Here is a 56,136-nt window from a genome sequence, read left to right on the forward strand (position 1 = left end):
GTGGCGCCGCCGCCGACGTCCAGGAAGTTGGCCGGCTCGCCGCCGAACAGCTTGATGGTGTCCATCGTCGCCATCGCCAGACCGGCGCCGTTGACCAGGCAGCCGATGTTGCCGTCCAGGCTGATGTAGGCCAGATCGAACTTCGACGCCTCGACCTCGGCCGGATCCTCTTCGTCCAGATCGCGGTAGGCCACGATCTCCGGGTGACGGAACAGCGCGTTGGAGTCGAAGTTGAACTTCGCGTCCAGCGCCATCAGGTTGCCCTTGCTGTCACGGTTGAGCGGGTTGATCTCGACCAGCGAGGCATCCGTCTCCATGTAGCAGCGGTACAGGTTCTTGAACAGCGACACGGCCTGGTCCACGGTGTGGCCTTCCATGCCGATGGCACGCGCGATCTTGGCCGCCTGCTCGTCGGTCAGACCGGCCAGCGGGTCGATCATCTCGGTGATGATCTTCTCGGGCGTCGAGTGCGCGACCTCCTCGATGTCCATGCCGCCTTCCGACGAGGCGATGAAGGCCACGCTCTGCGTGCCGCGGTCGGTGACCAGCGAGACGTAGAACTCCTTGCCGATGTCGGCGCCGTCCTCGATGTACAGGCGGCGGACCTTCTGGCCTTCCGCGCCGGTCTGGTGCGTGACCAGCTGCATGCCCAGGATGTCGGTGGCGCGGGCGCGCACGTCGTCGAGCGACTTCGCGACCTTCACGCCGCCGCCCTTGCCGCGGCCGCCTGCATGGATCTGCGCCTTCACGACCCAGACCGGGCCGCCCAGCTTCTCGGCGGCTTCCACCGCCTCCTGAACCGTGAACGCCGGGTAGCCGCGCGGCACCGGAACGTCGAACTGGCGCAGGATTTCCTTGCCTTGGTATTCGTGGATCTTCATCGCTTGAGCTCTGTTCTGAAGGGATTCAGGAATGAATGCGTCCTGGCGCGCTGCGGCGGCGCCCTGGTCGGCGGCTTTGCCGAGGCGCGCGAACTGTAGCATGTTGCGCCGCATCAACAGGATGCGTGCTTCCCACAGTGTTTGGACGTCGTATGACCAGGGTCAGTCTGGCCGATCCTGCGCTTCAGTGTCGTCGATCTCGGCATGTGCCGCGGCCTGCAGCACCTGGCGGACGATGGTGGACGAGAAGCCGCGAGCGAGCAGAAAGCGCGTCTGGCGCGCACGCTCGTTCAGGTCGGACGGCGCGCTGGCGTAGCGGCGTGACCAGACCGCGCGCGCCCGGCTCAGCTCGCTGTCCTTCAGGGCGTCGAGCGCTTCCTGGTGATCGGCCGGATCGACGCCGCTGGCGTTCAGCTCCTGGCGGATGCGGCCGCTGCCGTGGCGGGCAGCGCGCCGGTGCAGCAGAGATTCGACGAAGCGCTGCTCGCTGAGAAAGCCCAGCGCGGTCAGCTCGTCCAGCAGCGCATCGACCTGCTCGGCGCTTTCGGCATGCGGTGCGAGCTTGCGCGCAAGTTCGCTGCGCGAATGCTCGCGCAGGCTCAGGAAGCGCAGCGCGCGTCCTTTCAGACTGAGGCTGGGCGCTGGCACGGGTGCCCGCGGGCTCAGGCGCCTTCGGTGCCGGCCAGCGGCGGCAGCAGGCTGATGCCGAGCGATTCGCGGATGCGGTTCTCGATCTCGTGGGCCAGATCCGGGTTCTCGCGCAGGAACTCGCGGCTGTTGTCCTTGCCCTGGCCGATCTTCTCGCCCTTGTAGGCGTACCAGGCACCGGACTTGTCGACCAGCTTGGCGTTGACGCCCAGATCGAGAATCTCGCCTTCGCGGCTGATGCCCTCGCCGTAGAGAATGTCGAAGTCGGCGGTCTTGAACGGCGGGCTGACCTTGTTCTTGACCACCTTGACCCGGGTCTCGTTGCCGATCACCTCGTCGCCCTTCTTGATGCTGCCCACGCGGCGGATGTCGAGGCGCACCGAGGCGTAGAACTTCAGCGCGTTGCCGCCGGTGGTGGTCTCCGGGCTGCCGAACATCACGCCGATCTTCATGCGGATCTGGTTGATGAAGATGACGGTGCAGTTGGTCTTCTTGATGGTGGCGGTGAGCTTGCGCAGCGCCTGGCTCATCAGACGGGCCTGCAGGCCGGGCAGGGCATCGCCCATCTCGCCCTCGAGCTCGGCCTTCGGGGTCAGCGCCGCGACCGAGTCGACGACGATCAGGTCGACCGCGCCGGAGCGCACCAGCGCATCGACGATCTCCAGCGCCTGCTCGCCGGTGTCGGGCTGGCTGATCAGCAGCTCCTGCAGGTTCACGCCGAGCTTCTGCGCGTACTGCGCATCGAGCGCATGCTCGGCGTCGATGAAGGCGCAGGTGCCGGCGAGCTTCTGCATCTCGGCGATGACCTGCAGCGTCAGCGTGGTCTTGCCCGAGGACTCGGGGCCGTAGATCTCGATGACCCGGCCGCGCGGCAGGCCGCCCACGCCCAGCGCGATGTCCAGGCCCAGCGAGCCGGTCGAGACGACCTGGATGTCCTCGATCACCTCGCCCTCGCCGAGGCGCATGATCGATCCCTTGCCGAACTGCTTGTCGATCTGCGCCAGCGCGGCCTGCAGGGCCTTGGCCTTCTCGGTGTTCAGCGAGGCGGGGGCGGACTTGGATGCATCCATCGGGGTTCTCCTGGGTGTGGCGGCCATTATCTCAGAGACTGTCTATTTGTACAGTGGTGATGTGATGGATCGGTCGGCGGATCCGCTGGCCTGTGGCCTGAGGTGCACAGGCGATCCGGACGGCAGGTCATCCGATGACTTCGCCCCGGCCATGCTGTCCGGCTGTTGCCTGACGAGACGCAAGGCGCGGGTGGCCATCATCGCATCTGTCCCGATGCGGTACGGTCCGGGGCTTTCTACAATCGGACCCAGAAGCAGGGATCCCTCAGGATCCGGCAGGATACAGAGGAGACTGACATGCGCATTCTGATCGCCGAAGATGACCAGGTCCTGGCCGACGGACTGCTGCGCAGCCTGCGCAGCGCTGGCTATGCCGTCGACCATGTGGCCAGCGGATCGGAAGCCGATGCCGCGCTGGCGGCCCACGAGTTCGATCTGCTGATTCTCGATCTGGGTCTGCCCAAGATGCATGGCCTGGAGGTGCTGAAGAAGCTGCGCGGGCGCGGCTCGGCGGTGCCGGTGCTGATCCTGACTGCGGCCGACTCGATCGAGCAGCGCGTCAAGGGCCTGGACCTGGGCGCCGACGACTACATGGCCAAGCCCTTCTCGCTGCAGGAGCTGGAGGCCCGGGTGCGCGCGCTCACCCGCCGCGGCCTGGGCTCGGCCAGCAGCCTGATCAAGCACGGGCCGCTGACCTTCGACGCCACCGGTCGCGTCGCCTACATCAACGAGCAGATGGTCGACCTGTCGGCGCGCGAGCTCAGCCTGCTGGAGGTGCTGCTGCAGCGCGCCGGCCGCCTGGTGAGCAAGGACCAGCTGGTCGAGCGGCTGTGCGAGTGGGGCGAGGAGGTCAGCAACAACGCCATCGAGGTCTACATCCACCGGCTGCGCAAGAAGATCGAGCAGGGCCCGATCCGCATCGCCACCGTGCGCGGTCTGGGCTACTGTCTTGAGAAGATCGCGGCCTGAGGCCCTGCCGGTTCCGGAACCGGCCTCGGCGCCGGCTGCGCCGGTCGGGCTGCTTGCGCGCCGGCGCGAGCAGCGCTCGCTGTTCGGCGAGATCCTCGACTGGATGCTCGCGCCGCTGCTGCTGCTGTGGCCGATGAGCCTGGCGCTGACCTGGCTGGCCGCGCAGGGCATCGCCAGCCTGCCGTATGACCGGGCGCTGATCGAGTCGGTGCGCTCGCTGGGCCAGCGCGTCGAGGTGCGCGGCGACGACATCCTGTTCGACCTGTCGCGCGAGACGGCGCGCATGCTGCGCGCCGACGAGGTCGACAATGTCTATTACCTGGTGCGCGGCGCGCGGGGCGAGATCGTCAGCGGCGACCGCGACCTGCCGCTGCCGCCCGCCGACGAGCCGCGCACGCCCGGCCAGGTCAAGGTGCGCGACGACGAGATCCACGGCGACAGCGTGCGTGTGGCCTACCAGTGGATCGTGCCGGGATCGGACGCGCGCGCGGTGCTGGTGCAGGTGGCCGAGACGCAGGCCAAGCGCTCGCGGCTGGCCACCGAGATCATCAAGGGCGTGATCCTGCCGCAGTTCGTCATCCTGCCGGTGGCGGTGCTGCTGGTGTGGATGGCGCTGGTGCGCGGTCTGGCGCCGCTGACCGCGCTGCAGCAGCGCATCCGCGAGCGCGCCAGCGACGATGTCTCGCCGATCGACGTGCATGAGGTGCCCGAGGAGGTCTCGCCGCTGGTGCAGGCGATCAACGACCTGCTCGAGCGCCAGCAGTCCTCGCTGGCGACGCAGAAGCGCTTCCTGGCGGATGCGGCGCACCAGCTCAAGACGCCGCTGGCGGGCCTGCGCATGCAGGCCGAGCTGGCTGCGCGCGAGATCGACGCCGGCCACGGCGATCCGCAGCTGCTGCGTGCCTCGCTGCAGCAGATGGCGCGGGCCTCGCAGCGCGCGGCGCACATGGTCAACCAGCTGCTGTCGATGGCGCGGGCCGATGCACGTGCCGGCATCGAGGCCCGTGACCGCATCGACCTGGAGGCCCTGGCCACCGATGTGGTGCGCGACTTCGTGCCGCGTTCGCTCGATGCCGGCATCGATCTGGGCTACGAGGGCGCCGACTCCCGACTGCCGGACGCCCTGCAGCGTCCCGGCCAGACCGATGTGCTCGGCCACGCCCTGCTGCTGCGCGAGCTGATCTCCAATCTGGTCGACAACGCGCTGCACTACACCCCGCGCGGCGGTGCCGTCACGGTGCGGGTGGTGCCCGATCCGTTTGCGCAGACGGTGGTGCTGCAGGTCGAGGACTCGGGGCCGGGCATTCCGGCGGCCGAGCGCGAGCTGGTCTTCCAGCCCTTCTACCGCGCGCTGGGCACCACGGTCGACGGCTCCGGCCTGGGGCTGGCGATCGTCGCGGAGATCGCCCACCAGCATGGCAGCACGGTGCAGCTCGACGATGCCCGCGAGCCGGGTCAGGTGCCGATCGGCGAGGGGCCGGGGGCGCGCTTCACCATCCGCCTGCGCCAGGCGCCGGTGCCGGAGGCGGTGTCGCCGGAGGGGCCGGCGGCCGAGCCGGCGCGCTCCGACGAGATTCCGGTCTGAGCCGCGCCGCCCGGCCGCCGCTCTGCATCAGCTCTGCCTCAGCTCTGCATCAGCCGGCGCGATCGGGCGATCGACATCAGGATGCCCAGCGACAGCCCGAGCGTGACCAGCGCGGTGCCGCCGTAGCTCATGAAGGGCAGCGGCACGCCCACCACCGGCAGGATGCCGCTGACCATGCCCATGTTGACGAAGGCATAGACGAAGAAGCTCATCGTGATCGAGCCGGCCAGCAGGCGCGAGAAGGTGGTCGGCGCCTCGTGCGCGATCACCAGGCCGCGGAAGATCAGGAAGGTGTAGGCCGCCAGCAGCGCGCAGCCGCCGGCAAAGCCGAATTCCTCGGAGAAGGCCGCGAAGATGAAGTCGGAGGTGCGCTCCGGGATGAACTCCAGATGGGTCTGGGTGCCCTGCATGAAGCCCTTGCCGGTCAGTCCGCCCGAGCCGATGGCGATCATGCCCTGGATGATGTGGAAGCCCTTGCCCAGCGGATCGCGGTTCGGGTCGAGCAGGGTGCAGACGCGGTTCTTCTGGTAGGTGTGCAGCACATGCCAGTCCACTCCGGGCTGGCAGATGGTCGGCTCGGCCAGGATCAGCGCGATGATGCCGATGCTGCCCAGCGCGATGGCCGGAAGGATCAGCTTCCACGACAGCCCGGCGAAGAAGATGACGAAGAAGCCGGCGAAGAAGATCAGCAGGCCGGTGCCCAGGTCGGGCTGCTTGGCCACCAGCAGGAAGGGCACCAGCACCAGCACGAAGGCCTTGGCGATGTCGCCGGTCTGGCCGCGGCCTTCGCGGCGCTGGAACCACCAGGCGGCCATCAGCGGCGTGGCGATCTTCAGGATCTCGCTGGGCTGGATGACGATGCCGACATTGAGCCAGCGCCGTGCGCCCTTGTTCGTCGGGTCGATGCCGAAGGCGGCGGTGAGCAGCAGCAGGATGACGCCCAGCGTGTACAGCGGCACCGCCAGCGACATCAGCCGCTGCTGCGGTGCCTGGGCCACCAGGAAGAAGACCACGCCGGCCAGCGCCATGTTGCGCACCTGCAGTCCGAAGCGCGCGCCGTTGTCGTAGCCGGCCGAGTACATCGCGGTCAGGCCGATGGTGGCGATGATCAGGATGGCCAGCAGCAGCGGCAGATCGAAGCCGCGGAACAGCGGCTGCACCCGCTGCCACAGGGTCGGGCGGTCGAACGGGGTGTTGATGATCATGGCGCGGAGTCCTTCGGTGAGGCGGCCGGTGTGCTCGGCGCCGGCGGCGCGGGCGATGCATCGCGTCGGGGCACCCACCAGCGCTGCAGCGCGCGGGCCTGGGGCGGTTCGCCCGGCGGGGTCGGGTCGATCTGGCGCGGCGTGCTGGCATTGGCGGTGGCTGCGGAGGAGGCCGCCGCCGCGGGCGGGTCGCTCTCCATGCCGCCGGTGCGCGCCGGCGGCAGCGGCACGTCGGCCACCGCGATGAAGGGGCCGATCGGCGCCGCCCCCTGGCCCTTCTGGACCAGCGCGATGTCCTCGGGCGAGGGATAGCGGCCGGCGATCACATAGTCGAGCACACGACGCACGATCGGCGCGGCGGCCTCGGCGCCGAAGCCGGCGTTCTCCACGACGATCGCCAGCGCGATGCGCGGCTCGTCCAGCGGCGCGAAGGCGGTGTAGAGCGAGTGGTCGCGCTTGTACTCGGCCAGCCGGGAGGCGTTGTACTTCTCGTTCTGGCGGATGGTGACCGCCTGCGCGGTGCCGGTCTTGCCGCCGCTGGCGTAGGCCGCGCCGGCAAAGACCCGGGTGGCGGTGCCGGACTGGGTCACGCCGAACATCGCGCGCTTGATGACATCGACATCGGGCTCGCGCAGCTTCATGTCGAGTACCAGCTGCGAGGACAGGATGCGTGTCTCGCGGCTGACCGCGTCCTCGATGCCGCGCACCACGCGCGGCGCGTAGCGCTTGCCGCCGGCCACCAGCGTGGCCTGCGCGCTGGCGAGCTGCAGCATGGTGAAGTTGTTGTAGCCCTGGCCGATGCCCAGCGAGATGGTCTCGCCGGCATACCAGCGCTTCTGCTCCGGGCGCTTGTACTTGGTGCGCTTCCACTCGGTCGAGGGCAGGTCGCCGGTGGCCTCGCCTTCCAGGTCGATGCCGGTCTTCTCGCCGAAGCCGTAGGGCGCCATCTGGTCATGGATCATGTCCACGCCCATCTCGCTGGCGAGCATGTAGTAGTAGACATTGCTCGACTGCACGATCGAGCGGGCCATGTCGACCGAGCCCAGGCCATGATCGCCGTGGCTGCGGAAGCGGTGGTTGCCGAACATGAACGAGCCGTTGTCGAAGATGGCCTGGCCGGCGGTGCGCTTGCCGGTGATCAGCGCGGCCATCGCCATGAAGGGCTTGTAGGTCGAGCCTGGCGGGTAGGTGCCGCGCAGCGCGCGGTTGAGCAGCGGCTTGTCGAGCGACTCGTTGAGTTCCTTCCAGGAGTCCTGGTCGATGCCGCCGACGAACAGATTGGGATCGAAGCCGGGCTGGCTGACGAAGGCCAGCACCTCGCCGTTGCGCGGGTCGATCGCCACCAGCGCGCCGCGGCGCCTGCCGAACAGCTCCTCGACCAGCGCCTGCAGCTTGATGTCGATCGACAGCCGCACGGTGTTGCCCGGCGTGGCCGGCTCGGAGCGCAGCAGCCGCACCGGATGCCCGCCGGCCGAGGTCTCGACCTCCTCGAAGCCGGTGATGCCGTGCAGCTCGCGCTCGTAGCTCTGCTCGATGCCGAGCTTGCCGATCACCTCGGTGCCGCGGTAGTTGGCCTGGTCCTCGTCGGACCACTCGGCCATCATGTCCTTCTCGCGCTGGTTGATGCGGCCGATGTAGCCGATCAGATGGCCCGCCGTCTCGCCGAAGGGATAGTTGCGGAACAGCCGCGCCTTGATCTCGACGCCGGGAAAGCGGTAGCGCTGCGCGGTGAAGCGCGCGACCTCCTCGTCGGTGAGCTTGGTGCGGATCGGCAGCGACTCGAAGCGCTTGGACTCGACCATCACCCGCTTGAAGCGGCGGCGGTCGCGCGGCGCGATCTCCACCACCTCCGAGAGCTGGTCGATCACGGTGTCCAGATCGTCGACCAGCTGCGAGCGGGTGATCTCCAGCGTGTAGGCCGAGTAGTTGTCGGCCAGCACCACGCCGTTGCGATCGACGATCAGGCCGCGGTTGGGCACGATCGGCACGATCGAGATGCGGTTCTTCTCGGCCCGGGTCGAGAGTTCCTCGTGCTTGACCACCTGCAGCACCAGCAGCCGCGCCACGATCAGGCCGAAGCAGATCAGCACCAGCAACGCAGCCGCCAGCAGGCGGGTGCGGAACCGGTCGAGCTCCTGTTCGACGTTGCGCAGTTCGGTCATCGTGACGGCGGGGCGGCGCGGCGGCGGATCACGGCCCGCCTCACAGCGGCCGGTTCTCGTCCGGGTCGGGGGCGCGGCGCTGCGGCACCAGCAGCAGCCAGCTCGCCAGCGGCCACAGCAGCGCCTCGAACAGCGGCGCCAGCAGCATCGGCCAGCCGGGGAACTCGGCGCCGGTGGCCAGGCGCAGCAGCAGCGAGGTCACATGGGCGGCGGTGAACAGCGGCAGCACATGCACCGCCTGCGCGCCCGGCGTGAACCACAGGATGCGGCGATGGATGGTGATCGCGAAATAGCTCAGCAGCGTGTAGGCGAGCGCATGCTGACCCAGCAGCGCGCTGTCGTGCACATCCATCAGCAGGCCGAACATGAAGGCCGCGCCGACACCGACGCGGCGCGGCTGGTGCACGTTCCAGAACACCAGCGCAAGCGCCATCAGGTCCGGCATCGCCGGCTGGCGGCCCAGCGGGATCAGGTTGAGCAGCAGCGCCGCGACCAGCGTGGTCCACATGAACCATGGGTTGACCGGCAGCAGCAGCTGGTCCGACGAGCGGGGCATCATCGGCGGATCTCCTCAGGGCGAGCGGCGCGGCGCAGGGGCAGAGGCGGCGGAAGCCGCGCTGGCCGCGGTGCTGGTCCGTTCGCGGGCTTCCTTGCCGTGGGCCGGCAGCGAAGGCTCGTCGGCGCTCGGACGGGCCGGCTGGTGCAGTCCGATCGGCTCGAGCACCAGCACATGGCGCACATGGTCGGGCGAGGCCATCGGCTGCAGCATGATCTTGGCGAAGTCGGACTGGGTGCGCCGGTCGAGCCGGCTGACCTTGGCCACCGCCAGTCCGGGCGGGTAGACACCGTCCAGGCCGGAGGTCTGCAGCAGGTCGCCGACCTGCACGTCGGCGTTGGCGGCGACGAAGCGCAGTTCCATGCTGTCGCTCGACGGCGAGCCGAAGACCACGCCGCGCTGGCCGGTGCGCAGGTTGTGCACCGGGATGGCCGCATCCTCGTCGATCGCCAGCGTGACCTCGGCGGTCATCGGATAGACCCGGGTGACCTGGCCGAGCACGCCGTCCTCGTTGACCACCGGCGAGCCCGGCAGGATGCCGTGGCTGCTGCCGCGATCGACGATGATCTTGCGGGTGTAGGGGTCGGGCGCGTCGTAGAGCACCTCGGCGGCGCGCGCGCGCAGCGACAGCCGCTCGCGCAGCTCCAGCAGGGCGCGCAGTCGGGCGTTCTCCTGCTGCAGCTGGCCGGCCTGCACGGAGCGCTCCGACTGGCGGGTCAGCTCGGCGCGGGCCTGATCGGCACGGGCCTGGGCCTGGGCGATGCCGTCCACATACAGGCCGGCCGACAGCGCGCCGCGCACCGGCGCGAGCAGCACCCGCTCGATCGGATGCAGGATGACGGCCGCAATCGCACGCAGCGGGCCGGTCAGGCCGAGCCGGGTGTCGGCCGCCATCAGGAACACCGACAGCGACGCGAACACGATCAGCCGCGTCAGGGCCGAGGGGCCCTGGCGGAAGAACGGTGGCGGCGTGCGGTCGAGGGTGCCCAGCGGCATGTCGGGAAACGGTCGGCGCGGCCGGCAGCGTCGGCGCGCGGCCGCTTATTCGGACGTGAAGATCGAGCCGAGGCGCTCCATGCGCTCCAGGGCCATGCCGCAGCCGCGCACCACGCACGACAGCGGATCCTCGGCGACGAGCACCGGCAGGCCGGTCTCCTCGGCCAGCAGACGGTCCAGGTCGCGCAGCAGCGCGCCGCCGCCAGTCAGCATCATGCCGCGCTCGGCGATGTCGGCGCCCAGCTCGGGCGGGGTCTGCTCCAGCGCCTTCTTGACGCTGGAGACGATCTGGTTGAGCGGGTCGGTCAGAGCTTCGAGGATCTCGTTGCTCGATACGGTGAAGCTGCGCGGCACGCCTTCCGAGAGGTTGCGACCCTTGACTTCCATCTCCTTGATCTCGGAGCCGGGGAAGGCCGAGCCGATCTCCTTCTTGATGGCCTCGGCGGTGGGCTCGCCGATCAGCATGCCGTAGTTGCGGCGGATGTAGTTGATGATGGCTTCGTCGAACTTGTCGCCGCCGACGCGCACCGAGCCCTTGTAGACCATGCCGCCCAGCGAGATCACGCCGACCTCGGTCGTGCCGCCGCCGATGTCGACGACCATCGAGCCGGAGGCTTCCGACACCGGCATGCCGGCGCCGATCGCCGCGGCCATCGGCTCCTCGATCAGGTAGACCTCGCTGGCGCCGGCGCCGAGGGCCGACTCGCGGATCGCGCGGCGTTCCACCTGGGTCGAGCCGCAGGGCACGCAGATGATGATGCGCGGGCTCGGTCGCAGGAGCGAGCGCGGATGCACCATCTTGATGAACTGCTTGAGCATCTGCTCGGTGACGGTGAAGTCGGCGATCACGCCGTCCTTCATCGGGCGGATGGCCTCGATGTTGCCCGGCACCTTGCCGAGCATGGCCTTGGCCTCGGCGCCGACCGCCTGAATGGTCTTCTTGCCGTGCGGGCCGCCTTCGTGGCGGATCGCCACCACCGACGGCTCGTTGAGCACGACGCCGGTGCCACGCACATAGATCAGGGTGTTGGCGGTCCCGAGGTCGATCGCGAGATCGGTGGAGAAATAGCGACGCAACGATCCGAACATGGTGAACTCGAAGGCGTTTCGGTGGCGTGACGACCAGCCACGAAACGCGGGTCTGAACTGGAAACCGTGAACCCTGCCTGTCCGGCGCCATCGGGCCGGGCCCGGCAGGGCGTGAAGCAAGGGCGGGTGATAATACCCCATGGCTTGTGGCACGCATCCGGCGTCCCGGCCAAGCCACTGCATGTCGGCGCTTGCTGTCCTTCTTTGGAGGGATGGGCTGGGCGCTCATATTGCTTAAACCACCAAATCCGTCACGAAAAATGGCACTCACGCCTCAGGATGTGAGCCGCATCGCAAATCTTGCGCGGCTTGAACTCAGCCCGGCCGAGCAGGCGAGCCTGCTGGGCGAGCTCAACGGCTTCTTCGCGATCGTCGAGCAGATGCGGGCGGTCGACACCACCGGCGTGGCGCCGCTGTACACGCCCCTGTCGGCCATCCAGGAGGTGGCGCTGCGCCTGCGCGAGGACGCGGTGACCGAGCCGGACAGCCGCGAGGCCAACCAGAAGAGCGCGCCGGCGGTCGAGGCCGGCCTGTTCCTGGTGCCGCGGGTGATCGAGTGAACGACAGGGGAAGGATCACGATGACCCAGCTGCATGAACTCGGCGTGGCCGAGCTGTCGCGCCTGCTCGACGAGAAGCAGGTCTCCAGCGTCGAGCTGACGAAGCACCTGCTGGCCCGCACGGCCGCGCACGCCTCGCTCGGCGCCTTCCTGGCGGTCGACGAGGAGGTGGCGCTGGCGCAGGCCGGTGCGGCCGACCTCTGGCGCGCCCGCGGCATCGACGGCCCGGCGCATCCGCTGCTGGGCGTGCCGATCGCGCACAAGGACATCTTCGTCACCCGCGACCTGCCCAGCACCGCCGGCTCGAAGATGCTCGCGGGCTACCGCAGCCCCTTCGACGCCACCGTGGTCAGCCGGCTGGCCGCGGCCGGCGCGGTGACGCTGGGCAAGCTCAACTGCGACGAGTTCGCGATGGGCGGCTCCAACGAGAACTCGGCCTGGTTTCCGGCCCGCAATCCGTGGGACACGGCGCGCATCGCCGGCGGCTCGTCGGGCGGCAGCGCGGTGGCGGTGGCCGCGCGCCTGGTGCCGGCCACGACCGGCACCGACACCGGCGGCTCGGTGCGCCAGCCCGCCAGCCTGACCGGCGTGACCGGCATCAAGCCGACCTACGGCCGCTGCTCGCGCTACGGCATGATCGCCTTCGCCTCCAGCCTGGACCAGGCCGGCCCGATGGCGCGCTCGGCGCTGGACTGCGCGCATCTGCTGCAGGCGATGAGCGGCTTCGACCCGCTGGATGCCACCAGCGCCGAGCAGCCGGTGCCCGACTTCGTCGCCGCCACGACCGCGCTGCGCGAGGGCGCCACGCCGGACCAGCCGCTCAAGGGCCTGCGCATCGGCCTGCCGAAGGAATTCTTCGGCGACGGCGTCTCGGCCGACGTGCGGGCGGCGGTGCGTGCCGCGCTGGCCGAGCTGGAGCGCCTGGGCGCCACGCTGGTCGAGGTCAGCCTGCCGCGCACCGAGCTGTCGATTCCGGTCTACTACATCATCGCCCCGGCCGAGGCCAGCTCGAACCTGAGCCGCTTCGACGGCGTGCGCTACGGCCACCGCGCGGCCGAGTACAAGGATCTGAACGACATGTACCGCAAGAGCCGCAGCGAAGGCTTCGGCCCCGAGGTCAAGCGCCGGATCATGATCGGCACCTATGTGCTCTCGCACGGCTACTACGACGCCTACTATCTGCAGGCGCAGAAGCTGCGCCGCATGATCGCCGACGACTTCCAGGCCGCGTTCAAGGACTGCGACCTGATCGCCGGCCCGGTGGCGCCGACGGTGGCGCGACCGATCGGCAGCCAGACCGACCCGGTGGCCGAATACCTGGCCGACATCTTCACGCTGCCGGCCTCGCTGGCAGGGCTGCCCGGCCTCAGCGTGCCGGCGGGCTTCGGCGCCGACGGCCTGCCGGTGGGCCTGCAGCTGATCGGCAACTACTGGCAGGAAGGCGCGCTGCTGCATGCCGGCCACGCGCTGCAGCAGGCCACCGACTGGCACCTGAAGGCGCCTGCCGGGCTGGCGTGACATCCGACCTGCGCGTGCCCGACCTGCTCGGGTTCGTGTGGGTTCGTGCGGGTTATTGCGGATCAAGTTTCCTGCAGATCTGGCGATGGCGTTTGATGGCCCCATTCCTCGGGGCGTCAATGCCGTCGAAAGGTCTCATGATGTTGCGCAGATCATTTCTCGGTGCCGTGGGCGCCCTGGGCACCTCGGTCGTCTCTGCACCGGCCTGGTCCCAGGCCTCCTCAGGGCCGGTCAGCGACCTGAAGCTGGTTTACGGCTTCACCACCGGGGGGACGGTCGAGGCGGTGCTGCAGCGCATCGCACCCGGCTTGCAGGGCACGTATGCCCAGACCATCAAGCTCGACAGCCGTCCGGGGGCAGCCGGTCTGACCGCGGCCCGGCAGGTGTCCTCCGCACCGGGCGACGGCTCGGTGCTGCTGACCACGCCGACCTCCTCGATCACCCTGGTGCCGCAGATCGCCCGAGGCGAGGCCTTGCGGCAGCAGGACTTCAAGCCGGTCATCACCATCGGCAGCGCGCCGATCTGCTTTGTCGTCGGTCCGGCGGTGCCGGCCGAGGTCCGCACGCTGCGCGACTACCTGCGCTGGGTCGAGCTCAATCCTGATCGCTCCGGCTTCGGTTCGCCGGGCGTGGGCACCGGCTCGCACCTGATCGGCGCGGCGCTGGGGCGGCTGGCGCAGGTCGACCTGCGCCATGTCGCCTATCGCGGCGCCGGCCCGGCGGCCGAGGACTTGATGTCGGGCCAGCTGCCGGCGATGTCGATGCTGCTCGGCAACTATCTGCCGCGGGCGGCCACCGGCAAGCTGCGCGTGCTCGCCATCACCGGCGCTACACGCTCGCGTTACGTGCCGGAGGTGCCGACCTATGCCGAGCTCGGTTTCGGTCTGCTGACCGAGCTCGAGAACTACGCGATGCTGATGCCCGCCAGCGCCAGCACGGCGCAGGCCGAGCAGCTGGCCGACCTGCTGCGCACGCATCTGGCACGGCCGGAGACGGTCAAGGCGCTGGCCGAGATCGGCGTCGATCCGGTACTGGATACGCCGGAAGGCCTGAGTGCCTCGCTGTCACGCGAGTTCGGCGTATGGCGCGAGGTGGTGGAGAAGGTGGGGCTGAAGCGGGCCTGAGCGTCTCCGGCGCAGGCGGAAACGTCGGCAGGTCGGCATCCGGTCGGTGGCCGGTATCATCGCGCCCCTTCCGCCCGTCCGCCTGCCGCCCATGACTGCCTCCCCGATTCCCGATTTCTGCGCCATCGATTTCGGCACCTCCAATTCCGCCATCGCGGTGCCTGACGCCCGCGGCGCGATGCGGCTGGTGCCGCTGGAGGACGGTGCGGTCACGATGCCGACCGCCACCTTCTACCTGGCCGAGGGCCCGGGCCTGCAGGATCTGCCGCGGCTGCATGGCCGCGCTGCGCTGGCGGCCTATGTCGAGGGCAGCGAGGGCCGGCTGATGCGCTCGATGAAGAGCGCGCTGGGCACCGGGCTGATGACGCAGCAGACCGACATCGGCGCCGGCCGCGCGATCGGCTTCGCCGAGGTGATCTCGGGCTATCTGCGCCACCTGCGCCGCGCCGCCGAGCTGCACACCGGCGTGGCGCCGCGCCGCGCGGTCATCGGCCGGCCGGTGCATTTCGTCGACGAGGACGCGCAGCGCGACGCGCAGGCCCAGGCTGCGCTCGAGCAGGCCGCGCGCGAGGCCGGCTTCGAGGAGGTCGCCTTCCAGTTCGAGCCGCTGGCGGCGGCCTTCGACCATGAATCGCGCATCGAGGTCGAGCAGCGCGTGCTGATCGCCGACATCGGCGGCGGCACCTCCGACTTCTCGATCGTGCGCGTCGGCCCGCAGCGGCGCGACCGCATCGACCGCGCCGACGATGTGCTGGCCCACCACGGCCTGCATGTGGCCGGCACCGACTTCGACCGCCGCGTCGAGCTGGCGGCGGTCATGCCGGCGCTGGGCTTCGGCGCGCTCGGGCCCTCGATCGGCGGCCAGCCGCCGCGCGAGGTGCCCAGCCGGGTCTATTTCGATCTGGCCACCTGGCATCTGATCAACACCGTCTACCGCCCGGCGCGCCTGCAGGAGCTGCGCATGATGCGCGGCGACTATGCCGATCCGGTCCAGCATGCCCGGCTGATGAAGGTGGTGGGCGACCAGCTCGGCCACGATCTGCTCGGCCGTGCCGAGCGCGCCAAGATCGACACCGCTGCCGGCGAGGCCGCGCGCATCGACCTGGCCTGGGTCGAGCGCGGCCTGGCGGTCGAGGTGACGGCGCAGCAGGCGCGCGAGGCACTCGAGGAGGACATCGGCCGCATCGTCGAGGCTGCCCGCGAGACGGTGCGGCGTGCCGGCCTCTCGGCCGATGGCATCGACGCGGTCTATTTCACCGGCGGCTCGACCGGGCTGAAGGCGCTGACCGAGCGTCTGGCCGCGGCTTTCCCTCAGGCGCAGGCGCTGCACGGCGACCGCCTGGCCAGCGTGGCCAGCGGCCTGGGCCTGGACGCCGGCCGGCGCTTCCGCCAGCCGGGCTGAGCCGGGCTGCGCTCAGCGCATGCTCATTGCTGGCGCTGGGCGCGGCGCAGTTCCTCGGCGGCCTCCCGGGCGGCGGGCGACATCATGTTCTCGTGAATGCGGCGGTCCGGGCGCGGTGCGGCCTCCCGGACCGGTGCGGGCGCCGGCGGCTGGATCGGCTGCGGCATCGGCTGCGGTGCCGGGCGAACGATGATCGGCGCCGGTGCCGGCATGACCGGGGCCACGGGCGCGGCCGGCACGATGCGCACGACCGGCGGGGCCGGGGCGGGCCGGACCGGGGTGTCGGGATAGGTAGGCCGAGCGGGCCGGGTCTCGATGATGACCGGAGCCGGCTGCACGATGACGCGCGGTGGCGGCGCCTCCCAGACGGGGGCGACCGGCTCGACATGGCGCAGCGCCGGCCCCGGCAGCCAGGCCCAGTGGCTGTCCCAGCGCACCCAGCGGCCGTGGCGGAAGGTCGCCACGCCCCAGGGCGCGCTGTCGATCCAGAGCCAGCCGTCGGCGCCGCGACGCCAGCGGCCCTGGCGGTAGGGCGCCCAGCCGAGACTCGCGCGTGGCACCCAGACCCAGCCCCAGTCCGAGGCATGCTCCCAGCGGCCATGGCGATCCAGGGTGTCGACGCCGTCGATGTCGTCCGGGAGTTCCACCGGGGCCCGGGGGCGCAGGCTGGTGCGTGGCGCGTCGTGGTCCGGGTCGTTCCAGCGCTCCCGCGAGTCGTCCATCGCCCAGCGGGCGAACCGGTCGGCCTCCGGCAGGCGGGTCTGCCAGCCGCGCCGGCCATCGGGCTCGGCGCGGCGGCCCGGCTGCAGCAGCAGCGAGTCGTCGGCGCTCTCGAGGTGCATCGGGCTGCGCCAGGCGGTGGCCGCCGCCCCGTCGAGCCATCGGGCCGATTCCGGCGCGTCGATGCGGAACAGGCCCGGGCCCTGCGGCCGATGCATCGCCGCGGCGGTCTCGATGCGCCAGCGCAGCGGATCGTCGTCGCCTTCCAGCAGCAGCGCGAGGCGGCCTTGCTCCAGGCGCAGCTCGATGCGACCGGCGCTGAGCCGGCGCACGCTCAGCACGCTGTTCTCGTCCAGGCGCAGGCGGTCGCTGCCGAAGGCGATCTCGGTGCGCGACCCGGCGGCGCTGCGCAGGCGATCGCCCTCGCGCACCGGCGAGCGGCGCTCGGCGCGCAGCTCGTCCGTGCCGAGATCGCCGTCAGCGCCGCGCTGCAGCCGCAGCGTGCCGTCCACCCGCAGCACCCGGGCGACCGGGCTGTCGGCGTCGCCGCGGCCGGCCATGGCGGGCGGCGCCAGCAGCAGGGCTGCCCCGAGGACCAGGGCGGCAGGCACCGACCGGTGCAGGATTCGATCCATCGCGTTCTCCATCGAAGTCCTGTCACCAACGGTCGGTCGGCCCGATCCGATGACCCGCGCCTCGCGCGCCCGCCCCGCGCAGTCGGCGCAAGGGCCTGGAACATGAGCCCGTTTCATGTGTCGATAAGAAAGTCTTTTCTGTCGCTTCTCGTTGCCGTGGCTGGGCATATTTCACATTTTTCGGCGACTGGCTCAGGCACTGATCTTGTGCCCGGCGCCGGGACATATTCCTAAGTGCTTCATCCACATGGTTTTTTTCAGTGCTGGCCCGATTCGTCGCCTGCAGGGTCTTGGTTGCCTAAGTATTTGATTTCATTGGTGATTCACGCGTGGCTTCCTTGACCCTCGCGCAATTTGTCCGCTACAGTGGGCGACCGTGTCGTTTTGTGGGTTTTTGTGGTCGACTTTCACTTCCAGAGGACTTCGGCGTCTGCGCCGGATGTCGCAGGGCGCCTGAGCGTTCCTGCGCGTTCTCGCGGCGGCCTGCCTGCCGGAAGCCCGATGCCGTTCATGCCGACCCGCCCTTCCGGGCATGACCTGCCGCTGCCGCCGTTGACGCTGTCGCGTCTGCAGGGCTCCCGCCTCTGACCTCTCCCCCCATGGCCGTTCCTGCCGAAGCACCCATCCGGCAGCACATCACCGTGCTGCTCCACGAGGCGGTCGACGCGCTGCTGCATCGCCCCGACGGCACCTACATCGACGGCACCTTCGGCCGCGGCGGCCATTCGCGCCTGATCCTGTCGCGCCTGGCGCCGGGCGGGCGGCTGATGGCGATCGACCGCGACCCCGAGGCCGTCGCGCATGCCCGCGCGGGCGACACCCGCATCGACGACGCACGCTTCTCGATCGACCACACCCGCTTCGCCGACTATCCCGAGGTGATGGCCGCGCACGGCGTGGCGCAGGTCGACGGCATCCTGCTCGACATCGGCGTGTCCTCGCCGCAGATCGACGATCCGGCGCGGGGCTTCAGCTTCCGCCACGACGGGCCGCTCGACATGCGCATGGATCCGACGCGCGGCCAGAGCGCGGCCGAGTTCCTCGCCACCGCGCCCTTCGAGCGCATCGCCGAGGTGATCCGCGTCTACGGCGAGGAGCGCTTCGCCGGCCCGCTGGCGCGGGCGATCGTGGCGCGGCGCGAGGCCGGCCAGCCGCTGGCGCGCACCTCCGAGCTGGCCGCGCTGGCCGCCACCGTGGTGCGCACCCGCGAGCGCGGCCAGGATCCGGCCACCCGCACCTTCCAGGCGCTGCGCATCCTGGTCAACGGCGAGCTCGACGAGCTCGAGCAGGCGCTGGAGGCCTCGCTGGCGGCGCTGGCGCCGGGCGGGCGGCTGGCCATCATCAGCTTCCACTCGCTGGAAGACCGCATCGTCAAGAACTTCATCCAGCGCCATGCCCGCGAGGAGTTCGACCGGCGCGTGCCCTTCGCCACGCCGAAGCCGGCGCTGCTCGAGGAGGTCGCGCGCATCAAGCCCTCGGAGGCCGAGGTCGAGGCCAACGCGCGCTCGCGCTCGGCGATCCTGCGGGTGGCGGCGCGCACCGATGCGGCGCTGCCGGCGGCGCCTGCGCCCTTCTCCCGGAGGCGGGCATGACCCGGCTGAACATCGTGCTGCTGCTGGCGGTCGTGGCCAGCGCGCTGTATCTGGTGCATGTGTCCTATGACTCGCGCCGCCAGTTCGTGCAGCTCGAGCGCGAGCGCAACGAGGCGCGCCGCCTCGAGCAGGAGGCCGAGCGGCTGCGCCTGCAGCTGCGCACCGAGGCCACCCATGTGCGCGTCGATCTGGCCGCGCGCGAGCGGCTGCACATGAGCGTGGCCACGCCGGCGGTGACCCAGTATCTGGATGCGGTCCCGGCGCCTGCCCAGGAGGTCCGGCCGTGAGCGCCGGCTGGCTGGATCGGGCCCGCTCCCGGCTGGCGGCCCGGCTGGCGCCGGCGGCAGGCCAGAAGGGCGCGCCCGCCGGGGCGCGCTACGCCTCCAGCCCGCTGCTGACGGCCAAGACGCCGATCTGGCGCTCCCGGCTGGCGCTGGTGGTGGTCGGCCTGAGCTTCGCGCTGCTGCTGGGGCGCGCGATGTATGTGCAGGCGATCGACAAGGAGTTCTTCCAGGCCCAGGGCGAGATGCGCTACCAGCGCACCTTCGAGCTGCAGGCCAGCCGCGGCCGCATCACCGACCGCAACGGCGAGGTGCTGGCCGCCAGCGTGCCCGCGCCCTCGGTCTGGATGATGCCGAAGGATTTCCAGGCCACGCCGGAGCAGGTGGCCGAACTGACCCGCCTGCTGGGCATCACCCCGGTCGACCTGGCCGCGAAGGTGCGCGAGGGTGGCAACTTCGTCTGGCTGCGCCGCCTGATCGACGAGACCACCGCCGCGCGCATCCGCGAGCTCAAGATCAAGGGCATCACCATCGAGCGCGAATACCGGCGCGAATATCCGGAGGGCGCGGCCGCGGCCCATGTGGTCGGCTTCACCAACCTGCAGGAAAAGGGCCAGGAAGGCGTCGAGCTGGCCTTCCAGAAGCAGCTCCAGGGCCACAACGGCAGCCGCAGCGTGGTGCGCGACCGCCTCGGCCGCGTGGTCGAGGACATCGGCGAGATCGTCGAGCCGGAGGACGGCAAGGACATCGCGCTGTCGATCGACAGCAAGGTGCAGTTCGTCGCCTACCAGCGCCTGCGCGAGGCGGTGGCGCAGCACGAGGCGCAGGCCGGCAGCGTGGTGGTGCTGGACGTGCGCACCGGCGAGGTGCTGGCGCTGGCCAACTATCCCTCCTACACGCCCGGCGACCGGCGCACCCGCACCGGCGCGAACCTGCGCAACCGTGCGCTGACCGACACCTTCGAGCCGGGCTCGACGATGAAGCCCTTCATCGCCGCGCAGTCGATCCAGGCCGGCCGGGTGCGGCCGGAAACGGTGATCCAGACCGCGCCGGGCAGCATCACCATCACCGGCTCGACGATCCGCGACTCGCATCCGCTCGGCGTGATGACGGTCGAGCAGATCATCCAGAAGTCCAGCAACGTCGGCACCGTCAAGATGGCGATGCAGATGCAGCCGCGCGAGATGTGGGAGCTGTACCGCTCGCTGGGCTTCGGTCAGAAGCCCGAGATGGAGTTTCCCGGTCTGGCCTCGGGCCGGCTGCGGCCCTACAAGAGCTGGCGCCCGATCGAGCAGGCGACGATGAGCTATGGCTACGGCCTGTCGGCCTCGCTGTTCCAGCTCGCCCAGGCCTACACCGTCTTCGCCCGCGACGGGCAGCTGGTGCCGGTCACGCTGCAGCGGCAGGACCGGCCGGTCGAGGGGCAGCAGGTCTTCCGGCCGGAGGTGGCCCGCGCGGTGCGCAAGATGCTCGGCATGGCCGCCGGCGAGGGCGGCACTGCGCCGAAGGCCCAGGCCCTGGGCTATTCGGTCGGCGGCAAGACCGGCACCGCGCGCAAGCAGGAGGGCAAGGGCTATGCCGGCAACAAGTACCGTTCCTGGTTCGTCGGCATGGCGCCGCTGGACCAGCCTCGGGTGGTCGTCGCGGTCATGATCGACGAGCCGGGCAAGGGCCAGTACTACGGCGGTCTGGTCGCGGCGCCGGTCTTCAGCCAGGTGGTGCAGCAGACGCTGCGGGTGCTGAGCGTGCCGCCCGACCGCGAGGTGACGCCGCAGATCATCGCCCGGACGCAGGCGGCCCGGGCCGAGGAGGAATCGTTCTGATGGGATCGACGCAACCGACCCGTGTGACCCTGTTCCGGGATGTCGACGAGACGCTGGCCTGGCTGCGCCGTGTCGCGCCGCAGGCGGTGCTGCGCACCGACAGCCGCCAGGTGCTGTCGGGCGATGTCTTCATCGCCTGGCCGGGGCTGGCGCAGGATGGCCGCCGTCATGTGCCCGCCGCGCTGGCCGCCGGCGCGGCCGCCTGTCTGGTCGAGGCCGACGGCATCGAGGCCTTCGACTTCGGCGCGGATGCGCGCATCGCCGCGCTGCCGGCGCTGAAGGCCAGCACCGCACCGCTGGCCGCGGCCTGGCACGGGCATCCGAGCCGTCTGCTCGATGTGGTGGCCACCACCGGCACCAATGGCAAGACCTCCACCGCCTGGTGGCTGGCGCAGGCGCTCAGTCTGGCCGGTCGGCGCTGCGGCGTGGTCGGCACGCTGGGCGTGGGCGAGCCGCCCAGCCGCGTCGCGCCCGAGGCCCGGGTGATCTCGACCGGCCTGACCACGCCCGATCCGGTCACGCTGCAGCGCGCGCTGCGCGACTTCGCCGCCCGCGGCTTCGCGGCCTGCGCGATGGAGGCCTCGTCGATCGGCGTGACCGAGCACCGGCTCGACGCGATGAAGATCGATGTCGCGCTGTTCACCAACTTCACGCCCGATCACCTCGACTACCACGGCAGCATGGCCGCCTACTGGCAGGCCAAGCGGGCGCTGTTCGACTGGCCGGGCCTGCGCGCGGCGGTCATCAACATCGACGATCCGCAGGGCGCCATCCTGGCCGACGAGCTGAGGGCCGAGGGCCGGCTCGAGGTCTGGACCTGCTCGACCCGGCCTTCGGCCCGGCCGGCGCGGCTGCAGGCCAGCGACTTGCGCTACGACGGCGCCGGCCTGTGCCTGCTGCTGACCGAAGAGGCGGGCGCGCCGGTGGCGGTGCGCACCGGGCTGATCGGCGACTACAACGCCGCCAATGTCGTCGGCGTGATCGGCGTGCTGCGTGCACTGGGCCTGCCGCTGGCGCAGGTGGCGGCGCTGGCGGCCGACTTCACCCCGGTGCCGGGGCGGATGCAGCGGGTCGAGCCGCCGGCCGGTGCCACGGACCTGCCGCAGGTGGTGGTCGACTACGCGCACACGCCGGATGCGCTGGAGAAGGCGCTGCAGGCGCTGCGCCCGTTTGCGCAGGCGCGCGGCGGCCGGCTGTGGTGCGTCTTCGGCTGCGGCGGCAACCGCGATGCCACCAAGCGGCCGGTCATGGGCCGCATCGCCCAGGCGCTGGCCGACGAGGTGGTGCTCACCAGCGACAATCCGCGCCATGAGTCGCCCGCCGCGATCCTGCGCGACATCCAGGCCGGCTGCACGCCCGCGCCCACGCTGGCCTGCCTCGAGGACCGGGCCACGGCGATCGCCACCGTGCTGCATGACGCCGACGCGGCCGATGTGGTGCTGATCGCCGGCAAGGGCCATGAGGACTATCAGGAGACGGCGGGCGTCCGGCATCATTTTTCAGATCTGGAGCAGGCCGAGGCCGCGCTACAACGACGCACCTCCACCGCGGCCTGACCGCCTTTCCCCTCACGATGACTTCCGACGACTTCATGACCCTGGGCGAGGCGCACGCGCTGCTGGCTGCGCGCCTGCCGTCCGTGCGCCTGATCGGCGATCCGGGCCGGGCCTTCGCCCGGGTCCACACCGACACCCGCACGCTGCGCGCGGGCGACCTGTTCGTCGCGCTGCGCGGCGAGCGCTTCGACGCCAACGACTTCCTGGCGCAGGCCCGCGAGGCGGGTGCCTGTGCGGCGCTGGCCGAGCGGGGCCTGGCCGAGGCCGGCCTGCCCGGACTGGAAGTGCCTGACGCGCTGGCGGCGCTGCAGGCGCTGGCCGAGGGCTGGCGCGCCACGCTGGACCTGCCGGTGATCGGTGTCACCGGCAGCAACGGCAAGACGACGGTCACGCAGATGATCGCGTCGATCCTGCGCGCGGCCGCCGGCGACGCGGCGCATGCCACCGCCGGCAACCTCAACAACCACATCGGCGTGCCGCTGACGGTGCTGGGGCTGCGCCGCCACCACCGGCTGGCGGTGATCGAGCTGGGCATGAACCATCCCGGCGAGATCGCCGAGCTGGCCCGCATCGCGCAGCCCACGGTGGCGCTGGTCAACAACGCCCAGCGCGAGCACCAGGAATTCATGAAGACGGTCGAGGCGGTCGCGCGGGAGAACGGCGCGGCGATCGCCGCGCTGCCGGCCGGCGGCACCGCGGTCTTTCCCGAGGGCGACGCCTATGCCGCGCTGTGGCGCGGACTGGCCGGCGCGCGCCCGGTGCGCACCTTCGCGCTGGACGATCCGGCGGCCGACCTGCGCGCCCAAGCCGTCTGGGCGGGCGACCACTGGACGGCCACGCTGCACACGCCCGCGGGCGATGCGACGCTGGCGCTGCAGGTGGCCGGGCGCCACAACCTGCTCAACGCGCTGGCTGCGGCCGGCTGCGCGCTGGCCGCCGGCGTGCCGCTGGCGGCGGTGCGCGACGGTCTGGCGGCCTTCCGGCCGGTGCGCGGCCGCTCGGCGGTCGAGCAGCGCGCCTGGCGCGGCCGCACGATCACGCTGATCGACGACAGCTACAACGCCAATCCCGACTCGGTGCGCGCGGCCATCGACGTGCTGGCGGCGCTGCCCGGCCCGCGCTGGCTGGTGCTGGGCGACATGGGCGAGGTCGGCGACGACGGCCCGGCCTTCCATGCCGAGGTCGGCGCCCATGCCGCGGCCAGCGGCATCGAGCTGTTCTGGAGCGCAGGCATACTCGCGGCCCACGCCGCGCAGGCCGCGACGTCGGCCGGCGCCGGCACCGCGGTGCGCCACGAGGCCGACGCCGCGGCGCTGGTCGCGGCGATGCGCTCGGGCGCGGGTCGGGCCGCGCTGGGCGAGGTGCGCTCGGTGCTCGTCAAGGGCTCGCGCTTCATGAAGATGGAACAGGTGGTCGCGGCGATCCGCGAAGAGGGCGACCTCGGATCGGCCGCGCCAGGAGAACGACATGCTCATTAGCCTCGCACAGTGGTTGCAAGGCCTGTATCCGGACACGCTGGGCTTCCTGCGCGTGTTCCAGTACATCACCTTCCGCGCGGTGATGGCCGCGATGACGGCGCTGCTGCTCGGTCTGGCCTTCGGCCCGTGGGTCATCCGGCGCCTGACCGAGCTGAAGATCGGCCAGCCGGTGCGCGAATACGGCGTGCAGGCGCATCTGGTCAAGCGCGGCACGCCGACGATGGGTGGCGTGCTGGTGCTGCTGTCGATCGCGATCTCGACGCTGCTGTGGTTCGACTGGAGCAACCGCTTCGTCTGGATCGTGATGGTGGTGACCTTCGGCTACGGCGCGATCGGCTGGGTCGACGACTGGCGCAAGGTCGTCCAGAAGAATCCCGAGGGCATGCCCTCGGGCGAGAAGTACCTGTGGCAGTCGCTGATCGGCATCCTGGCGGCGCTCTACCTGGCCTTCAGCGTCTCGGAGACCTCCAACCTGCGCGTGCTCGAGCTGTTCTTCGACTGGGTGATGTCGGGCTTCTCGAACAGCCTGCCGCCGAAGGCCGACCTGATCGTGCCCTTCTTCAAGTCGGTCAGCTATCCGCTGGGCGTGTTCGGCTTCATCATCATGACCTACCTGGTCATCGTGGGCTTCAGCAACGCGGTCAACCTGACCGACGGGCTGGACGGCCTGGCGATCATGCCGGTGGTGCTGGTGGGCGCGTCGCTGGGCCTGTTCGCCTATGCGACCGGCAATGCGGTCTATTCGAAGTACCTGTTCCTGCCGCACATTCCCGGCGCGGGCGAGCTGGCGATCTTCTGCGCCGCGATGGCCGGCGCGGGCCTGGCCTTCCTGTGGTTCAACGCGCATCCGGCGCAGGTCTTCATGGGCGATGTCGGCGCGCTGGCGCTGGGCGGTGCGCTGGGCACCATCGCGGTGATCGTGCGCCAGGAGATCGTGCTGGCGGTCATGGGCGGCATCTTCGTCGTCGAGGCGCTGTCGGTCATGGTCCAGGTCGGCTGGTTCAAGTACACCAAGAAGAAGTACGGCCAGGGCCGGCGCATCCTGCTGATGGCGCCGCTGCACCACCACTTCGAGAAGAAGGGCTGGGTCGAGACGCAGGTGGTGATCCGCTTCTGGATCATCACGATGCTGCTGTGCCTGGTCGGTCTGTCGACGATGAAGCTGCGCTGACATGGAAGCACTCAAGGACACCGCCCTGCTGATCCTGGGCCTGGGCGATTCGGGCCTGGCGATGGCGCGCTGGGCGCGGCGCTGCGGCGCCGCACGCATCGTCGTGGCCGACACCCGCGCCGCGCCGCCGCAGGCCGGCGCGCTCGAGCGCGAGGTGCCCGGCGCCGAGCTGCGCTGCGGCGCGCCCGATCCGGCGCTGCTCGACGGCGTGAAGGCGGTCTTCAAGAGTCCCGGTCTGGCGCCGAACGACCCGGTGCTGCGCCCGCTGCTCGACGAGGCCGCCCGGCGCGGCCTGCCGGTCTGCGGCGAACTCACGCTGTTCGCCTGGGCGCTGCGCGACCTGCAGCGCGCACAGGGCTACGCGCCCAGGGTGCTGGCGATCACCGGGACCAACGGCAAGACGACCACCACCTCGCTGACCGCGCAGCTGTGCGAGCGTGCCGGCCTGCGCGTCGGCCTGGCCGGCAACATCGGCCCGACGCTGCTGGGCACGCTGGGCGAGGCGCTGGACCGCCACGCCGCCGCGCCCGACGAGGCGGCCGCCGGCCTGCCCGAGGTCTGGGTGCTCGAGCTCTCGAGCTTCCAGCTCGACGGCGTGACCGACTTCGAGCCCACCGCCGCCACCGTGCTCAACATCACCCAGGACCACCTCGACTGGCACGGCTCGATGGCCGCCTATGCCGAGGCGAAGGCGCGCATCTTCGGCCGCCGTGGCGTGCGGGTGCTGAACCGCGACGACGCGATGGTCGAGGCGATGGCGCCGGCCGAGGCCGCCGCGGTCCGTCCCGCTCGCGGCCGTGCGCCGTCCGCGCCGGAAGAAGCCGTGCCCGAGGTGGTGCGCTTCGGGCTGGACGCGCCGCGCCGCCCGGGCGACTGGGGCCTGGTGGTCGAGAACGGCATGGCCTGGCTGGTGCGCGCGCAGGCGGCCGAGGACGAACTGCCGCGCGGTCGCCGTGGCGGTGCCGGCGCCGGCGCGGTGCCGGTGCTGCTGCAGCGCCTGATGCCGGCCGACGCGCTGCGCATCCGCGGCCGTCACAACGCCGCCAACGCGCTGGCCGCGCTCGCGCTGGCCAGCGCCGCCGGCGTGCCGCTGGCGCCGATGCTGCACGGCCTGCGCGAGTACCGTGGCGAGCCGCACCGGGTCGAGTTCATCCGCACGATCGACGGCATCGATGCCTACGACGACAGCAAGGGCACCAATGTCGGCGCCACCGTCGCTGCGCTGACCGGCCTGGGTGCCGACCGGCTGCCCGGACGGCTGGCGCTGATCCTGGGCGGCGACGGCAAGGGCCAGGACTTCGGGCCGCTGGCCGCGCCGGTGGCTGCACACGCACGCTCGGTCGCGCTGATCGGCCGCGACGCCGGTGCGATCGCCACGGCGATCGCCGATGTGGCGCTGCCGGTCGAGCGCTTCGACACGCTGGAGGCGGCGGTGCGCTGGAGCTTCGCGCAGGCGCGCTCGGGCGATGCGGTGCTGCTGAGCCCGGCCTGCGCCAGCCTCGACATGTTCCGCAACTACGCCCACCGCGCCGAGGTCTTCGTCGCCGAGGTCGAGGCGATCGCGCAGGAGCGCGGGGAGTTCGGGCCGTGAGCGCCGCGCCGGGAGGGTTCGGCGGCCTGTGGCAGCGCCTGCGCGGTCAGGTCGCGGCCGGCGAGGTGCCGGTGCGCAGCTGGAACAGCCTGTCCTCGGGCACGCCGCCGCGCTGGGTCGGCTTCGACGAGACGCTGGCCTGGGTGATCGCCGGGCTGATCTCGCTCGGGCTGGTGATGGTCTATTCGGCCTCGATCCAGCTGCCCGACAGCCCGAAGTACAGCAACTATGTCCCGACCCATTTCATGTCGCGCCATGTGCTGTCGGTGGGGCTGGCGGTGATCGCCGCCTGCGTGACGCTGGCCATCCCGATGCGGACCTGGGAGAAGATGGCGCCGTGGCTGTTCGTGCTGGCGCTGCTGCTGCTGATCCTGGTGCTGATTCCGGGCGTGGGCAAGGTGGTCAACCGCTCGCGGCGCTGGATTCCGCTGGGCGTCATGAACTTCCAGCCCAGCGAGCTGGCCAAACTGGCGATGGCCATGTACGCCGCCAGCTACATGATGCGCAAGATGGACGTGAAGGAGAGCTTCACCCGCGCGGTGCTGCCGATGGCCATCGCGCTGGGCGTGGTGGGCCTGCTGCTGCTGGCCGAGCCCGACATGGGTGCCTTCATGGTGATCGCGATCATCTCGATGGGCATCCTGTTCCTGGGCGGCGTCAACGGCCGGGTGTTCGCGATCATGATCGGCGTGCTGATCTCGGCCCTGGTGCTGGTGATCACCGTCTCGCCCGAGAAGCGCGGGCGCATCTTCGCCTTCCTCGATCCCTGGGCCAAGGACAATGCCGACGGCAAGGCCTATCAGCTGACGCATTCGCTGATCGCCTTCGGCCGCGGCGAGTACTTCGGCCAGGGCCTGGGCCAGTCGCTCGAGAAGCTGCACTACCTGCCCGAGGCGCACACCGACTTCCTGCTGGCCATCATCGGCGAGGAGCTCGGTCTGGTCGGCGTGGGCATCGTCATCGTCGCCTTCTTCTGGATGGTGCGGCGCATCTTCGTGATCGGCCGCCAGGCGGTGGCGCTCGACCGGGTGTTCTCGGGCCTGACCGCCCAGGGCATCGGCCTGTGGATGGGCGGGCAGACCTTCATCAACATGGGCGTCAATCTGGGCGTGCTGCCCACCAAGGGCCTGACGCTGCCGCTGATGAGCTACGGCGGATCGGCGATCATCCTGACCTGCGTGGCCCTGGCGGTGGTGCTGCGCATCGACATGGAAAACCGCCAGATCCTGAGAGGAGGGCGCCCATGAGCGCGTCGGCACAGCGTCATCTGGTCATCATGGCTGCCGGCACCGGCGGCCACATCATGCCGGGCCTGGCGGTGGCGCGCGAGATGATGCGCCGCGGCTGGACCGTCAGCTGGCTGGGCACGCCGAAGGGCATGGAGAACCGCCTGGTGCCGCCGACCGGCATCCCGATGGACACCATCGGCTTCGCCGGCCTGCGCGGCAAGGGCGCGCTCGGGCTGCTGCGCGGCGGGCTGCAGCTCGCGCGCGCGCTGGCGCAGTGCCTGGGCATCCTGCGCCGGCGCTCGACGACGGCGGTGCTGGGCATGGGCGGCTATGTCTGCTTTCCCGGCGGCCTGATCGCCCGGCTGCTGGGGCGGCCGCTGATGCTGGTCAATGCGGATGCGGGCCTGCTGCTGTCGAACCGCTCGCTGCTGCGCTTCGCCGACCGGGTGGCCTTCGGCTTCGACGGCGAGGCCGCGCGCGGCGTGGCCCAGGGCATCGTCACCGGCAATCCGGTGCGTGCCGAGATCGAGGCGATCGCACCGCCCGAGCAGCGCTTTGCCGGCCGCACCGGCCCGTTGCGGGTGCTGGTGGTCGGCGGCAGCCTGGGCGCGCAGGTGCTCAACGAGACGCTGCCGCGCGCGCTGGCACGGCTGCTGCCGGCCGAACGCCCGGTCGTCACCCACCAGACCGGCGTGGCCCATCTCGAGACGGTGCGCGCGGCCTATGCGCAGGCCGGGCTCGACCCGTCGGCGGCCGGGCTGGAGGTGCTGCCCTTCATCGAGGACATGCCGCGCCGCCTGGCCGAGTGCGACCTGATCGTCTGCCGCGCCGGCGCGGTGACGGTCAGCGAGCTGTGCGCCGCCGGCGTGCCCAGCGTGCTGGTGCCGCTGATCGTCAGCACCACCGCACACCAGCGCGACAATGCGATCTGGATGGACCGGCAGAAGGCGGCCATTCATCTGCCGCAGGCCGAGCTCTCGCCCGAATCGCTGGCCGAGCTGCTGCGCCGGCTCGACCGCACCCGGCTGCTGCAGATGGCGCAGCGCGCACGCACGCTGGCGCAGCCGCGTGCGGCCCAGCGTGTCGCCGACGAGATCGAGCACCTCACGAATCCCCTGATGACGACCCTCAAGCAAGCATGAAGCACGCCGTCAAGCACATCCACTTCGTCGGTGTCGGCGGCGCCGGCATGAGCGGCATCGCCGAGATCCTGCACAACCTCGGCTACGCCGTCTCCGGCTCCGACCAGGCCGATGGCGCGGTGACCCGCCGGCTGGCCGAGCTGGGCATCCGCATCCACATCGGCCATGACGCCGCGCACATCGAGGGCGCCGAGGCGCTGGTCACCTCCACCGCGGTGAAGGGCGACAACCCCGAGGTGATCGCCGCGCGTTCGCGCCGCATCCCGATCGTGCCGCGCGCGGTGATGCTGGCCGAGCTGATGCGCCTGAAGAAGGGCATCGCGATCGCCGGCACGCACGGCAAGACGACCACCACCTCGCTGGTGACCACCGTGCTGGCCGAGGCCGGCGTCGACCCCACCTTCGTCATCGGCGGCAAGCTCAACTCGGCCGGCGCCAACTCGGCGCTGGGCTCGGGCGAGTACATCGTCGTCGAGGCCGACGAGTCCGACGCCTCCTTCCTGAACCTGCTGCCGGTGCTGTCGGTCGTCACCAACATCGACGCCGACCACATGGACACCTACGGCCACGACTTCGCGCGGCTGAAGGCGGCCTTCGTCGACTTCCTGCACAAGATGCCGTTCTACGGCTCGGCGGTGCTGTGCACCGACGATCCCGGCGTGCGCTCGATCCTGCCGATGATCTCGCGCCCGGTCATCAGCTACGGCCTGGGCGAGGACGTGCAGGTGCGCGCGGTCGACGTGCAGGCACTGCCCGGCGGCCAGATGCGCTTCACCTGCCAGCGCCGCAACGGCGTGACGCTGCCGGACCTGCAGATTACGCTGAACCTGCCCGGCGAACACAACGTGCGCAACGCGCTGGCGGCCATCGCCATCGCCACCGAGCTGGAGCTGCCGGACGCGCCGATCGTCGCCGCGCTGGCGAAGTTCGGCGGCGTGGGCCGGCGCTTCCAGCGCTGGGGCGACCACCCGGCGCGCGACGGCGGCCAGTTCACGCTGATCGACGACTACGGCCACCACCCGGTCGAGATGGCGGCGGTGATCGCCGCCGCGCGCGGCGCCTTTCCCGGCCAGCGCCTGGTGCTGGCCTTCCAGCCGCACCGCTACACCCGCACCCGCGACTGCTTCGAGGACTTCGTCAAGGTGCTGGGCAGCGCCGACGCGGTGCTGCTGACCGAGGTCTACGCCGCCGGCGAGGCGCCGATCGTCGCCGCCGACGGCCGTGCCATGACCCGCGCGCTGCGGGTGGCCGGCCGGGTCGACCCGGTCTTCGTCGACGACATCGCCGAGCTGCCGCAGGTGATCCTGGAGCAGGCGCGCGCGGGCGACGTCGTCATCGCGATGGGCGCGGGCTCCATCGGCGGCGTGCCCGCCAAGGTGATCGAGCTGCTGAACGATCTGCTGAAGGAGCATGCGTGATGAGTGCCCAGAGTCCCCAGGAACCGGTCGTGAGCGTCGACCCCCGTGCGCTGGGCAAGGTGGCGGTGCTGATGGGCGGCACCTCCGCCGAGCGCGAGATCTCGCTGATGAGCGGCTCGGGCGTGCTGGCGGCGCTGCGCTCGCGCGGCGTCGACGCGCATGCCTTCGACCCGGCCGAGCGCGATCTGCACGAGCTGCGCGAGCAGGGCTTCGACCGGGCCTTCATCGCGCTGCACGGCCGCCACGGCGAGGACGGCTGCGTGCAGGGCGCACTCGAGATGATGGGCATCGCCTACACCGGCTCCGGCGTGATGGCCTCGGCGATCGCGATGGACAAGGTGATGACCAAGCGCGTCTGGATCGCCGAAGGGCTGCCGACGCCGGCGCATGTGCGCCTGGCGCCCGAGGAGCAGTCGCCCGAGGCCGTCGCCGCGCTGCCGGCGCGCCTGGGCCTGCCGCTGATCGTCAAGCCGCCGCGCGAGGGCTCGTCGATCGGCGTGACCAAGGTGCTTGAGGCGGCGCAGGTCGCCGCGGCGGTCGAGGAGTCGCTGCGCCACGACCCGGACGTGCTGGCCGAGGCCTTCATCGCCGGCGACGAGATCACCTGCCCGGTGCTGGGCGAGGGCGAGACTGCGCATGCGCTGCCGGTCATCCGCATCGTGCCGCCCGAGGCCGGCTACGACTACCAGAACAAGTACTTCACCGACGAGGTGCGCTACCTCTGCCCGAGCGGCCTGCCCGAGCATGAGGAGCGCGAGATCCAGCGCATCGTCGTGGCCGCCTACCGTGCGCTGGGCTGCCGCGGCTGGGGCCGTGCCGACCTGATGATCCGCGCCAGCGACCGCCAGGCCTTCCTGCTCGAGATGAACACCTCGCCGGGCATGACCGGCCACTCGCTGGTGCCGATGTCGGCCCGCGCGGCCGGCGTCAGCTACGAGGACCTGTGCCTGCGGCTGCTGGCGGCCGCGCGCCTGGATGCGGTCCCGGCCGCGCCCCGCGAGTGAAGGCGAACGCAGGCGCTGGCATGACGACGCGCGACAGCTCCGCCCCGTCCGATCCGGTCACGCTGCCGCTCGACGTGCAGCTGATGCGCTCGGGCTCGTCGGTGCTGGTCTGGCTGCTGGTGCTGGGCCTGCTGCTGGTCGGCGGACACTGGCTGGTGCATTCGCCCTGGTTCGCGCTCCGGCAGGTCCATGTCGAGGGCGAGGTCGAACACAGCACCACCGACTCGATCCGGCGCCATGCGCTGCCCCGGCTGGAAGGCAACTACCTGACGCTGGATCTGGTCGAGGCGCGAACCGCCTTCGAGTCGATCCCGTGGGTGCGGCGCGCCGAGGTGCGCCGCGTCTGGCCGCATGACCTGATCGTGCGCCTGGAGGAGCACCAGCCGGTCGCCTACTGGGAGCGCGAGGCGCGCGAGCCCTTGCTGGTCAACAGCTTCGGCGAGGTCTTCGAGGTCAACCTCGGCGATGTCGAGGACGAGGCGCTGCCGACGCTGCGCGGGCCGCGCGACACCTCCGCCCAGGTCCTGGCGATGTGGAAGCGGCTGGTGCCGGTCTTCGCCTCGATGCGCAGCCGGGTGGACCGGCTGGAGCTGTCGGACCGCGGATCGTGGCGTGCCCATCTCGACCGGGGCGCGGTCATCGAGCTGGGGCGGGGTGATGCCGACGAGATCGTCGATCGCACCCGGCGCTTCGTGGCCAGCGTCGGCCAGGTGTCGCGCCGCTTCGAGAACCGCGCCATCGAGTATGCCGATCTGCGGCATGTCGAGGGCTATGCGCTGAAGCTGGCCGGCATGGGCACCACCGCCCATCCGGTGCCGGCCAGGAAGCACTGAGCACGCTCGCGAGAAAGACGCAGCCATGTCCAAGGAATACAACGAACTCGTCGTCGCGCTCGACATCGGGACCGCCAAGGTGATGGCGGTGGTGGCCGAGCTGCTGCCGGACGGCGAGCTGCGTCTGGCCGGGCTGGGCGTGGCGCCCTCGCTCGGACTCAAGCGCGGCAGCGTCGTCAACATCGACGCGACGATGCACTCGATCCAGCAGGCGCTGAAAGAGGCCGAGATGATGGCCGACTGCAAGATCGGCCGGGTCCATGTCGGCATTTCCGGCAGCCATGTGCGCGGGCGCAACTCCACCGGCATGGTCATCGTGCGCGACCAGGAGGTCACGCCCTTCGATGTGTCGCGGGTGGTGGAGACCGCCAAGGCGATCAACATTCCCAACGACCAGCGCCTGCTGCTGGTCGAGCCGCAGGAATTCGTCATCGACGGCCAGGAGGTGCGCGAGCCGGTCGGCATGAGCGGCGCGCGGCTCGAGGTCAGGGTGCATATCGTGACCGGCTCGCACAGCGCGGCCGAGAACATCGTCAAGTGCGTGCGGCGCTGCGGGCTGGAGGTCGAGCAGCTGGTGCTCAACCCGAGCGCCTCCAGCCTGTCGGTGCTGACGCCAGATGAAAAGGCGCTCGGCGTGGCGCTGGTCGACATCGGTGCCGGCACCACCGATGTGGCGATTTTCACGGATGGCGCGATCCGTCATACTGCAGTGATTCCGATTGCGGGGGATCTGATCACCAGCGACATCGCGATGGCGCTGCGCACGCCGACGAAGGATGCCGAGGAGATCAAGATCGAGTACGGGGTGGCCAAGCAGCTGCTGGCCGATCCGGCCGAGCAGCTCGAGGTGCCCGGACTCGGTGACCGGGTTCCGAAGATCTTGAGCCGTCAGGCCCTGGCGGGCGTGATCGAACCCCGAGTGGAAGAGATATTTGCGCTTGTCCAGCAGGTGATCCGGGAAAGTGGCCATGAGGAACTTCTCTCATCGGGCATTGTCCTGACCGGGGGATCGGCTGTGATGCCGGGTATGGTCGAACTGGCCGAGGACATCTTCCTCAAGCCGGTGCGCAAGGGGGTTCCGACCTATGGCGGGGCCCTCTACGACATGGTGGCGAGCCCCCGCTCGGCGACCGCGATGGGTCTGCTGGAGGAGGCGCGCCTGGCAAGAGTGCGCGGCATGCGATCGGCGCCGAGCGGTGCAGCATCCCCGGGAGTGGCCCAGGGACTGTTCGTCCGGGCCAGGGATTGGTTCCTGAAAAGTTTCTGATGTAATTCAGACGCAGACACAAGGAGAGCGGCATGGGTATCGAGATGATCGAAGAGTTCAATCAGGGCACGCAGATCAAGGTGATCGGCGTGGGTGGCGGCGGCGGCAATGCGGTCGACCACATGATCAACCGCGGCGTGCAGGGCGTGGAGTTCATCTGCGCCAACACCGACGCACAGGCACTGAACCGTTCCAAGGCGCACACGCTGCTGCAGCTCGGCCATACCGGCCTGGGCGCGGGCTCGCGTCCGGAGGCCGGCAAGGCCTCGGCCGAAGAAGCGGTCGACCGCATCAAGGCGGCACTGGAAGGTGCCCACATGGTCTTCATCACCGCCGGCATGGGCGGTGGCACCGGTACCGGTGCGGCTCCGGTCATCGCGCGCCTGGCCAAGGACATGGGCATCCTGACCGTCGGCGTGGTCACCAAGCCCTTCGAGTTCGAGGGCCCGCGCCGCATGAAGCAGGCCGACACCGGGCTCAACGAGCTCGAGGCCAATGTCGACTCGCTGATCGTCGTGCTCAACGAGAAGCTGCTCGAGGTCCTCGGTGACGACATCACCCAGGAAGAGGCCTTTGCCGAAGCCAACGACGTGCTGCGCAATGCCGTCGGCGGCATCAGCGACATCATCCACATTCCCGGCCTGGTCAACGTCGACTTCGAGGACGTCAAGACCGTCATGAGCGAGCCGGGCAAGGCGATGATGGGCACCGCCACCTCCAGCGGCCCGGATCGCGCCAAGAAGGCGGCCGAGGCGGCGGTGGCCTGCCCGCTGCTCGAGGGCGTCGACCTGTCCGGCGCGCGCGGCGTGCTGGTGCTGATCGCCGCGAGCAAGCAGAACTTCAAGCTGTCCGAGAGCCGCAACGCGATGCAGACGATCCGTCGCTACGCTGCGGAAGAGGCCCATGTGATCTACGGTACCGCCTACGACGAGAGCCTGGGCGACGCGCTGCGGGTGACCGTCATCGCGACCGGCCTGTCTTCGGGCACCAAGGTCCAGCCGGTGGCGCCGCAGCAGCGTGTGGTCCAGGTGGTGCCGCCCGCAGTAGGGCAACGCACCGGCACCGACAACATCCCGGTCCTGACGCATCCGCTGGTCGACCAGCAGCGCGGCGGCGGCGCCTCGGTCGGCTCGTCCTCGCCGAGCGTGTGGCGTCCCAACCGCACCCAGGCGGCCGCCCGGGTCGACGCGATGGCCTCGAAGGGCATGGACGAGATCGAGATCCCGGCCTTCCTGCGCAAGCAGGCGGACTGACTCCCGCGCTCCTCCCGGCTTTCTCCCGTTCCCTGTCCTTGCTGCTTCCTGTTTGCCCGGTGTCCTCGCGGACACCGGGCCTTGTCGTTTGCGCAACGTTCGCGCGACGTCATGCTGCCTAGAATGCGGTCATGCTGCTCCAACGCACCCTCAAGTCGCTGACCCGCGCCGTCGGTGTCGGCCTGCACAGCGGCCAGAAGGTCGAGCTCGTGCTGCGCCCGGCCGCGCCGGACACCGGCCTGGTCTTTCATCGCATCGACCTGCCCACGCCGGTCGACATTCCGGTCACGCCGCAGTCGGTCTGCGACACCCGCATGGCGACGACGATCTCGCCCGGCGGCGATCCCGGCGCGCCGAAGGTGCAGACCATCGAGCATCTGCTGTCGGCGGTCGCCGGTCTCGGCATCGACAACCTGCACATCGACATCACCGCGGACGAGGTGCCGATCCTCGACGGCTCCTCGGCCAGCTTCGTCTTCCTGCTGCAGAGCGCCGGCATCGCGCTGCAGCAGGCGCCCAAGCGCTTCATCCGGGTGCGCAAGCCGGTGGAGATCCGCGAAGGCGAGGGCCGCACGCTGAAGTGGGCCCGGCTCGCGCCCTATCACGGCTATCGGCTCGGCTTCGAGATCGAGTTCGGCCATCCGGCGGTCGACGCCACCGGGCAGCGTGTCGTCTTCGACTTCGCCTCGGGCCGCTACAAGCAGGACATCGCGCGCGCGCGCACCTTCGGCTTCACGAAGGATGTCGAGATGATGCGCTCGCGCGGCCTCAGCCTGGGCGGCAGCATGGACAACGCGATCGTCGTCGACGACTACCGCGTGCTCAATGCCGAGGGGCTCCGCTACGACGACGAGTTCGTCAAGCACAAGATCCTCGACGCGATCGGCGACCTGCATGTCTGCGGCCGGCCGCTGCTGGCCGACTACACCGCCTACAAGAGCGGTCATGCGCTCAACAACCGGCTGTTGTGCGCGCTCCTGGCCGACGAGTCGGCCTGGGAGATCGTGACCTTCCAGGACGAGCGCCTGGCGCCGCGGGGCCTGGCCGATCTGGCTCCGGCCTGGTGATCCTGTGCTGGTCTTCCGCACCCTGGTCTTCCTGCTGATGGTGGCCGGACTGCTGAGCTTCGCGGTCTACCTGGCCACCGGCGAGGCGCGCTGGCGACGCCTGGGCCTGCTGGTGGTGCGCTGGACGGTCATCGCCGCCCTCGGATTCTTCGCGGTGCTGCTGCTGGAGCGGCTCGCGCTGGTGCTTTAGATCTCGCGTTCGGGCCGGGTCCGCACCAGGCCCAAGCGGGCATCGCTCAATTTCCGCAGATTTGCTCCGATCTCCCCGGCGGGATGCTCCGGGGGAGCCTCCTGCCGTTTCCGGGCTGCTCAGCCCGTCGAGCCCCGATCGGGGCAGGGAGGTACGACACATGAGCACTGGCGCATCCGGTGGCGTTCAAGCCGCCTCGCACACGCTCAGCATCACCGCCGGCGCTGGCACGCCTGCGGGGCACGGCCATCCGGTCGTTCTGCAGCCGCTGGCCTGAGCGGGGAGTGCGCCGATGCAGGCCCTGACCCTCGAGCCCGCGCTGGTCGACGCGGCAGCGCTGCTCGACCGGCTCGATCATCCGGTGTGGATCTTCGACATCGACCGCGGCCGGGTGCACTGGGCCAATGCCGAGGCGGTGCGGATGTGGCAGGCAGGCAGCCTCGAGGACCTGCGCGCCCGCGACATGGGCCGGACCATGTCGGTGGCGGTGGCGCGGCGGCTGCGCCAGTACCAGGCCGACTTCCAGGCCGGCGAGCGCTTCGGCGAGCAGTGGACGCTGTATCCGGCCGGCGTGCCGGTCACGCTGTGGGTCGACTTCAGCGGCTGGCGGCTCGACGACGGCCGCATGGCGATGCTGTGCGACGCCCGGCGTGCCGAGACGGCTGCGCCGCCGGACTCGCTGCGCAGCGTCGACGCGCTGCTGCACACCGAGGTGATGACCACGCTGTACAGCCGTGCCGGTCGTGCGCTCTACCGCAATCCGGCCTCGCGCTCCAGCGTGGCCGAGGGCGCGGAGCGGCTGTCGTCCCGGCTGGTCGACCGCGAGGACCTGCGTGATCTGGTCACCGCGCTGCAGGTCCGCGGCGAAGGCAAGATCATCGCGCGGGTGCGCACCGCGGCGGGCGAGCGCTGGCACGATCTGTCGGCGCGGCTGTGCAGCGATCCGGTGACCGGACGGCGCGCGCTGCTGATCACCGAGATCGACATCAGCGGCCTGAAGCAGGCCCAGGCCCAGGCGCAGTACCTCGCCGACCATGACCAGCTCACCGGCCTGCCCAACCGCAACCAGGTCATCAAGGACTTCTCGCAGACGCTGCGCGCCTGCCAGCTGCGCGGCGACGAGGCGGCGCTGGTCTTCATCGACCTGGACCATTTCAAGCGGGTCAACGATTCGCTCGGCCATGCGGTCGGCGACGAGCTGCTGGTGCAGCTGGCACGGCGCCTGAACGATGCGCTCGAGCCGGGCGAGCGGGTGGCACGGCTGGGGGGCGACGAGTTCCTGCTGCTGCTGCCGCACCGCGAGGCCGCCGCGCGGGCAGAGCGGCGTGCCGCCGGGCTGGTGACGCTGATCTCCCAGCCGGTTGTGCTGCCGCAGACCGAACTGCGGGTCACGCCTTCGATCGGCATCAGCGTCTTCCCGCAGGACGGCGAGGACATCGACACGCTGATGCGCCACGCCGATCTGGCGATGTATGGCGCCAAGGCGGCCGGGCGGGGCAGCGCGATGCGCTTCCGTCCCGAGATGACCGCCTCGGCGCAGTCGCGCCTGGAGCTGGAGGTGGAGCTGCGCCGGGCGCTGGCGCAGGGGCAGATCAGCGTCCATTACCAGCCGCGGGTCGATGTGGCCAGCGGCCGCATCGTCGGTGCCGAGGCCCTGGTGCGCTGGCACCACCCCGAGCGCGGCATGGTCCCGCCGGATGTCTTCATCTCGGTCTGCGAGGACTGCGGCCTGATCTGCGAGCTGGGCGCGCTGGTGCTGGAGAAGGCCTGCGCGCAGCAGGTCGCCTGGGCGGCGGCCGGGCGCGAGCTGACCGTGTCGGTCAACCTGTCGCCGCGCCAGTTCTTCCACGCCGGCCTGATCGACGAGATCGACGCGATCCTGACGCGCACCGGCTGCGATCCGCGCCACATCGAGCTGGAGATCACCGAGTCGGTGCTGCTGGGCCATGACGACCGCACGGTGGCGGCGCTGGAGGCGCTCGGCCGCATGGGCCTGCGCATCGCCATCGACGACTTCGGGACCGGCTACTCCAACCTGGCCTACCTGCACCGCTATCCGGTCGACACGCTGAAGATCGACCGCTCCTTCATCCGCGCGCTCTCCGAGCGCCCGGCGATCACCGAGATGATCGTCACCATGTGCCGCATGCTCGGGGTGACGATGGTGGCCGAGGGCGTCGAGCTGGCCGGGCAGCTCGACTGGCTGCGCGGCCACGGCGTGCACGAGTATCAGGGCTGGCTGTTCGGGCCGGCGGTGGCGCCGGACGACTTCGACAAGCGCTGGCCGATCCCCCGTCTCACAGCTGCGTGCGCAGCGCCCACAGCTCCGGGAACAGCTCCGTGTCCAGCATCCGGCGCAGGTAGCTGACGCCGCCGGTGCCGCCGGTGCCGCGCTTGAAGCCGATGACCCGCTCCACCGTGGTCAGGTGGCGGAAGCGCCAGAGCCGGAAGGCGTCCTCCAGGTCGGTCAGCTCCTCGCCGAGCTGGTAGAGATCCCAGTGGCGCTGGGGATCGCGGTAGACGGCGAGCCAGGCCTGCTCGACCGCGGCGTCGGGCGTGTAGGGCTGCGTCCAGTCGCGCTCCAGATGGCTGGCCGGCACCGCGATGCCGCGCCGCGCCAGCAGGCGCAGCGCCTCGTCGTACAGGCCGGGCGCCCGCCAGGCCGCCTCCACCGTGGCCAGCAGGTCCGGCCGGTGCGCATGCGGCTGCAGCATCGCCGCGTTCTTGTTGCCCAGGCTGAACTCGATGCAGCGGTACTGCCAGCTCTGGAAGCCGCTCGAATGGCCCAGATAGGGCCGGATCGCCGAATACTCGGGCGGCGTCATCGTGGCCAGCACGTCCCAGGCGTGCACCAGCTGCTCCATGATCTTCGAGACCCGCGCCAGCATCTTGAAGGCCGGCTGCAGCTGGTCCCGGGCGACCGCGTCCACCGCGGCGCCCAGCTCGTGCAGCATCAGCTTCATCCACAGCTCGGACGTCTGGTGCTGCACGATGAAGAGCAGCTCGTTGTGGTCGGGCGAGAGCGGCTTCTGCGCGTTCAGGATCCGGTCGAGCTGCAGATAGTCGCCGTAGCTCATGTCGCCCGAGAAGTCGAGCTGCGCGCCCTCGTCGCGCACGATGTGCTCGCCGCGCGGGGCGGCGTGGGGGCAGGTCATGGTCTGGTCTCCGTTCCGGGGGGCAGGATGTCAGGTCACCGCGGACTTGCGGGTGAAGCGCTCCTCGCGCCACTCGCCGCGGGCCAGCACCTCGGCCAGCGCCTCGACCGCGTCGAAGACATCCTGGAAGCGGGTGTAGAGCGGCGTGAAGCCGAAGCGCAGCAGATGCGGCTCGGCGGCGCTGCCGTCGCCGGCGCGGTAGTCGCCGATCACGCCGCGCGCGATCAGCGCCTGCATCACCGCATAGCCGTCGACCGAGCCGTCGGCCGGCACGCCCAGCGAGACCTGGCTGCCGCGCTGCGCCGCCTCCAGCGGCGTGTGGATCGTCAGGCCGCTGTCGGCCAGATGCCGGCCCACCAGGGCGATGAACAGCTCGGACAGCGCCACCGACTTGGCGCGCAGCGCCGCCATGCCGCCCAGCGGCTCGGCCGCCAGCACGGTGTCGACGCCGCAGTCCAGCGCCGACATGCCGATGACCTGCGGCGTTCCGCACAGATAGCGCCCGATGCCCGGCGCCGGCCGGTAGCCCGGCTCGAAGACGAAGGGCGCGGCATGGCCCATCCAGCCCGACAGCGGCTGCCAGAAGCGCTCGGCATGGCGCGGATGCGCCCAGCAGAAGGCCGGCGCGCCGGGGCCGCCGTTCAGGTACTTGTAGCCGCAGCCCACCGCGAAGTCGGCGTCGGCACCGTTCAGGTCCACCGGCACCGCGCCGGCCGAGTGCGCCAGGTCCCACAGCATCAGCGCGCCGGCGCCATGGGCCAGCGCGGTGACGGCCGCCATGTCGGCCATGCGACCGCTGCGGTAGTTCACCTGCGTGAGCATCAGCACCGCCACATCGGCGCCGGCCCCTGGCGCCAGCCGGGCCGGGATCGCGTCGATGTCGAGCAGCTCCAGCGTCATGCCGTGCTGCGTGGCCACCGACTCGGCGATGTAGAGGTCGGTCGGGAAGTTGCTGCGCTCCGAGACGATCACCCGGCGTGCCGCATCGTCGGCCTGCGCGATGCGGGCGGCCGCGCTCAGCACCTTGAAGAGATTGACCGAGGTGGAGTCGGCCACCACCAGCTCGCCCGGCGCCGCGCCGACCAGCCGGCCGATCTTGTCGCCGACGCGGCGCGGCAGCTCGATCCAGCCGGCGCTGTTCCAGCTGCGGATCAGGCCCTGGCCCCATTCCCGGGTCACCACGTCGTGCACGCGTGCGGCGGTGGCACGCGGCAGCACGCCCAGCGAATTGCCGTCGAGGTAGTTCACGCCCGGCGGCAGGTCGAACTGCTCGCGCAGCGCGGCCAGCGGGTCGGCGGCATCCCGGGCAGCGCAGGCGGCGCGGTCCAGGTCCTGGGGGGCGAGAGCGGTCATGGATCGGATCTCCACGGAGTCGGGTTCAGAGGGTTCGCAGCACCGCGCGCACCGGCGAGGCGCAGGCGCCGGCCAGCTTCAGCGGCAGCGCGATCAGTTCGTAGTCGCCGGCCGGCACCGCATCGAGCACCAGGTTCTCCAGCACCCGCAGCTCGCGCTGGCGCAGCACCTGGTGCGCGTCGAGCGTCTTGCTGTCGCCGGGATCGACGCTGGGCGTGTCGATGCCGACCAGCCGCACGCCCTGATCGGCCAGCCAGGCCAGGGTCTCGGGCGCGCAGGCGCTGAAGTCCGGGTTCCATGCGGTGTCGGCGCGCTCGCAGGTGCGCAGCAGCACGCGCGGCGGCAGGTCCTGCGCGGCATGGCGCAGATGCTCGACGCGCACCAGCGGTCCGCAGCCGATCACATGGATCACCCGGCACGGGCCGAGGTAGGCGTGCAGGTCCACCGCATCGATCGAGGCGGCGCCGTCGGCGTAGTGCAGCGGCGCATCCGCATGCGCGCCCACATGCGGCGACATCGTCACCGCGCTCAGGTTGACCGGGCAGCCGGGGCCCAGCCGCGCGGTCCAGCGCAGCGCGTAGGGCTCGTCACCGGGAAAGATCGGCGCCGCCGCGCTGACCAGCGGCGAGATGTCGTGCAGGGTGGGCGGGTTCATGGCGGCGGCACGTTAAGGGCGTTCCGCGGGCCGTGGTGTCGGTTGTTTGCAACGGGGAGGGGAAATACGGGGTGGCGGGCGCGGCCGCGCGCCCGCGCCTCAGTAGCTCCGCCCGCCCCGATACAGCGCGTGCTGCCGGCGTGCCAGCGGCGTGGCCTGGGCCAGGGCGGCGAAGCTGCGGCTGGCGTGGGCGTGCGTGATGGCGATACCGAGCGCGTCGGCGGCGTCCTTGCCGGGCTGGCCGGGCAGCTTGAGCAGGTGCTGCACCATCGCCTGGATCTGCGCCTTGGCGGCGCCGCCGTGGCCGGTGACGGCCTGCTTCATCTGCACCGCGGTGTATTCGCCCACCGGCAGCGGCGGGCTGCCCGCCACCAGCGCGGCCAGCGCCGCGCCGCGCGCCTGCCCGAGCAGCAGCGTGCTCTGCGGGTTGACGTTGACGAAGACGATCTCGAGCGCTGCCGCGTCGGGCTGGTAGGTCGAGACGACCTCGCGCACGCCGTCGAAGATCAGCCGGATGCGCGCGGGCAGGTCGCCGCGCGGCGCCTCGGCGGTGCGGATGGTGCCGCTGGCGACATAGCTCAGCTGCGGCCCGTCGACGTCGATCAGGCCGAAGCCGGTGATCTGCAGGCCGGGGTCGATGCCGAGGATGCGCATGGCGGCGGCCGTGTCCGGACTCAGCCCGCGACGCGGCGGGTGTAGGTGCGGAAGACGGTGTCGTGTACCCAGCCGAGCGACTCGTACAGGCGCTGGGCGGTGTGGTTGTCGTGCGCGGTGGTCAGGTCCATGCGCTTGCGGCCGTCCTGGCGCGAGCGGGCCTCGGCCGCGCGCAGCAGCGCCGCGCCCAATCCGCTGCGGCGCGCCTCGGGGGCGACGAACAGGTCGTAGAGCACGAAGATCGGTGCGGCCTCGACCGAGCAGAACGTCGGGTAGAGCTGGCAGAAGCCGACCGGCTCGGCCGGGCCGGCCGGCGGCACGCGCTCGGCCAGCAGGATGACCGATTCGCCCGCCTGCATGCGTGCTTGGATGAACGCGGCGGCGCGCGCCCGGTCGGGCGCCTGCGCGTAGAACTGGCGATAGGCGTCGAAGAGCGCGGCGACCGCGTCGAGATCGGCCAGTCCGGCCGGGCGGATCGTGATCGGGGCGCTCATGGACGGGCTCGCCGGGCTCAGTGGCGGAAGTGGCGCGTACCGGTGAAGACCATCGCGATGCCGCGCTCGTTCGCGGCGTCGATGACTTCCTGGTCGCGCATCGAGCCGCCCGGATGGATCACGCAGGTGGCACCGGCGTCGACGACCACGTCCAGACCGTCACGGAACGGGAAGAAGGCGTCGCTGGCCACGGCCGTGCCGTCCAGGCTCAGGCCCGCGGCCTTGGCCTTGATCGAGGCGATGCGGGCGGAATCCAGGCGGCTCATCTGGCCGGCGCCGACGCCGTAGGTCATGCCGTCCTTGCAGAAGACGATCGCGTTGCTCTTGACGAAGCGGCCGACCTTCCACGCGAACAGCAGGTCCTGCATCTGCTGCTCGGTCGGCGCCAGCTTCGTCACCACCTTGATCTCGCCGACGATGTCGACGTTGTCGGCCGACTGCAGCAGCATGCCGCCGCCGACGCGCTTGAAGTCGAGCGCGTTCACGGCCTGGCTCACCGGCACTTCCAGCAGGCGCACATTGACCTTGCTGGCGTAGGCGGCGCGGGCGGCCGGGGTGATGACCGGCGCGATCGCCACTTCGACGAAGTGCTTGTTGGCGTTGATCTTGTCGACCACGTCGGCGTCGAGCGGGCGGTTGAAGGCGATGATGCCGCCGAAGGCCGAGGTCGGGTCGGTCTTCAGCGCCTTCTCGTAGGCTTCCAGCAGCGTCGCGCCCACGGCCACGCCGCAGGGGTTGGCGTGCTTGACGATCACGCAGGCCGGCACGTCGAAGGCCTTGACACATTCCCAGGCGGCGTCGGCGTCGGCGATGTTGTTGAAGCTCAGCTCCTTGCCCTGGATCTGCGTCCAGCCGGCCAGCAGGCCGTCAGCGACCTTCGCCTCCTTGTAGAACGCCGCCGACTGGTGCGGGTTCTCGCCGTAGCGCATGCCCTGCACCTTGTGCAGCTGCAGGTTGAAGACGCTCGGGTATTCCTCGCGCGCGGGCACGTCGGCGGTCTTCTCTTCCGCGCCAGCTTCCAGCGAGGTCAGGTAGTTGCTGATCATGCCGTCATAGGCGGCGGTGTGCGAGAACACCTTCTTCGCGAAGCCGAACTTGGTCTTGCGGGTCAGGCCGGCGCCGTCCAGCTCGGCCAGCACCTGGGCGTAGTCGCTCGGGTCGATGACCACCGCCACGTCCTGCCAGTTCTTGGCGGCGGCGCGCAGCATCGCCGGGCCGCCGATGTCGATGTTCTCGATCGCGTCTTCCAGCGTGCAGTCGGCCTTGGCCGTGGCCTGCGCGAAGGGGTAGAGGTTGATGATCAGCAGGTCGATCGTGTCGATGCCGTGCTCTTTCAGCGCGGCCATGTGCTCGGGAACGTCGCGGCGGGCCAGCAGGCCGCCGTGCACGCGCGGGTGCAGCGTCTTGACGCGGCCGTCGAGCATCTCGGGGAAGCCGGTGATCTCGCTCACTTCGGTGACCGGCAGGTCGTTCTGGGCCAGCAGCTTGGCGGTGCCGCCGGTGGAGAGCAGGCGGATGCCGCGCGCGTGCAGCGCCTGGGCGAATTCGACGATGCCGGTCTTGTCGGAGACGGAAAGGAGGGCGGTGGTCATGGTGGGATGACGATCGGTGGGGAATCGGGAAGGGGCAAGGGCGGCCGGGCGGATCAGTCGATCAGCCGGTGCTCGACCAGCTTGCGGCGCAGCGTGTTGCGGTTGATGCCGAGCCATTCGGCGGCGCGGCTCTGGTTGCCATCGGCGCGTGCCATCACCACATCGAGCAGCGGACGCTCGACCGCCTTGATGACCATGTCGTACAGGCCGTGCGGCGTGGTGCCGTCGAGGTCGTCGAAATAGGTGCCGAGGGTGCTGCGGATCGACTGGTCGATCGGGCTGCCGGAGGGCGGGGCGTCGGCGGTCTCGTCCACCAGGTCGGCCGGCAGGGAGGTCAGGGCGCTGATGCTCATGTCGTTCATGGATGTCATGCCGCCAGGGCGTCGACGGGTTCTGCGGGAAGCGGGGCGGCCTCGGGCCAGAGCGGATGCGCGCCGGCGAGTTCGCCCAGGAAGTCATGCACCGCGCGGGACTGCTCGGCGGTGGTCTCGATCCGGTTCATGCGGCGGCGGAAGTCCTCGCCGCCCGGCAGGGCATGCACCGCCCAGCCGATGTGCTTGCGTGCGGTGCGCACGCCGGCCAGCTCGCCGTAGAGGCCGTAGTGGTCCTCGAGGTGCTCGAGCAGCCACTCGCGCACCTGCAGCGTGGCCGGCGGCGCAGCGTGCTCGCCGGTGGCCAGGAAATGCGCGATCTCCTGGAAGATCCAAGGCCGCCCCTGCGCGGCACGGCCGATCATGATCGCGTCGGCGCCGGTGGCCGCCAGCACGTCGCGGGCCTTTTCCGGGCGGTCGATGTCGCCGTTGGCGCACACCGGAATCGACAGCGCCGCCTTGACCGCGGCGATCGTCTCGTACTCGGCCCGGCCGCTGTAGCCCTGCTCGCGGGTGCGGCCGTGCACCGTGACCATCGCGACGCCACGCGCCTCGGCACCGCGCGCGATCGTCACCGCATTGCGGGCCTGCTGGCACCAGCCGGTGCGCATCTTCAAGGTCACCGGCACGCCGTGCGGCGCGCTGGCCTCGACCACCGCCGCGACGATGTCCAGCGCCAGCGCCTCGTCCTGCATCAGCGCCGAGCCGGCCCACTTGTTGCAGACCTTCTTGGCCGGGCAGCCCATGTTGATGTCGATGATCTGCGCGCCGCGATCGATGTTGTAGCGCGCGGCCTCGGCCATCATCTCGGCGTCGGTGCCGGCGATCTGCACCGCGATCGGCGCGGACTCGCCGTCGTGGTTCAGCCGGCGCGAGGTCTTCAGGCTGTCGCGCAGATCGGCGCGCGAAGTCACCATCTCGCTGACGGCATGGCCTGCGCCCAGCCGCTTGCACAGCTGGCGGAAAGGCCGGTCGGTCACGCCGGCCATCGGCGCGACGAACAGGCGATTGGGCAACTCGTGGGGACCGATGCGCATCGGGGAAGACAAGGAAGGAATCGGGGCCGGACGTGAGGCACGAAGGCGTGCGAGGCCGGGAACTGCTGAAAAAGGAGGCAGAGTATAGCGGGGCGGCAGCCCGGCCCGGCCGTGCCGGGGCGGCCGGGCTCGCGCAGAATCCGGGCCATGGAAATCTGGATCGAGTCCCTGCTGGCCGCACTGGCCCTGCCGAAGTTCGGGCTGAGCACCGTCTTCATCGTCTCGCTGATCTCGGCCACGCTGCTGCCGCTGGGCTCGGAGCCGGCGGTCTTCGGGCTGGTCAAGCTCGACCCGACGCTGTTCTGGCCTGCGGTGGGCGTGGCCACCGTCGGCAACACGCTCGGCGGGGCGATTTCCTGGTGGATGGGCTTCGGCGCCGAGAAGGCCTGGGAGCAGGTCGCGAACCGGCCGGCCACCGAGCACCGCGCGCTGCAGATGCTGCGCCGCTTCGGCCCGAAGGCCTGCCTGCTGAGCTGGCTGCCGGGCGTGGGCGATCCGCTGTGCGCGGTCGCCGGCTGGCTGCGCCTGCCCTTCTGGCCCTGCGTCGTCTACATGGCGATCGGCAAGTTCGGCCGCTATCTGGTGATGACGGCGGCGCTGCTGTGGGTGTTTCCGGGGCAGTTCACGCCCTGAGATCCTCGGGCGTGTTGGCGTTGAAGAAGGCGCGGTCGTCCTCGAACCGCACGTTCGCGCAGCGGTGCTGGCCGGTCCAGCGGTCGATGCGGCGCTGCCCGCCGGCCATGAAGGCCACCAGGCTGTCCATCAGCGAGGCGCGCATCAGGCAGAAGACCGGATGCGGCTGCTCGCGCCCGTCGGCCTCGCGGGTCACCGCCATCGCCAGATCGGCCTGCTGCGCATGCATCGCCTCAGCCAGCCGCGCCACCAGGTCGAGCGGAAAGCGCGGCGAGTCGCACGGCACCGTCACCAGATACGGCGTCTCGCAGCGCTCCAGCCCGGCCAGGAAGCCGGCCAGCGGGCCGGGAAAGTCGCTGTCGGCATCCGGCCAGACCGGCACGCCGAAGGATTCGTAGGCGCCCAGGTTGCGGTTGGCATTGACCATCACGCTGCCGACCTGCGGCTGCAGCCGCATCAGCGCGTGCAGCGCCAGCGGCAGGCCCTGGTAGTTCTGCAGCCCCTTGTCGACGCCGCCCATGCGGCTGCCGCGCCCGCCGGCCAGGATCAGGCCGGTGATGTCCTGCGGATCGATCATCGTGCCGGCTCCCTTCACAGTTCCAGCAGGTCGAAGCCCTGGGCCTCGACCTGCACGAAGGCGCGCGTCATCGCGCCGACATGGCGCCACAGCAGCGCCTGCGGATGGGCCTCGACCGCGTCGCACAGGCGCTCGACCCAGGTCTGCACATGGGCGCGGAAGAAGCGGCGCTGCTGCTCGAGGTTGCACACCGCGATGTCGTCGCCGACGATCAGGAAGCGCATCACCTCGAAGACGCCGGCGATGTGGTCCTCGGTCTCGCCGCGCGTCTCGTCGCGGGCCAGGCCGAGTGCGGCCAGGTCGCCGCGCAGCGCCGCCAGCGGCTTCTCGTTGAGGAAGCCCGCCAGGTAGAAGGAGCCGTAGACGAACACCTCCGGCTTGCCGACGCCGCCGAACAGCGCGTCGAACTCGGCGGCGGCGGCCTGCGGCGTGGTCGCGCGCATCGCGGCCACCAGCGCCTGCCACGGCGCTTCCAGGAAGCCGCCGGCCTCGGGCGCCTCGGTGACGGCGACGCGGAACTGCTGCAGCAGCGCCGCATCCGGCGGCGCGAACCACAGCCGGGCCAGCAGGCCGTAGAGCTCGGCGCGGGCCAGTTCCTCGGCGTCGTCGGCGCTGGCGAAGCTCAGCGCGCGGATCTCGTGGGCTTTCATGGGGAAACGGACCTCGGGTCTCAGCGGGGCAGATCGGTGATGCGGACCTCGTCGGTCCGGCTGTGCAGGTCGATGACGCGGCAGTCGCCGCACATCTTCAGCCGCTCGGCGCCGGCACCCTGGAAGGCCGGGTGGCCGGCGAGCTTGCCGATCATCGTCTCGATGGCCTTCAGCGTGCCGAAGGGCTTGCTGCAGCGGATGCAGCGGTAGGGTTCGACCTCGTGCAGCACGCGGGGCTGGCGCCGCGCGCGGCCCTCGTCGGCCAGCCACAGGCGCGGCACCAGCGTGATCGCCTGCTCCGGGCAGGTGGTGGCGCACAGGCCGCACTGCACGCAGGCGCGCTCGGTGAAGCGCAGCTGCGGCTTCTCGGGGTTGTCGCCCAGCGCGTTCTCCGGGCAGGCGCCGACGCAGCTCAGGCACAGCGTGCACTTGTCGGCATCGACCACCACCGCACCGAAGGCGCTGCCCGCCGCCGGCAGCGCGATCGGCTCGGCCTGCGCCGCCGCGCGCTCGGCGCGGTGCGGCGCCTGGGCGAGCAGGTGGTCGAGCATCACGTCGAGCGTGGCGCGCTTGTCGGCCTGCGCGATCACGGCGGTCGGTTGCGCCACGCCCTGCGCCGGCGCCACCCGCAGCGCCGCGTCCAGCGCGGCCAGGTCGCGGGCGTCGCGCGCCTCGATCAGGCCGAAGTGCTCGCCGGCATAGCCCAGGCCGTGCAGGATGGCCTGCGCCTGCGCCATCTGCGCGGCCAGCGCGTCGCGGTATTCGGGCGCCTCCTCGGCGGTCAGCAGCACGCGGACCTGGCTGGCGCCCTGCGCGATCGCGGCCAGCCACAGGTCGATGCCGACGCTGGCGGTGTGCCACAGCGCCAGCGGGATCACGCGTGCCTGCACGCCCTGGATGTCGCGGTCGACCCGCGCGGCGCGGCCCAGCTCGTCGATCAGCGTCGCGCCCGCGCCTTCGCTGTGGAACAGCAGCATCGCATCGCGGCCGCCGGCCTTGGCATAGGTCGCCAGCAGGCGCTGCAGCCGCCGGCCCTGATCGACCGGGCCGGGATAGGCGAAGGACAGCGCGCCGCTCGGGCAGACGGTGGTGCAGGCGCCGCAGCCGGCGCACAGATGCGGCTCGACGACGATGCCGCCGGCCGCTTCGGTCTTCGCCTTGCCCTTGCGCGAGGCGTCGCTGCGGATCGCGCTCGTGGAGCACACGTCGATGCAGGCGCTGCAGCCGATTTGCTCGTTGCGGCTGTGCGCGCACAGGCGCTGCTCGTAGCGGAAGAACTTCGGCTTGTCGAATTCACCCACCAGCTCGCGCAGCTTCAGCACCGCCTCGCCCAGCGCGGCGGCCTGCCGGCTGCCCGGCGGCACATGGAAGTAGCCCTGCGGCGGCTGGTGCTGGCTGAAGGCGGGCGTGGCGCGCAGGTCGAGGATCAGGTCGAAGCGCTCGTCGGTGTGCAGCGGCGCGCGCTCGAAGTCGATCGCCGCCGCCGCGTCGCAGACGCGCACGCAGTCGCGGTGGCCGCCGCAGCGCGACAGGTCGATCTGGTAGCTGAAGTCGATCGCGCCCTCGGGGCAGGCGTCCAGGCAGGCGTTGCAGCGGGTGCAGAGATCGAGGTCGATCGGGTTGGCGGACGACCACTGCACCTCGAAGGCACCGAGCCAGCCGGTCACCCGGCTCAGCCGGCCGGCGAACAGCGGCAGGTCGCGGCGCTGCGCCAGCGCGCCGGAGCCCATGCCCGTGCCCGCCGCGCCGTCGATCAGCAGCGTGACCTCGAGCCGGTCGGCCAGCAGCGCGCCGGCGCGCTGCGCGCCGTCGGCATCGCCCACCACCAGGCAGCGCCCGGCCGAGCGGTAGCCCACGCCCGGCACCGGCGCCGGATCGGGCAATTGCGCCGCCGCGATCAGCGCCGCCATCTTCGGCGTGGCCGCCTTCGCCTCAAGCGACCAGCCGCCGGTCTCGCGCAGATTGACGAAGCGGATCGGCCGCTCGGCCACCGGCGTGGCACCGGCGGTGGCGTCGTTCAGCTCGGTGAACAGCCGCGCCTCCTGCGTGCAGGCGACGATCAGCCGGTCGCCCGGGCCGACCGCCTTGGCCGCGCGCTGGAAGGCCGGCGCCTCACGCCGGCACAGCAGGCTGTGCGTCGTCTCCAGGCCCTCGGAGCGGGCGCCCGGGGTCGTCGCCAGCGCTCGGGCGATCGTCGCCGTGTCCAGCGGCATCGTTCGGTTGCAGTCGCAGATCAGGGTCTTCATCGGGCAGGGCGCCGGGCGTGGCGTCGGCAAGGGATTCGGGGGCGGTGGCGGGCCTGTCCTCGTCGAACAGGCCCAGGAAGCGCGACTGCGCCATCTGGCGCAGCATCGCCGCCGGCAGCGGGTCGGGCCGGCCGTAGTCGTCGATGTAGATGTCCAGACCGTCCATCACATTGAAATGCGGATCGGCGAAGAGCTTCTTCAGCGCGGCGTTCTTCACCGACGGATCGACGCCGCGGGCGACGAAGCGCGCGACCTCCGCGCCTTCGGGCAGGCGCGCGACCTCGTCGAGTGTCGGCGGTGGCAGCGCGGGTTCGGCCGGGGCCGGGACGGACGCGGCGGTCGCCGGAGCGGGCGGCTGCGCAGATGCCGGCGCGGGCACGGCCGCGTGGACCGGCTCGGGCGGCGCCTCGCCCTGGCGCACCTGCACCTTGCGCTGCGACCAGCGCGAGAAGAAGCCTTCGCCGGTGCTCATGCGCACCCCGGCGTGTCGCCGCCGGGCCCGCGCCGCGCCGGATCGACGAAGGAGGCCGGCCGGCGGCGCTTCTTCGGCTCGGGCCGGTAGTTGGCGTCGGTCCAGGCCTGCAGCCAGGCGCGCACGGTCTCGGGCAGCGGCAGGTTGTCGACCCGCTCCTGCGCGTCGAGCAGCCGCCCGGCCTCGTTGTAGGACAGCGTGACGGTTTCCGGCGCCGCCTGCGACGCATTCTCGTCATCGATGCGCCACATCACGAACCAGACCGGCGCGCCCGAACTCAGGTTCAGGTAATAACCCTCGCCCTCGTCGCGGTGCAGGCGCACCGGGAAACCCGGGTACAGGAAACTCGCGCGCTGGCCGTCGTCGCGCAGGCAGCGCGGCTGGTTTCCCCACTGGCCTTCGTCGATCAGCACCTCGGCCAGCGAGAATCTCCATTCCTCCCAGACGCTGGGACGCGCGAGGCGTTCGATCACCACCGCGACCCGGATCTCGGGCGGCGCGGGCGGGCTGTCATCGGTGGGCTGGGTCATGGCGGAGGGTCGGCAAAGGCGGGCAGTCTAGCGCCGGCCACCCGGTCTTGCTGCGGATCAAGGGTTTGTATCGATTCGACGACAGCGGGCCCCGATGTTTTTTCGTGCCCTCGGATGCCGCCCTGCGACGAATTGCCAGCGGCGGGGCGACATTCTGCGCAACCGGTTTCGGCAGGAAAATCCCAGAGGCCTGGCGGGCTGCAGCAAACTGGCGCGACAGTTTGTCGCGACACCAGCGACAAACTGTCGCGATTGCCCTGGCACGCGCTGCGTGACAACCCTTATTGCCGCGCTTGCATAGGCTCCGCCCAATACGGTTCAATCCTTCGCTCGCAGGCTCGGCCAATCCCTGATCGCGCCGGCATCGACCTGCCTGAATCCCTTTTTCCCCCTTCCATCCGACCTGTCCGGAGTTCCGTGATGAGCCCTTCCGACCGCCCCGCGCCGACCCGCCGCCGAGTCTTCGCCGCTGCCGGCACCGCTGGCGCGCTGGCCGCCGTGGCGGCGGTGCTGCCGGGCACGTCCCGCCCGGTGGCCGCACCGGCCGAGCCCGCCGCACCGGCGCCCTCGAGCGGCGGCGGCTACCAGCTGTCGGAGCATGTGCAGCGCTACTACCGCACTGCCCGCGTCTGAGCGGCCGAGCCTGAGTCTGAGGATCCCGGAGACATCGACATGCTGCTGACCCGCCGTTCGACGCCGACTGCCGCCCCCGCGGCCGGCGCCGCCCCTTCTTCTCTCGTCTCCAGCCTGGCCCGCGGTCTGCAGCGTGCGATTCCGACGCTGGACCGCCGCAGCTTCCTGCGCCGCTCCGGCCTGGGCGTGGGCGCCGGCCTGGCCGCCTCGCAGCTGACGCTGGTCAAGCGCGCCGACGCCTCCGAGTCGGCGCGCACCGCGCTGACCGGCACCGGCAAGGTCGAGGTCCGGCGCACCGTCTGCGGCCACTGCTCGGTGGGCTGCGCGGTCGATGCGGTGGTCGAGAACGGCGTCTGGGTGCGCCAGGAGCCGGTGTTCGACTCGCCGATCAACATGGGCGCGCACTGCGCCAAGGGCGCGGCGCTGCGCGAGCACGGCCACGGCGAGTACCGCCTCAAATACCCGATGAAGCTGGTCGACGGCAAGTACCAGCGCATCTCCTGGGACCAGGCGCTCGGCGAGATCAGCGCGCGCCTGCTCGAGCTGAAGAAGCAGAGCGGCCCGGACTCGCTGTTCGTCGTGGGCTCGAGCAAGCACAACAACGAGCAGGCCTACCTGCTGCGCAAGTGGATCAGCTTCTGGGGTTCGAACAACACCGACCACCAGGCCCGCATCTGCCACTCGACCACCGTCGCCGGCGTCGCCAACACCTGGGGCTACGGCGCGATGACGAACTCGTACAACGACATGCAGAACGCCCGTGCGGCGATCTACATCGGGTCGAACGCGGCGGAAGCGCACCCGGTGTCGATGCTGCACATGCTCCACGCCAAGGAGCGCGGCTGCAAGATGATCGTGGTCGATCCGCGCTTCACCCGCACCGCGGCCAAGGCGGACGAGTACGTGCGCATCCGCTCGGGCTCGGACATTCCCTTCCTGTTCGGGGTGATGCACCACATCTTCAAGAACGGCTGGGAAGACAAGAAATACCTGGAGGACCGTGTCTGGGGCATGGACAAGGTCCGCGAGGAGGTGCTGACCAAGTGGACGCCGGACAAGGTGCAGGAGGCCTGCGGCGTCGACGAGGCCACCACCTACAAGGTCGCGAAGATCCTGGCCGAGAACCGCCCCGGCACCATCGTCTGGTGCATGGGCCAGACGCAGCACACCATCGGCAACGCGATCGTGCGGGCGTCGTGCCTGCTGCAGCTGGCGCTGGGCAATGTCGGCAAGTCGGGCGGTGGCACCAACATCTTCCGCGGCCACGACAATGTGCAGGGCGCCACCGACGTCGGCCCCAACCCCGACTCGCTGCCGGGCTACTACGGCCTGGCCGAGGGCGCGTGGAAGCACTTCGCCAAGGTCTGGGGCGTCGACTTCGAGTGGATCAAGAAGCAGTACGCGCCGGGCATGATGACCAAGTCCGGCATGACGGTCTCGCGCTGGATCGACGGCGTGCTCGAGAAGAACGAGCTGATCGATCAGGACAGCAATCTGCGCGGCCTGATCTTCTGGGGCCATGCGCCGAACTCGCAGACCCGCGGTCTCGAGATGAAGAAGGCGATGGACAGGCTGGACCTGCTGGTCGTCATCGATCCCTTCCCGAGCGCCACCGCGGCGATGGCGGCGATGCCGCCGATGAGCAAGGACGACCTGAACCCGAACCGCGCGGTCTATCTGCTGCCGGCGTGCACGCAGTTCGAGACCTCGGGCTCGTGCACCGCGTCGAACCGCTCGGTTCAGTGGCGCGAGAAGGTCATCGAGCCGCTGTGGGAGTCGCGCACCGATCACATGATCATGGCGCAGCTCGCCGACAAGCTCGGCTTCGGCAAGGAGCTGGTGCAGAACTACAAGATGGTGCCGGGCAAGGGCGGCATGCTCGAGCCCGAGACCGAGTCCATCCTGCGCGAGATCAACCGCTCGGTCTGGACCATCGGCTACACCGGCCACAGCCCGGAGCGGCTGAAGGCGCACATGCGCAACATGCATGTCTTCGACGTGCGCACGCTCAAGGCCAAGGGCGGCATCGACAAGGAAAGCGGCTATTCGCTGGACGGCGACTATTTCGGCCTGCCCTGGCCGTGCTTCGGCACGCCGGAGATGAAGCACCCCGGCTCGCCCAACCTCTACGACACCAGCAAGCATGTGATGGACGGCGGCGGCAACTTCCGCGCCAACTTCGGCGTCGAGCGTGACGGCCAGTCGCTGCTGGCCGCCGACGGCTCGCATTCGCTGGGCGCTGATCTCACCACCGGCTACCCCGAGTTCGATCACCTGCTGCTGAAGAAGCTCGGCTGGTGGGATGACCTGACCGAGACCGAGAAGGCCGCGGCCGAAGGCAAGAACTGGAAGACCGATCCGTCGGGCGGCATCATCCGCGTCGCGATGAAGGTGCACGGCTGCCACCCCTTCGGCAATGCCCGGGCCCGTGCGGTGGTCTGGAACTTCCCCGATCCGATTCCGCAGCACCGCGAGCCGCTGTTCTCGACCCGTCCGGACCTGATCGACAAGTACCCGACGCACGACGACAAGAAGGCCTTCTGGCGCCTGCCCACGCTCTACAGGTCGGTGCAGGAGAAGAACCGCGACGTGGGCAAGAGCTTCCCGCTGATCATGTCCAGCGGCCGTCTGGTCGAGTACGAGGGCGGCGGCGAGGAAACCCGCTCCAACCCCTGGCTGGCCGAGCTGCAGCAGGAGATGTTCGTCGAGATCAACCCGAAGGCGGCCAACGACCGCGGCATCCGCAACGGCGACTGGGTCTGGGTGAAGACCCCGCCGATGGCGGCGCTGCCCGACTTCAAGGGCCTGCGCGTCAAGGCGCTGGTGACCGAGCGGGTGGATGCCGACACCGTCTGGCTGCCCTTCCACTTCTCGGGCCGCTGGGGCGGCATCGACATGGCGCCCTACTACCCCGAGGGCGCGATGCCGGTGGTGCGCGGCGAGGCGATCAACACCGCCACCACCTACGGCTACGACAGCGTCACGATGATGCAGGAAACCAAGACGACGGTCTGCCAGATCGAGAAGGCAGCCTGAGGAGCACCCATGGCCCGAATGAAATTCATCTGCGACTCGGAGCGCTGCATCGAGTGCAACGGCTGCGTCACCGCCTGCAAGGCCGAGCATGACGTGCCCTGGGGCGTGAACCGCCGCCGCGTCGTCACCCTCAACGACGGCCTGCCGGGCGAGAAGTCGATCTCGGTGGCCTGCATGCACTGCTCGGACGCGCCGTGCATGGCGGTCTGTCCGGTCGACTGCTTCTACCGCACCGACGAGGGCGTGGTGCTGCACGACAAGGATGTCTGCATCGGCTGCGGCTACTGCAGCTATGCCTGCCCGTTCGGTGCGCCGCAGTTCCCGAGCAACGGCACCTTCGGCCTGCGCGGCAAGATGGACAAGTGCACCTTCTGCGCCGGCGGCCCCGAGGAGAACGGCTCGGCCGCCGAGAACGAGAAGTACGGCCGCAACCGCCTGAGCGAGGGCAAGCTGCCCGCCTGCGCCGAGATGTGCTCGACCAAGGCGCTGCTGGGCGGCGACGGCGACGTGGTGGCCGACATCTTCCGCACCCGCGTGATCCAGCGCGGCAAGGGCAGCGAGGTCTGGGGCTGGGGCACCGCCTACGGCCAGCCCAAGGCGGAGGTGAAGTCGTGAGCGCGCATCGCCATCCCGCTGCGCGTCGTGCGCTGGGCGCGGTGCTGCTGGCCGGTCTGGGCCTGCTGCTGGGCGGCTGCGGCGAGCGTGCCCAGGAGCTGCAGGTCAAGGGCCCTGACGCCTCTCCCTGGAGCGGCAAGCCGGGCGGCTTTGGCGCCAGTGGCTGGCAGGGCGGCGACCAGAGCGCCTGGCAGGAGCAGATCCGCCAGCGCGGCCAGCGCCAGAACGAATACGCCCGCACCGGCGTGTCCGGGCCCGGCGCGGCCGGCAACGCGTCCCTGCCGGCGCTGGCTGCCGCACCGGTGGCGGCGGCTGCCGCCTCGGCCGCCAGCCAGCCCTGAGGCCGACGCCGCGAGGAGCCCCGCCATGTCCCGCCTGATTTCCTCCCTGCTGCTGGCGGCCGCGGCGCTGCTGGCGCAGCCGGCCGCGCTGGCCGCCGAGCCGGCTGCACCCGCCGCTGCGGCATCGGCCGCAGCCGATGCCGCTCCCGCACCGCGCCCGGACGACACCCAGGCCGAGCGCGCCCGCGCCCAGCCCGGCAACAACGCGCCGTTCTGGCGTGGCGTGCGCGACTCCGGCCAGCAGGCCGGCTACAGCTCGCTGCCCGGCGCCGAGAAGGGCGTGCTGATCCAGTCGCAGGTGCAGTACCCCGGTTCGCGCCTGACCACCGCCGGCGAGGCCTGGCGCCAGGTGCGCAACCAGTGGATCCTGCCCTATGGCGGCTCGCTGCTGCTGATCGTCAGTCTGGCCATCGGCCTGTTCTACTGGCGCAAGGGCGCGCTGGGCGGCCACCAGCCCGACACCGGCCGCATGATCGAGCGCTTCACCCCGCTGGAGCGTGCGGCGCACTGGGTCAATGCCGCCGCCTTCGTCGCGCTGGCGCTGTCGGGCATCGTGATGGCCTTCGGCAAGTTCTTCCTGCTGCCGCTGGTCGGGCACACGGTCTTCGGGGCGCTGACCTTCGTGCTGAAGAATGTCCACAACTTCGCCGGCCCGCTGTTCGCGGTGTCGCTGCTGGTGGTGATCCTGGTCTTCGTGCGCGACAACATCGCCAACCGCGCCGACTTCGTCTGGCTGTCGAAGGCCGGCGGCATGTTCGGCGACCAGGAGGTGCCCTCGCACCGCTTCAATGCCGGCGAGAAGGGCATGTTCTGGTGGGGCGTGACGGTGCCGGGCGTGGTGGTCGTGGCCTCCGGCCTGGTGCTCGACCACCTGGTGCCCGGCTGGGGCGAGCTGCGCAGCGAGATGCAGGTCGCGCACATGGTCCATGCGGTCGCCGCGATCCTGATGATGGCGGTCCTGCTCGGCCACATCTACATGGGCACCATCGGCATGAAGGGCGCCTATGCCGCGATGAAGACCGGCTATGTCGACGAGGGCTGGGCGCGCGAGCACCACGAGCTCTGGTACGACGACATC

The 56,136-nt window shown here is 70.7% G+C and carries 51 protein-coding genes (1 of these 51 only partly in view); 29 read left to right on the top strand and 22 right to left on the bottom strand.

Going from position 1 to position 56,136, the window contains the following annotated elements:
* The 3 genes from sucC to recA all read right to left on the bottom strand — a co-directional run.
* The coding region (gene sucC, locus NFT33_RS13305; protein ID WP_251676021.1) for an ADP-forming succinate--CoA ligase subunit beta at positions 1-881 on the bottom strand (881 nt) is incomplete at its 3' end.
* A gap of 162 nt (positions 882-1,043) precedes the next feature.
* Positions 1,044-1,529 (bottom strand): recombination regulator RecX, encoded by a 486-nt coding sequence (recX, locus tag NFT33_RS13310; RefSeq protein ID WP_251676024.1) that lies wholly within the window; start codon positions 1,527-1,529, stop codon positions 1,044-1,046.
* Positions 1,530-1,543: 14 nt separating this feature from the next.
* Complete coding sequence (gene recA, locus NFT33_RS13315) at positions 1,544-2,599, bottom strand: recombinase RecA (RefSeq protein WP_037480324.1); 1,056 nt, start codon at positions 2,597-2,599, stop codon at positions 1,544-1,546.
* 297 nt (positions 2,600-2,896) lie between these two features.
* On the opposite strand from recA, the gene NFT33_RS13320 reads away from it, so the two are divergent.
* Together NFT33_RS13320 and NFT33_RS13325 are read left to right on the top strand one after the other, a co-directional pair.
* The gene (locus tag NFT33_RS13320) at positions 2,897-3,568 is read left to right on the top strand and encodes a response regulator (protein WP_149504576.1); all 672 of its coding nucleotides are present in this window, start codon (positions 2,897-2,899) and stop codon (positions 3,566-3,568) included.
* 103 nt (positions 3,569-3,671) lie between these two features.
* Entirely contained in the window at positions 3,672-5,153 is a 1,482-nt protein-coding gene (locus tag NFT33_RS13325) for a sensor histidine kinase (RefSeq protein WP_251676241.1), read from the top strand.
* 38 nt (positions 5,154-5,191) lie between these two features.
* Here the strand turns inward: NFT33_RS13325 and rodA are convergent, their stop codons facing one another.
* Genes rodA through NFT33_RS13350 form a run of 5 tightly spaced genes read right to left on the bottom strand, consistent with a single transcriptional unit; the run spans position 5,192 to position 11,161 of the window.
* Complete coding sequence (gene rodA, locus NFT33_RS13330; RefSeq protein WP_251676243.1) at positions 5,192-6,352, bottom strand: rod shape-determining protein RodA; 1,161 nt, start codon at positions 6,350-6,352, stop codon at positions 5,192-5,194.
* A 2-nt stretch (positions 6,353-6,354) separates the two neighbouring features.
* On the bottom strand, positions 6,355-8,520 hold the full coding sequence (gene mrdA, locus NFT33_RS13335) for a penicillin-binding protein 2 (RefSeq protein WP_251676026.1): 2,166 nt from the start codon (positions 8,518-8,520) through the stop codon (positions 6,355-6,357).
* Positions 8,521-8,560: 40 nt separating this feature from the next.
* The gene (mreD, locus tag NFT33_RS13340; RefSeq protein ID WP_251676028.1) at positions 8,561-9,079 is read right to left on the bottom strand and encodes a rod shape-determining protein MreD; all 519 of its coding nucleotides are present in this window, start codon (positions 9,077-9,079) and stop codon (positions 8,561-8,563) included.
* Positions 9,080-9,091: 12 nt separating this feature from the next.
* On the bottom strand, positions 9,092-10,072 hold the full coding sequence (gene mreC, locus NFT33_RS13345) for a rod shape-determining protein MreC (protein ID WP_251676030.1): 981 nt from the start codon (positions 10,070-10,072) through the stop codon (positions 9,092-9,094).
* A gap of 45 nt (positions 10,073-10,117) precedes the next feature.
* On the bottom strand, positions 10,118-11,161 hold the full coding sequence (locus NFT33_RS13350; RefSeq protein WP_037480320.1) for a rod shape-determining protein: 1,044 nt from the start codon (positions 11,159-11,161) through the stop codon (positions 10,118-10,120).
* Positions 11,162-11,421: 260 nt separating this feature from the next.
* On the opposite strand from NFT33_RS13350, the gene gatC reads away from it, so the two are divergent.
* The 4 genes from gatC to NFT33_RS13370 all read left to right on the top strand — a co-directional run bounded on the left by gatC (position 11,422) and on the right by NFT33_RS13370 (position 15,764).
* Positions 11,422-11,721, top strand: coding sequence for an Asp-tRNA(Asn)/Glu-tRNA(Gln) amidotransferase subunit GatC (gene gatC, locus NFT33_RS13355; protein WP_149504572.1), 300 nt, complete (start codon positions 11,422-11,424; stop codon positions 11,719-11,721).
* A gap of 20 nt (positions 11,722-11,741) precedes the next feature.
* The gene (gatA, locus tag NFT33_RS13360; RefSeq protein ID WP_251676032.1) at positions 11,742-13,238 is read left to right on the top strand and encodes an Asp-tRNA(Asn)/Glu-tRNA(Gln) amidotransferase subunit GatA; all 1,497 of its coding nucleotides are present in this window, start codon (positions 11,742-11,744) and stop codon (positions 13,236-13,238) included.
* A 140-nt stretch (positions 13,239-13,378) separates the two neighbouring features.
* The gene (locus tag NFT33_RS13365) at positions 13,379-14,362 is read left to right on the top strand and encodes a tripartite tricarboxylate transporter substrate-binding protein (RefSeq protein WP_251676034.1); all 984 of its coding nucleotides are present in this window, start codon (positions 13,379-13,381) and stop codon (positions 14,360-14,362) included.
* 91 nt (positions 14,363-14,453) lie between these two features.
* On the top strand, positions 14,454-15,764 hold the full coding sequence (locus NFT33_RS13370; RefSeq protein WP_251676036.1) for an Hsp70 family protein: 1,311 nt from the start codon (positions 14,454-14,456) through the stop codon (positions 15,762-15,764).
* A 23-nt stretch (positions 15,765-15,787) separates the two neighbouring features.
* Here NFT33_RS13370 and NFT33_RS13375 read toward each other — a convergent pair whose 3' ends face one another.
* Positions 15,788-17,119, bottom strand: a complete 1,332-nt coding sequence (locus NFT33_RS13375; protein WP_251676038.1) for a FecR family protein — start codon at positions 17,117-17,119, stop codon at positions 15,788-15,790.
* 599 nt (positions 17,120-17,718) lie between these two features.
* Here NFT33_RS13375 and rsmH point away from each other — a divergent pair.
* The 17 genes from rsmH to NFT33_RS13460 all read left to right on the top strand — a co-directional run bounded on the left by rsmH (position 17,719) and on the right by NFT33_RS13460 (position 38,382).
* Entirely contained in the window at positions 17,719-18,711 is a 993-nt protein-coding gene (gene rsmH / locus NFT33_RS13380) for a 16S rRNA (cytosine(1402)-N(4))-methyltransferase RsmH (RefSeq protein WP_251676040.1), read from the top strand.
* Positions 18,708-18,998, top strand: a complete 291-nt coding sequence (ftsL, locus tag NFT33_RS13385) for a cell division protein FtsL (protein ID WP_149504566.1) — start codon at positions 18,708-18,710, stop codon at positions 18,996-18,998. Before rsmH ends, ftsL begins: the two co-directional genes overlap by 4 nt.
* Before the next feature lie 32 nt (positions 18,999-19,030).
* Positions 19,031-20,815, top strand: a complete 1,785-nt coding sequence (locus tag NFT33_RS13390; RefSeq protein ID WP_251676245.1) for a peptidoglycan D,D-transpeptidase FtsI family protein — start codon at positions 19,031-19,033, stop codon at positions 20,813-20,815.
* On the top strand, positions 20,815-22,371 hold the full coding sequence (locus tag NFT33_RS13395) for a UDP-N-acetylmuramoyl-L-alanyl-D-glutamate--2,6-diaminopimelate ligase (RefSeq protein ID WP_251676043.1): 1,557 nt from the start codon (positions 20,815-20,817) through the stop codon (positions 22,369-22,371). The genes NFT33_RS13390 and NFT33_RS13395 overlap by 1 nt, the downstream gene beginning before the upstream one ends.
* A gap of 17 nt (positions 22,372-22,388) precedes the next feature.
* Positions 22,389-23,849: a UDP-N-acetylmuramoyl-tripeptide--D-alanyl-D-alanine ligase gene (locus NFT33_RS13400; RefSeq protein WP_251676045.1), complete on the top strand. Its 1,461-nt coding sequence runs from the start codon at positions 22,389-22,391 to the stop codon at positions 23,847-23,849.
* Complete coding sequence (mraY, locus tag NFT33_RS13405) at positions 23,839-25,020, top strand: phospho-N-acetylmuramoyl-pentapeptide-transferase (RefSeq protein ID WP_251676047.1); 1,182 nt, start codon at positions 23,839-23,841, stop codon at positions 25,018-25,020. Before NFT33_RS13400 ends, mraY begins: the two co-directional genes overlap by 11 nt.
* Before the next feature lies 1 nt (position 25,021).
* Positions 25,022-26,611: a UDP-N-acetylmuramoyl-L-alanine--D-glutamate ligase gene (gene murD / locus NFT33_RS13410; RefSeq protein WP_251676049.1), complete on the top strand. Its 1,590-nt coding sequence runs from the start codon at positions 25,022-25,024 to the stop codon at positions 26,609-26,611.
* A complete protein-coding gene (gene ftsW, locus NFT33_RS13415; protein WP_376744160.1) occupies positions 26,608-27,858 on the top strand; it encodes a putative lipid II flippase FtsW in 1,251 nt (416 codons plus the stop codon). The genes murD and ftsW overlap by 4 nt, the downstream gene beginning before the upstream one ends.
* Entirely contained in the window at positions 27,855-28,982 is a 1,128-nt protein-coding gene (murG, locus tag NFT33_RS13420) for an undecaprenyldiphospho-muramoylpentapeptide beta-N-acetylglucosaminyltransferase (protein ID WP_251676051.1), read from the top strand. Before ftsW ends, murG begins: the two co-directional genes overlap by 4 nt.
* Entirely contained in the window at positions 28,979-30,400 is a 1,422-nt protein-coding gene (gene murC / locus NFT33_RS13425; protein WP_251676053.1) for a UDP-N-acetylmuramate--L-alanine ligase, read from the top strand. The genes murG and murC overlap by 4 nt, the downstream gene beginning before the upstream one ends.
* The gene (locus NFT33_RS13430) at positions 30,400-31,404 is read left to right on the top strand and encodes a D-alanine--D-alanine ligase (RefSeq protein ID WP_251676055.1); all 1,005 of its coding nucleotides are present in this window, start codon (positions 30,400-30,402) and stop codon (positions 31,402-31,404) included. The genes murC and NFT33_RS13430 overlap by 1 nt, the downstream gene beginning before the upstream one ends.
* A 20-nt stretch (positions 31,405-31,424) precedes the next feature.
* A complete protein-coding gene (locus tag NFT33_RS13435) occupies positions 31,425-32,237 on the top strand; it encodes a cell division protein FtsQ/DivIB (RefSeq protein WP_251676057.1) in 813 nt (270 codons plus the stop codon).
* 25 nt (positions 32,238-32,262) lie between these two features.
* The gene (gene ftsA / locus NFT33_RS13440) at positions 32,263-33,504 is read left to right on the top strand and encodes a cell division protein FtsA (protein ID WP_149504558.1); all 1,242 of its coding nucleotides are present in this window, start codon (positions 32,263-32,265) and stop codon (positions 33,502-33,504) included.
* Between the two features lie 32 nt (positions 33,505-33,536).
* Complete coding sequence (gene ftsZ, locus NFT33_RS13445; RefSeq protein ID WP_251676059.1) at positions 33,537-34,757, top strand: cell division protein FtsZ; 1,221 nt, start codon at positions 33,537-33,539, stop codon at positions 34,755-34,757.
* Positions 34,758-34,888: 131 nt separating this feature from the next.
* The gene (gene lpxC / locus NFT33_RS13450) at positions 34,889-35,824 is read left to right on the top strand and encodes a UDP-3-O-acyl-N-acetylglucosamine deacetylase (RefSeq protein ID WP_251676061.1); all 936 of its coding nucleotides are present in this window, start codon (positions 34,889-34,891) and stop codon (positions 35,822-35,824) included.
* A 4-nt stretch (positions 35,825-35,828) separates the two neighbouring features.
* On the top strand, positions 35,829-36,014 hold the full coding sequence (locus NFT33_RS13455; RefSeq protein ID WP_149504555.1) for a hypothetical protein: 186 nt from the start codon (positions 35,829-35,831) through the stop codon (positions 36,012-36,014).
* Between the two features lie 292 nt (positions 36,015-36,306).
* Positions 36,307-38,382: a putative bifunctional diguanylate cyclase/phosphodiesterase gene (locus tag NFT33_RS13460; RefSeq protein ID WP_251676063.1), complete on the top strand. Its 2,076-nt coding sequence runs from the start codon at positions 36,307-36,309 to the stop codon at positions 38,380-38,382.
* On the opposite strand, the gene kynA is transcribed toward NFT33_RS13460, so the two are convergent.
* From kynA to dusB, 8 genes are all read right to left on the bottom strand, one after another.
* Entirely contained in the window at positions 38,312-39,169 is an 858-nt protein-coding gene (gene kynA, locus NFT33_RS13465; RefSeq protein ID WP_251676065.1) for a tryptophan 2,3-dioxygenase, read from the bottom strand. The genes NFT33_RS13460 and kynA overlap by 71 nt on opposite strands.
* 30 nt (positions 39,170-39,199) lie before the next feature.
* Complete coding sequence (gene kynU, locus NFT33_RS13470) at positions 39,200-40,522, bottom strand: kynureninase (protein ID WP_251676067.1); 1,323 nt, start codon at positions 40,520-40,522, stop codon at positions 39,200-39,202.
* A 25-nt stretch (positions 40,523-40,547) separates the two neighbouring features.
* On the bottom strand, positions 40,548-41,177 hold the full coding sequence (gene kynB, locus NFT33_RS13475) for an arylformamidase (RefSeq protein ID WP_149504550.1): 630 nt from the start codon (positions 41,175-41,177) through the stop codon (positions 40,548-40,550).
* Positions 41,178-41,276: 99 nt separating this feature from the next.
* Positions 41,277-41,831: a crossover junction endodeoxyribonuclease RuvC gene (gene ruvC, locus NFT33_RS13480; RefSeq protein ID WP_149504544.1), complete on the bottom strand. Its 555-nt coding sequence runs from the start codon at positions 41,829-41,831 to the stop codon at positions 41,277-41,279.
* A 20-nt stretch (positions 41,832-41,851) separates the two neighbouring features.
* Positions 41,852-42,325: a GNAT family N-acetyltransferase gene (locus NFT33_RS13485; protein ID WP_251676069.1), complete on the bottom strand. Its 474-nt coding sequence runs from the start codon at positions 42,323-42,325 to the stop codon at positions 41,852-41,854.
* A gap of 17 nt (positions 42,326-42,342) precedes the next feature.
* Positions 42,343-43,917: a bifunctional phosphoribosylaminoimidazolecarboxamide formyltransferase/IMP cyclohydrolase gene (gene purH, locus NFT33_RS13490; protein ID WP_251676071.1), complete on the bottom strand. Its 1,575-nt coding sequence runs from the start codon at positions 43,915-43,917 to the stop codon at positions 42,343-42,345.
* A gap of 53 nt (positions 43,918-43,970) precedes the next feature.
* Positions 43,971-44,192 carry a helix-turn-helix domain-containing protein gene (locus tag NFT33_RS13495; protein WP_037480358.1) on the bottom strand — a complete coding sequence of 74 codons (222 nt, stop codon included), beginning with the start codon at positions 44,190-44,192 and terminating at the stop codon, positions 43,971-43,973.
* A 92-nt stretch (positions 44,193-44,284) separates the two neighbouring features.
* Positions 44,285-45,325, bottom strand: coding sequence for a tRNA dihydrouridine synthase DusB (dusB, locus tag NFT33_RS13500; protein ID WP_149504541.1), 1,041 nt, complete (start codon positions 45,323-45,325; stop codon positions 44,285-44,287).
* Between the two features lie 147 nt (positions 45,326-45,472).
* Here dusB and NFT33_RS13505 point away from each other — a divergent pair, with 147 nt between their 5' ends.
* The gene (locus NFT33_RS13505) at positions 45,473-45,958 is read left to right on the top strand and encodes a YqaA family protein (protein WP_220785914.1); all 486 of its coding nucleotides are present in this window, start codon (positions 45,473-45,475) and stop codon (positions 45,956-45,958) included.
* Here NFT33_RS13505 and mobA read toward each other — a convergent pair.
* Genes mobA through NFT33_RS13540 form a run of 5 tightly spaced genes read right to left on the bottom strand, consistent with a single transcriptional unit; the run spans position 45,948 to position 50,433 of the window.
* Entirely contained in the window at positions 45,948-46,535 is a 588-nt protein-coding gene (gene mobA / locus NFT33_RS13510) for a molybdenum cofactor guanylyltransferase MobA (RefSeq protein WP_251676073.1), read from the bottom strand. The genes NFT33_RS13505 and mobA overlap by 11 nt on opposite strands.
* Positions 46,536-46,549: 14 nt before the next feature.
* A complete protein-coding gene (locus NFT33_RS13515; RefSeq protein WP_251676075.1) occupies positions 46,550-47,185 on the bottom strand; it encodes a TorD/DmsD family molecular chaperone in 636 nt (211 codons plus the stop codon).
* Positions 47,186-47,205: 20 nt separating this feature from the next.
* Positions 47,206-49,398, bottom strand: coding sequence for a 4Fe-4S dicluster domain-containing protein (locus NFT33_RS19335; RefSeq protein ID WP_376744164.1), 2,193 nt, complete (start codon positions 49,396-49,398; stop codon positions 47,206-47,208).
* Positions 49,298-49,903, bottom strand: coding sequence for a DUF3306 domain-containing protein (locus NFT33_RS13535; RefSeq protein WP_251676077.1), 606 nt, complete (start codon positions 49,901-49,903; stop codon positions 49,298-49,300). The genes NFT33_RS19335 and NFT33_RS13535 overlap by 101 nt, the downstream gene beginning before the upstream one ends.
* Entirely contained in the window at positions 49,900-50,433 is a 534-nt protein-coding gene (locus NFT33_RS13540) for a DUF3305 domain-containing protein (protein ID WP_251676079.1), read from the bottom strand. Before NFT33_RS13540 ends, NFT33_RS13535 begins: the two co-directional genes overlap by 4 nt.
* Positions 50,434-50,853: 420 nt before the next feature.
* On the opposite strand from NFT33_RS13540, the gene NFT33_RS13545 reads away from it, so the two are divergent.
* The 5 genes in view from NFT33_RS13545 to NFT33_RS13565 are tightly spaced (at most 39 nt apart) and all read left to right on the top strand, a layout consistent with a single transcriptional unit that may run on beyond the window.
* Positions 50,854-51,066: a formate dehydrogenase gene (locus NFT33_RS13545; RefSeq protein ID WP_251676081.1), complete on the top strand. Its 213-nt coding sequence runs from the start codon at positions 50,854-50,856 to the stop codon at positions 51,064-51,066.
* Positions 51,067-51,105: 39 nt separating this feature from the next.
* On the top strand, positions 51,106-54,102 hold the full coding sequence (locus NFT33_RS13550; protein WP_251676084.1) for a formate dehydrogenase subunit alpha: 2,997 nt from the start codon (positions 51,106-51,108) through the stop codon (positions 54,100-54,102).
* 9 nt (positions 54,103-54,111) lie between these two features.
* Positions 54,112-54,717 (top strand): formate dehydrogenase FDH3 subunit beta, encoded by a 606-nt coding sequence (gene fdh3B / locus NFT33_RS13555; RefSeq protein ID WP_037480250.1) that lies wholly within the window; start codon positions 54,112-54,114, stop codon positions 54,715-54,717.
* Entirely contained in the window at positions 54,714-55,058 is a 345-nt protein-coding gene (locus tag NFT33_RS13560; protein WP_251676085.1) for a hypothetical protein, read from the top strand. The genes fdh3B and NFT33_RS13560 overlap by 4 nt, the downstream gene beginning before the upstream one ends.
* 25 nt (positions 55,059-55,083) lie before the next feature.
* A protein-coding gene (locus tag NFT33_RS13565) for a formate dehydrogenase subunit gamma (protein ID WP_251676087.1) crosses the window boundary here: on the top strand, positions 55,084-56,136 show its 5' portion. 87 nt of this gene lie beyond the right edge of the window; the window shows 1,053 of its 1,140 coding nt (coding positions 1-1,053); the start codon lies at positions 55,084-55,086; the stop codon falls past the right edge of the window.

The organism is Sphaerotilus sp. FB-3 (assembly GCF_023706025.1).
In the GTDB taxonomy this organism is placed as follows: domain Bacteria; phylum Pseudomonadota; class Gammaproteobacteria; order Burkholderiales; family Burkholderiaceae_C; genus Sphaerotilus; species Sphaerotilus sulfidivorans.

What these genes read in the sequence shown, in the direction of transcription:
- fdh3B (WP_037480250.1), top strand. Translation starts at nt 54,112, where the DNA reads ATGGCCCGAATGAAATTCATCTGCGACTCGGAGCGCTGCATCGAGTGC.
- rsmH (WP_251676040.1), top strand. Translation starts at nt 17,719, where the DNA reads ATGGCCGTTCCTGCCGAAGCACCCATCCGGCAGCACATCACCGTGCTG.
- mreC (WP_251676030.1), bottom strand. Translation starts at nt 10,072, where the DNA reads ATGCCGCTGGGCACCCTCGACCGCACGCCGCCACCGTTCTTCCGCCAG.
- NFT33_RS13485 (WP_251676069.1), bottom strand. Translation starts at nt 42,325, where the DNA reads ATGAGCGCCCCGATCACGATCCGCCCGGCCGGACTGGCCGATCTCGAC.
- NFT33_RS13515 (WP_251676075.1), bottom strand. Translation starts at nt 47,185, where the DNA reads ATGAAAGCCCACGAGATCCGCGCGCTGAGCTTCGCCAGCGCCGACGAC.
- dusB (WP_149504541.1), bottom strand. Translation starts at nt 45,325, where the DNA reads ATGCGCATCGGTCCCCACGAGTTGCCCAATCGCCTGTTCGTCGCGCCG.
- ruvC (WP_149504544.1), bottom strand. Translation starts at nt 41,831, where the DNA reads ATGCGCATCCTCGGCATCGACCCCGGCCTGCAGATCACCGGCTTCGGC.
- gatA (WP_251676032.1), top strand. Translation starts at nt 11,742, where the DNA reads ATGACCCAGCTGCATGAACTCGGCGTGGCCGAGCTGTCGCGCCTGCTC.
- murC (WP_251676053.1), top strand. Translation starts at nt 28,979, where the DNA reads ATGAAGCACGCCGTCAAGCACATCCACTTCGTCGGTGTCGGCGGCGCC.
- NFT33_RS13375 (WP_251676038.1), bottom strand. Translation starts at nt 17,119, where the DNA reads ATGGATCGAATCCTGCACCGGTCGGTGCCTGCCGCCCTGGTCCTCGGG.
- lpxC (WP_251676061.1), top strand. Translation starts at nt 34,889, where the DNA reads ATGCTGCTCCAACGCACCCTCAAGTCGCTGACCCGCGCCGTCGGTGTC.
- mraY (WP_251676047.1), top strand. Translation starts at nt 23,839, where the DNA reads ATGCTCATTAGCCTCGCACAGTGGTTGCAAGGCCTGTATCCGGACACG.
- NFT33_RS13430 (WP_251676055.1), top strand. Translation starts at nt 30,400, where the DNA reads ATGAGTGCCCAGAGTCCCCAGGAACCGGTCGTGAGCGTCGACCCCCGT.
- NFT33_RS13545 (WP_251676081.1), top strand. Translation starts at nt 50,854, where the DNA reads ATGAGCCCTTCCGACCGCCCCGCGCCGACCCGCCGCCGAGTCTTCGCC.
- kynB (WP_149504550.1), bottom strand. Translation starts at nt 41,177, where the DNA reads ATGAACCCGCCCACCCTGCACGACATCTCGCCGCTGGTCAGCGCGGCG.
- gatC (WP_149504572.1), top strand. Translation starts at nt 11,422, where the DNA reads ATGGCACTCACGCCTCAGGATGTGAGCCGCATCGCAAATCTTGCGCGG.
- NFT33_RS13320 (WP_149504576.1), top strand. Translation starts at nt 2,897, where the DNA reads ATGCGCATTCTGATCGCCGAAGATGACCAGGTCCTGGCCGACGGACTG.
- murG (WP_251676051.1), top strand. Translation starts at nt 27,855, where the DNA reads ATGAGCGCGTCGGCACAGCGTCATCTGGTCATCATGGCTGCCGGCACC.
- mrdA (WP_251676026.1), bottom strand. Translation starts at nt 8,520, where the DNA reads ATGACCGAACTGCGCAACGTCGAACAGGAGCTCGACCGGTTCCGCACC.
- murD (WP_251676049.1), top strand. Translation starts at nt 25,022, where the DNA reads ATGGAAGCACTCAAGGACACCGCCCTGCTGATCCTGGGCCTGGGCGAT.
- NFT33_RS13460 (WP_251676063.1), top strand. Translation starts at nt 36,307, where the DNA reads ATGCAGGCCCTGACCCTCGAGCCCGCGCTGGTCGACGCGGCAGCGCTG.
- NFT33_RS13365 (WP_251676034.1), top strand. Translation starts at nt 13,379, where the DNA reads ATGTTGCGCAGATCATTTCTCGGTGCCGTGGGCGCCCTGGGCACCTCG.
- mobA (WP_251676073.1), bottom strand. Translation starts at nt 46,535, where the DNA reads ATGATCGATCCGCAGGACATCACCGGCCTGATCCTGGCCGGCGGGCGC.
- recA (WP_037480324.1), bottom strand. Translation starts at nt 2,599, where the DNA reads ATGGATGCATCCAAGTCCGCCCCCGCCTCGCTGAACACCGAGAAGGCC.
- NFT33_RS13535 (WP_251676077.1), bottom strand. Translation starts at nt 49,903, where the DNA reads ATGAGCACCGGCGAAGGCTTCTTCTCGCGCTGGTCGCAGCGCAAGGTG.
- kynA (WP_251676065.1), bottom strand. Translation starts at nt 39,169, where the DNA reads ATGACCTGCCCCCACGCCGCCCCGCGCGGCGAGCACATCGTGCGCGAC.
- NFT33_RS13350 (WP_037480320.1), bottom strand. Translation starts at nt 11,161, where the DNA reads ATGTTCGGATCGTTGCGTCGCTATTTCTCCACCGATCTCGCGATCGAC.
- NFT33_RS13395 (WP_251676043.1), top strand. Translation starts at nt 20,815, where the DNA reads ATGGGATCGACGCAACCGACCCGTGTGACCCTGTTCCGGGATGTCGAC.
- ftsZ (WP_251676059.1), top strand. Translation starts at nt 33,537, where the DNA reads ATGGGTATCGAGATGATCGAAGAGTTCAATCAGGGCACGCAGATCAAG.
- NFT33_RS13505 (WP_220785914.1), top strand. Translation starts at nt 45,473, where the DNA reads ATGGAAATCTGGATCGAGTCCCTGCTGGCCGCACTGGCCCTGCCGAAG.
- NFT33_RS13325 (WP_251676241.1), top strand. Translation starts at nt 3,672, where the DNA reads ATGCTCGCGCCGCTGCTGCTGCTGTGGCCGATGAGCCTGGCGCTGACC.
- kynU (WP_251676067.1), bottom strand. Translation starts at nt 40,522, where the DNA reads ATGACCGCTCTCGCCCCCCAGGACCTGGACCGCGCCGCCTGCGCTGCC.
- NFT33_RS13540 (WP_251676079.1), bottom strand. Translation starts at nt 50,433, where the DNA reads ATGACCCAGCCCACCGATGACAGCCCGCCCGCGCCGCCCGAGATCCGG.
- NFT33_RS13435 (WP_251676057.1), top strand. Translation starts at nt 31,425, where the DNA reads ATGACGACGCGCGACAGCTCCGCCCCGTCCGATCCGGTCACGCTGCCG.
- mreD (WP_251676028.1), bottom strand. Translation starts at nt 9,079, where the DNA reads ATGATGCCCCGCTCGTCGGACCAGCTGCTGCTGCCGGTCAACCCATGG.
- purH (WP_251676071.1), bottom strand. Translation starts at nt 43,917, where the DNA reads ATGACCACCGCCCTCCTTTCCGTCTCCGACAAGACCGGCATCGTCGAA.
- NFT33_RS13400 (WP_251676045.1), top strand. Translation starts at nt 22,389, where the DNA reads ATGACTTCCGACGACTTCATGACCCTGGGCGAGGCGCACGCGCTGCTG.
- NFT33_RS13550 (WP_251676084.1), top strand. Translation starts at nt 51,106, where the DNA reads ATGCTGCTGACCCGCCGTTCGACGCCGACTGCCGCCCCCGCGGCCGGC.
- NFT33_RS13370 (WP_251676036.1), top strand. Translation starts at nt 14,454, where the DNA reads ATGACTGCCTCCCCGATTCCCGATTTCTGCGCCATCGATTTCGGCACC.
- NFT33_RS19335 (WP_376744164.1), bottom strand. Translation starts at nt 49,398, where the DNA reads ATGCCGCTGGACACGGCGACGATCGCCCGAGCGCTGGCGACGACCCCG.
- ftsL (WP_149504566.1), top strand. Translation starts at nt 18,708, where the DNA reads ATGACCCGGCTGAACATCGTGCTGCTGCTGGCGGTCGTGGCCAGCGCG.
- ftsA (WP_149504558.1), top strand. Translation starts at nt 32,263, where the DNA reads ATGTCCAAGGAATACAACGAACTCGTCGTCGCGCTCGACATCGGGACC.